General features: G+C 49.3%; 65 protein-coding genes, 2 tRNA genes and 1 other RNA gene. 15 read left to right on the top strand and 53 right to left on the bottom strand.

Translation table 11 applies throughout. The annotated features are described in order from the left end of the window. Position 1: 1 nt before the first annotated feature. The 3 genes from H595_RS0111260 to H595_RS0111255 all read left to right on the top strand — a co-directional run bounded on the left by H595_RS0111260 (position 2) and on the right by H595_RS0111255 (position 1,414). Positions 2 to 77 (top strand) — tRNA-Lys (locus H595_RS0111260). Positions 78 to 150: 73 nt separating this feature from the next. After that, on the top strand, positions 151 to 1,209 hold the full coding sequence (gene nadA, locus H595_RS22160) for a quinolinate synthase NadA (protein WP_037054542.1): 1,059 nt from the start codon (positions 151 to 153) through the stop codon (positions 1,207 to 1,209). A gap of 115 nt (positions 1,210 to 1,324) precedes the next feature. After that, positions 1,325 to 1,414, top strand: a tRNA-Ser gene (locus H595_RS0111255). 222 nt (positions 1,415 to 1,636) lie between these two features. Here H595_RS0111255 and H595_RS0111250 read toward each other — a convergent pair. From H595_RS0111250 to H595_RS22105, 48 genes are all read right to left on the bottom strand, one after another. Further along, a complete protein-coding gene (locus H595_RS0111250) occupies positions 1,637 to 2,473 on the bottom strand; it encodes a hypothetical protein (protein WP_027671310.1) in 837 nt (278 codons plus the stop codon). A gap of 33 nt (positions 2,474 to 2,506) precedes the next feature. After that, positions 2,507 to 2,734, bottom strand: a complete 228-nt coding sequence (locus tag H595_RS0111245) for a hypothetical protein (protein WP_027671309.1) — start codon at positions 2,732 to 2,734, stop codon at positions 2,507 to 2,509. 131 nt (positions 2,735 to 2,865) lie between these two features. Then, positions 2,866 to 3,093, bottom strand: a complete 228-nt coding sequence (locus H595_RS0111240; RefSeq protein ID WP_027671308.1) for a hypothetical protein — start codon at positions 3,091 to 3,093, stop codon at positions 2,866 to 2,868. Beyond that, positions 3,086 to 4,888 carry a hypothetical protein gene (locus tag H595_RS22155; RefSeq protein WP_051219845.1) on the bottom strand — a complete coding sequence of 601 codons (1,803 nt, stop codon included), beginning with the start codon at positions 4,886 to 4,888 and terminating at the stop codon, positions 3,086 to 3,088. The genes H595_RS0111240 and H595_RS22155 overlap by 8 nt, the downstream gene beginning before the upstream one ends. After that, positions 4,885 to 5,184, bottom strand: a complete 300-nt coding sequence (locus tag H595_RS0111230) for a hypothetical protein (RefSeq protein WP_027671307.1) — start codon at positions 5,182 to 5,184, stop codon at positions 4,885 to 4,887. The genes H595_RS22155 and H595_RS0111230 overlap by 4 nt, the downstream gene beginning before the upstream one ends. Continuing rightward, positions 5,168 to 6,145, bottom strand: coding sequence for a hypothetical protein (locus H595_RS0111225; RefSeq protein ID WP_027671306.1), 978 nt, complete (start codon positions 6,143 to 6,145; stop codon positions 5,168 to 5,170). Before H595_RS0111225 ends, H595_RS0111230 begins: the two co-directional genes overlap by 17 nt. An 18-nt stretch (positions 6,146 to 6,163) precedes the next feature. Then, complete coding sequence (locus H595_RS23475) at positions 6,164 to 8,596, bottom strand: hypothetical protein (protein WP_051219844.1); 2,433 nt, start codon at positions 8,594 to 8,596, stop codon at positions 6,164 to 6,166. A gap of 11 nt (positions 8,597 to 8,607) precedes the next feature. Further along, positions 8,608 to 8,973 carry a hypothetical protein gene (locus H595_RS22145; protein WP_037054508.1) on the bottom strand — a complete coding sequence of 122 codons (366 nt, stop codon included), beginning with the start codon at positions 8,971 to 8,973 and terminating at the stop codon, positions 8,608 to 8,610. Then, on the bottom strand, positions 8,970 to 12,341 hold the full coding sequence (locus H595_RS23470; protein WP_051219843.1) for a tape measure protein: 3,372 nt from the start codon (positions 12,339 to 12,341) through the stop codon (positions 8,970 to 8,972). The genes H595_RS22145 and H595_RS23470 overlap by 4 nt, the downstream gene beginning before the upstream one ends. 75 nt (positions 12,342 to 12,416) lie before the next feature. Next, on the bottom strand, positions 12,417 to 13,163 hold the full coding sequence (locus H595_RS0111205; protein ID WP_027671305.1) for a phage tail tube protein: 747 nt from the start codon (positions 13,161 to 13,163) through the stop codon (positions 12,417 to 12,419). A 13-nt stretch (positions 13,164 to 13,176) separates the two neighbouring features. Next, on the bottom strand, positions 13,177 to 13,599 hold the full coding sequence (locus tag H595_RS0111200) for a phage tail terminator protein (RefSeq protein WP_027671304.1): 423 nt from the start codon (positions 13,597 to 13,599) through the stop codon (positions 13,177 to 13,179). Continuing rightward, entirely contained in the window at positions 13,599 to 14,027 is a 429-nt protein-coding gene (locus H595_RS0111195; RefSeq protein ID WP_027671303.1) for a gp436 family protein, read from the bottom strand. The genes H595_RS0111200 and H595_RS0111195 overlap by 1 nt, the downstream gene beginning before the upstream one ends. Then, positions 14,027 to 14,494 (bottom strand): HI1506-related protein, encoded by a 468-nt coding sequence (locus H595_RS0111190; RefSeq protein WP_027671302.1) that lies wholly within the window; start codon positions 14,492 to 14,494, stop codon positions 14,027 to 14,029. The genes H595_RS0111195 and H595_RS0111190 overlap by 1 nt, the downstream gene beginning before the upstream one ends. 61 nt (positions 14,495 to 14,555) lie before the next feature. Then, positions 14,556 to 15,482, bottom strand: coding sequence for a Mu-like prophage major head subunit gpT family protein (locus H595_RS0111185; protein WP_027671301.1), 927 nt, complete (start codon positions 15,480 to 15,482; stop codon positions 14,556 to 14,558). A gap of 4 nt (positions 15,483 to 15,486) precedes the next feature. Then, positions 15,487 to 16,620: a phage protease gene (locus H595_RS0111180; protein ID WP_051219842.1), complete on the bottom strand. Its 1,134-nt coding sequence runs from the start codon at positions 16,618 to 16,620 to the stop codon at positions 15,487 to 15,489. Positions 16,621 to 16,699: 79 nt separating this feature from the next. Then, positions 16,700 to 17,968: a KAP family P-loop NTPase fold protein gene (locus H595_RS0111175; RefSeq protein ID WP_027671299.1), complete on the bottom strand. Its 1,269-nt coding sequence runs from the start codon at positions 17,966 to 17,968 to the stop codon at positions 16,700 to 16,702. A gap of 127 nt (positions 17,969 to 18,095) precedes the next feature. Continuing rightward, complete coding sequence (locus H595_RS0111170) at positions 18,096 to 18,536, bottom strand: phage virion morphogenesis protein (protein WP_027671298.1); 441 nt, start codon at positions 18,534 to 18,536, stop codon at positions 18,096 to 18,098. Further along, on the bottom strand, positions 18,536 to 18,727 hold the full coding sequence (locus H595_RS0111165) for a hypothetical protein (protein WP_027671297.1): 192 nt from the start codon (positions 18,725 to 18,727) through the stop codon (positions 18,536 to 18,538). The genes H595_RS0111170 and H595_RS0111165 overlap by 1 nt, the downstream gene beginning before the upstream one ends. Further along, a complete protein-coding gene (locus H595_RS0111160) occupies positions 18,724 to 20,175 on the bottom strand; it encodes a phage minor head protein (RefSeq protein WP_027671296.1) in 1,452 nt (483 codons plus the stop codon). The genes H595_RS0111165 and H595_RS0111160 overlap by 4 nt, the downstream gene beginning before the upstream one ends. Further along, complete coding sequence (locus tag H595_RS0111155) at positions 20,175 to 21,740, bottom strand: DUF935 domain-containing protein (RefSeq protein WP_037054505.1); 1,566 nt, start codon at positions 21,738 to 21,740, stop codon at positions 20,175 to 20,177. Before H595_RS0111155 ends, H595_RS0111160 begins: the two co-directional genes overlap by 1 nt. After that, positions 21,740 to 23,329: a terminase large subunit domain-containing protein gene (locus tag H595_RS0111150; protein ID WP_027671294.1), complete on the bottom strand. Its 1,590-nt coding sequence runs from the start codon at positions 23,327 to 23,329 to the stop codon at positions 21,740 to 21,742. Before H595_RS0111150 ends, H595_RS0111155 begins: the two co-directional genes overlap by 1 nt. Then, a complete protein-coding gene (locus tag H595_RS0111145; RefSeq protein WP_027671293.1) occupies positions 23,329 to 23,910 on the bottom strand; it encodes a DUF3486 family protein in 582 nt (193 codons plus the stop codon). The genes H595_RS0111150 and H595_RS0111145 overlap by 1 nt, the downstream gene beginning before the upstream one ends. Before the next feature lie 8 nt (positions 23,911 to 23,918). After that, positions 23,919 to 24,212 carry a VpaChn25_0724 family phage protein gene (locus tag H595_RS0111140; protein ID WP_027671292.1) on the bottom strand — a complete coding sequence of 98 codons (294 nt, stop codon included), beginning with the start codon at positions 24,210 to 24,212 and terminating at the stop codon, positions 23,919 to 23,921. Continuing rightward, on the bottom strand, positions 24,202 to 24,543 hold the full coding sequence (locus H595_RS0111135) for a DUF2730 family protein (RefSeq protein ID WP_027671291.1): 342 nt from the start codon (positions 24,541 to 24,543) through the stop codon (positions 24,202 to 24,204). Before H595_RS0111135 ends, H595_RS0111140 begins: the two co-directional genes overlap by 11 nt. Next, on the bottom strand, positions 24,536 to 24,769 hold the full coding sequence (locus H595_RS0111130; RefSeq protein WP_027671290.1) for a TraR/DksA C4-type zinc finger protein: 234 nt from the start codon (positions 24,767 to 24,769) through the stop codon (positions 24,536 to 24,538). The genes H595_RS0111135 and H595_RS0111130 overlap by 8 nt, the downstream gene beginning before the upstream one ends. Before the next feature lie 3 nt (positions 24,770 to 24,772). Next, positions 24,773 to 25,324 carry a hypothetical protein gene (locus H595_RS0111125; RefSeq protein ID WP_027671289.1) on the bottom strand — a complete coding sequence of 184 codons (552 nt, stop codon included), beginning with the start codon at positions 25,322 to 25,324 and terminating at the stop codon, positions 24,773 to 24,775. Continuing rightward, entirely contained in the window at positions 25,321 to 25,584 is a 264-nt protein-coding gene (locus H595_RS22135) for a hypothetical protein (RefSeq protein ID WP_037054504.1), read from the bottom strand. The genes H595_RS0111125 and H595_RS22135 overlap by 4 nt, the downstream gene beginning before the upstream one ends. Next, on the bottom strand, positions 25,574 to 26,125 hold the full coding sequence (locus H595_RS0111115; RefSeq protein ID WP_027671288.1) for a glycoside hydrolase family 108 protein: 552 nt from the start codon (positions 26,123 to 26,125) through the stop codon (positions 25,574 to 25,576). The genes H595_RS22135 and H595_RS0111115 overlap by 11 nt, the downstream gene beginning before the upstream one ends. A 104-nt stretch (positions 26,126 to 26,229) precedes the next feature. Then, positions 26,230 to 26,703 (bottom strand): DUF4124 domain-containing protein, encoded by a 474-nt coding sequence (locus H595_RS22130; protein ID WP_037054503.1) that lies wholly within the window; start codon positions 26,701 to 26,703, stop codon positions 26,230 to 26,232. A gap of 105 nt (positions 26,704 to 26,808) precedes the next feature. Then, complete coding sequence (locus tag H595_RS0111105; RefSeq protein WP_027671287.1) at positions 26,809 to 27,735, bottom strand: AAA family ATPase; 927 nt, start codon at positions 27,733 to 27,735, stop codon at positions 26,809 to 26,811. Positions 27,736 to 27,745: 10 nt separating this feature from the next. After that, positions 27,746 to 28,168, bottom strand: a complete 423-nt coding sequence (locus H595_RS0111100; protein ID WP_051219841.1) for a Mor transcription activator family protein — start codon at positions 28,166 to 28,168, stop codon at positions 27,746 to 27,748. Next, the gene (locus H595_RS0111095) at positions 28,161 to 28,649 is read right to left on the bottom strand and encodes a hypothetical protein (protein ID WP_027671285.1); all 489 of its coding nucleotides are present in this window, start codon (positions 28,647 to 28,649) and stop codon (positions 28,161 to 28,163) included. Before H595_RS0111095 ends, H595_RS0111100 begins: the two co-directional genes overlap by 8 nt. A gap of 13 nt (positions 28,650 to 28,662) precedes the next feature. Further along, positions 28,663 to 29,223 carry a gp16 family protein gene (locus tag H595_RS22125; protein ID WP_037054501.1) on the bottom strand — a complete coding sequence of 187 codons (561 nt, stop codon included), beginning with the start codon at positions 29,221 to 29,223 and terminating at the stop codon, positions 28,663 to 28,665. Further along, on the bottom strand, positions 29,220 to 29,423 hold the full coding sequence (locus tag H595_RS22120; protein ID WP_037054499.1) for a hypothetical protein: 204 nt from the start codon (positions 29,421 to 29,423) through the stop codon (positions 29,220 to 29,222). The genes H595_RS22125 and H595_RS22120 overlap by 4 nt, the downstream gene beginning before the upstream one ends. After that, a complete protein-coding gene (locus tag H595_RS0111080) occupies positions 29,420 to 29,572 on the bottom strand; it encodes a hypothetical protein (RefSeq protein WP_156885965.1) in 153 nt (50 codons plus the stop codon). Before H595_RS0111080 ends, H595_RS22120 begins: the two co-directional genes overlap by 4 nt. Before the next feature lie 44 nt (positions 29,573 to 29,616). Next, entirely contained in the window at positions 29,617 to 29,880 is a 264-nt protein-coding gene (locus H595_RS0111075; RefSeq protein WP_027671283.1) for a hypothetical protein, read from the bottom strand. Then, a complete protein-coding gene (locus H595_RS22115; protein ID WP_156885964.1) occupies positions 29,877 to 30,344 on the bottom strand; it encodes a hypothetical protein in 468 nt (155 codons plus the stop codon). Before H595_RS22115 ends, H595_RS0111075 begins: the two co-directional genes overlap by 4 nt. Then, positions 30,341 to 30,889 carry a hypothetical protein gene (locus tag H595_RS0111065; protein ID WP_027671281.1) on the bottom strand — a complete coding sequence of 183 codons (549 nt, stop codon included), beginning with the start codon at positions 30,887 to 30,889 and terminating at the stop codon, positions 30,341 to 30,343. Before H595_RS0111065 ends, H595_RS22115 begins: the two co-directional genes overlap by 4 nt. An 8-nt stretch (positions 30,890 to 30,897) precedes the next feature. Then, an RNA gene (locus H595_RS23835) (hammerhead ribozyme type II) lies at positions 30,898 to 30,963 on the bottom strand. Further along, on the bottom strand, positions 30,961 to 31,236 hold the full coding sequence (locus tag H595_RS0111060) for an HU family DNA-binding protein (RefSeq protein ID WP_027671280.1): 276 nt from the start codon (positions 31,234 to 31,236) through the stop codon (positions 30,961 to 30,963). Before H595_RS0111060 ends, H595_RS23835 begins: the two co-directional genes overlap by 3 nt. 3 nt (positions 31,237 to 31,239) lie before the next feature. Continuing rightward, entirely contained in the window at positions 31,240 to 31,755 is a 516-nt protein-coding gene (locus tag H595_RS0111055; protein WP_027671279.1) for a hypothetical protein, read from the bottom strand. Then, positions 31,752 to 32,390, bottom strand: a complete 639-nt coding sequence (locus tag H595_RS0111050; protein ID WP_037054494.1) for a DUF3164 family protein — start codon at positions 32,388 to 32,390, stop codon at positions 31,752 to 31,754. The genes H595_RS0111055 and H595_RS0111050 overlap by 4 nt, the downstream gene beginning before the upstream one ends. 10 nt (positions 32,391 to 32,400) lie before the next feature. After that, complete coding sequence (locus H595_RS22110) at positions 32,401 to 32,634, bottom strand: hypothetical protein (RefSeq protein ID WP_051219840.1); 234 nt, start codon at positions 32,632 to 32,634, stop codon at positions 32,401 to 32,403. Next, positions 32,631 to 32,945, bottom strand: a complete 315-nt coding sequence (locus H595_RS0111040) for a hypothetical protein (RefSeq protein WP_027671277.1) — start codon at positions 32,943 to 32,945, stop codon at positions 32,631 to 32,633. The genes H595_RS22110 and H595_RS0111040 overlap by 4 nt, the downstream gene beginning before the upstream one ends. Then, the gene (locus H595_RS0111035) at positions 32,932 to 33,519 is read right to left on the bottom strand and encodes a hypothetical protein (protein ID WP_027671276.1); all 588 of its coding nucleotides are present in this window, start codon (positions 33,517 to 33,519) and stop codon (positions 32,932 to 32,934) included. Before H595_RS0111035 ends, H595_RS0111040 begins: the two co-directional genes overlap by 14 nt. A 16-nt stretch (positions 33,520 to 33,535) precedes the next feature. Further along, entirely contained in the window at positions 33,536 to 34,243 is a 708-nt protein-coding gene (locus H595_RS0111030) for an AAA family ATPase (RefSeq protein WP_027671275.1), read from the bottom strand. A gap of 12 nt (positions 34,244 to 34,255) precedes the next feature. Continuing rightward, entirely contained in the window at positions 34,256 to 36,451 is a 2,196-nt protein-coding gene (locus tag H595_RS0111025; protein ID WP_027671274.1) for a Mu transposase C-terminal domain-containing protein, read from the bottom strand. Further along, positions 36,448 to 36,750: a helix-turn-helix domain-containing protein gene (locus H595_RS22105; RefSeq protein WP_084153579.1), complete on the bottom strand. Its 303-nt coding sequence runs from the start codon at positions 36,748 to 36,750 to the stop codon at positions 36,448 to 36,450. The genes H595_RS0111025 and H595_RS22105 overlap by 4 nt, the downstream gene beginning before the upstream one ends. 146 nt (positions 36,751 to 36,896) lie before the next feature. Between H595_RS22105 and H595_RS0111015 the strand changes: the two genes are divergently transcribed. Next, a complete protein-coding gene (locus H595_RS0111015) occupies positions 36,897 to 37,541 on the top strand; it encodes an XRE family transcriptional regulator (RefSeq protein ID WP_027671273.1) in 645 nt (214 codons plus the stop codon). A 908-nt stretch (positions 37,542 to 38,449) separates the two neighbouring features. Here H595_RS0111015 and H595_RS0111010 read toward each other — a convergent pair. The 3 genes from H595_RS0111010 to H595_RS0111000 form a co-directional block, all read right to left on the bottom strand. After that, positions 38,450 to 38,698 carry a hypothetical protein gene (locus H595_RS0111010; RefSeq protein WP_027671272.1) on the bottom strand — a complete coding sequence of 83 codons (249 nt, stop codon included), beginning with the start codon at positions 38,696 to 38,698 and terminating at the stop codon, positions 38,450 to 38,452. Continuing rightward, positions 38,695 to 39,225 (bottom strand): hypothetical protein, encoded by a 531-nt coding sequence (locus H595_RS22100; RefSeq protein ID WP_051219839.1) that lies wholly within the window; start codon positions 39,223 to 39,225, stop codon positions 38,695 to 38,697. Before H595_RS22100 ends, H595_RS0111010 begins: the two co-directional genes overlap by 4 nt. Positions 39,226 to 39,423: 198 nt before the next feature. Continuing rightward, positions 39,424 to 39,612: a hypothetical protein gene (locus H595_RS0111000; RefSeq protein WP_027671271.1), complete on the bottom strand. Its 189-nt coding sequence runs from the start codon at positions 39,610 to 39,612 to the stop codon at positions 39,424 to 39,426. Between the two features lie 167 nt (positions 39,613 to 39,779). On the opposite strand from H595_RS0111000, the gene H595_RS0110995 reads away from it, so the two are divergent. From H595_RS0110995 to H595_RS24120, 10 genes are all read left to right on the top strand, one after another. Continuing rightward, the gene (locus H595_RS0110995; protein ID WP_240474877.1) at positions 39,780 to 43,049 is read left to right on the top strand and encodes a type I restriction endonuclease subunit R; all 3,270 of its coding nucleotides are present in this window, start codon (positions 39,780 to 39,782) and stop codon (positions 43,047 to 43,049) included. After that, entirely contained in the window at positions 43,042 to 44,325 is a 1,284-nt protein-coding gene (locus tag H595_RS0110990) for a restriction endonuclease subunit S (RefSeq protein WP_051219838.1), read from the top strand. Before H595_RS0110995 ends, H595_RS0110990 begins: the two co-directional genes overlap by 8 nt. Positions 44,326 to 44,383: 58 nt before the next feature. Further along, the gene (locus tag H595_RS22095) at positions 44,384 to 45,700 is read left to right on the top strand and encodes an ATP-binding protein (protein ID WP_205623211.1); all 1,317 of its coding nucleotides are present in this window, start codon (positions 44,384 to 44,386) and stop codon (positions 45,698 to 45,700) included. A 3-nt stretch (positions 45,701 to 45,703) separates the two neighbouring features. Then, positions 45,704 to 46,702, top strand: a complete 999-nt coding sequence (locus tag H595_RS0110980) for a PDDEXK nuclease domain-containing protein (RefSeq protein WP_027671268.1) — start codon at positions 45,704 to 45,706, stop codon at positions 46,700 to 46,702. Between the two features lie 92 nt (positions 46,703 to 46,794). Further along, positions 46,795 to 48,393 carry a type I restriction-modification system subunit M gene (locus H595_RS0110975; protein WP_027671267.1) on the top strand — a complete coding sequence of 533 codons (1,599 nt, stop codon included), beginning with the start codon at positions 46,795 to 46,797 and terminating at the stop codon, positions 48,391 to 48,393. Next, entirely contained in the window at positions 48,390 to 48,629 is a 240-nt protein-coding gene (locus H595_RS24590) for a type I restriction enzyme endonuclease domain-containing protein (RefSeq protein ID WP_027671266.1), read from the top strand. The genes H595_RS0110975 and H595_RS24590 overlap by 4 nt, the downstream gene beginning before the upstream one ends. Before the next feature lie 178 nt (positions 48,630 to 48,807). Further along, a complete protein-coding gene (locus tag H595_RS0110965) occupies positions 48,808 to 49,080 on the top strand; it encodes a type II toxin-antitoxin system HicA family toxin (protein ID WP_027671265.1) in 273 nt (90 codons plus the stop codon). A gap of 35 nt (positions 49,081 to 49,115) precedes the next feature. Then, the gene (locus tag H595_RS0110960) at positions 49,116 to 49,601 is read left to right on the top strand and encodes a toxin-antitoxin system HicB family antitoxin (RefSeq protein WP_027671264.1); all 486 of its coding nucleotides are present in this window, start codon (positions 49,116 to 49,118) and stop codon (positions 49,599 to 49,601) included. Next, on the top strand, positions 49,594 to 50,076 hold the full coding sequence (locus tag H595_RS0110955) for a hypothetical protein (protein WP_027671263.1): 483 nt from the start codon (positions 49,594 to 49,596) through the stop codon (positions 50,074 to 50,076). The genes H595_RS0110960 and H595_RS0110955 overlap by 8 nt, the downstream gene beginning before the upstream one ends. A gap of 10 nt (positions 50,077 to 50,086) precedes the next feature. Then, the gene (locus H595_RS24120) at positions 50,087 to 50,251 is read left to right on the top strand and encodes a hypothetical protein (RefSeq protein ID WP_156885963.1); all 165 of its coding nucleotides are present in this window, start codon (positions 50,087 to 50,089) and stop codon (positions 50,249 to 50,251) included. Between the two features lie 212 nt (positions 50,252 to 50,463). On the opposite strand, the gene H595_RS0110945 is transcribed toward H595_RS24120, so the two are convergent. Continuing rightward, complete coding sequence (locus H595_RS0110945) at positions 50,464 to 51,159, bottom strand: 2OG-Fe(II) oxygenase (protein ID WP_027671262.1); 696 nt, start codon at positions 51,157 to 51,159, stop codon at positions 50,464 to 50,466. 168 nt (positions 51,160 to 51,327) lie between these two features. On the opposite strand from H595_RS0110945, the gene H595_RS0110940 reads away from it, so the two are divergent. Continuing rightward, positions 51,328 to 51,639 carry a hypothetical protein gene (locus H595_RS0110940; protein ID WP_027671261.1) on the top strand — a complete coding sequence of 104 codons (312 nt, stop codon included), beginning with the start codon at positions 51,328 to 51,330 and terminating at the stop codon, positions 51,637 to 51,639. Between the two features lie 53 nt (positions 51,640 to 51,692). On the opposite strand, the gene H595_RS22090 is transcribed toward H595_RS0110940, so the two are convergent. Beyond that, on the bottom strand, positions 51,693 to 51,948 hold a 256-nt coding region (locus tag H595_RS22090), incomplete at its 5' end, for an ATP-binding protein (protein ID WP_027672348.1).

Genomic DNA, 51,948 nt, shown 5'->3' with positions numbered 1-51,948 from the left:
TGGGTCGTTAGCTCAGTTGGTAGAGCAGTTGACTTTTAATCAATTGGTCGCTGGTTCGAATCCAGCACGACCCACCATGCCGATTCACTGTCTTTTATTACTTTCCAGCGCTATACTAGCCGCCATTTTTTCAGCCAGTGGGTGAGCCCTATGGAACAAGCGTTGTATTTCACAGAGCAAGACTTTGCCTTTCCCCAAAAGCCGGTGCCACTGAGCAGCGACGATAAACAAGCCTATAAAGATCGTATCAAGGCGTTGTTACAACAAAAAGATGCGGTGCTGGTAGCGCACTACTATACCGATCCGGAAATTCAGGCTTTAGCCGAAGAAACCGGTGGTTGTGTGTCAGATTCATTAGAAATGGCACGTTTTGGTAATGAGCACCCAGCAAAAACCTTAATCGTCGCTGGCGTTAAGTTTATGGGCGAAACTGCAAAAATTCTTACACCGAATAAAACCGTGTTAATGCCAACATTAGACGCCACCTGTTCATTAGATTTAGGCTGCCCGGCAGAGCCGTTCTCGGCGTTTTGTGATGAACACCCGGATCACGTGGTAGTAGTGTATGCCAACACTTCAGCCGCAGTAAAAGCCCGCGCCGATTGGGTGGTTACTTCGTCTATTGCACTGGATGTTGTTGACCATCTCGACAGCCTGGGTAAAAAAATCCTCTGGGGCCCGGACAAGCACTTAGGCGCTTATGTGCAAAAGCAAACCGGTGCCGACATGCTACTGTGGAATGCGGCCTGTATTGTACACGACGAATTCAAAGCCAATGCGCTTGTCGAGCTGAAAAAGCAGTATCCTAATGCTGCCGTATTGGTTCATCCTGAATCACCTGACAGCGTAGTACAACTCGCAGATGCCGTAGGCTCAACCAGCCAGCTGATTAAAGCCAGCCAGACCTTACCCAATGACGTATTTATTGTCGCCACAGACAAAGGCATCTTTTACAAGATGCAGCAGTTAATGCCGAATAAAACCTTTATTGAAGCCCCAACCGGCGGTAACGGCGCGACGTGTAGAAGCTGTGCACATTGCCCCTGGATGGCAATGAACGGCTTAAAAGCCATTGAAGCGGCGTTAACTGACACCACCGGGCATGAAATCTTTGTTGATGCACAGGTAAGAGAAAAAGCGCTTATTCCGTTAAACAGAATGCTTAACTTTGCCACAGCGCTTAAAACACAAGTAAAAGGCAACGCTTAAACGGTTTTGTCTATTACCTGTTTAAAAAGCAGGCAAAAGCAAAGTGCTACGTTATATAACAGTTGCAGCGCAGGCGATATTTCCCTAGTATAGCCGCGCTTGCAACGCAAGTTCCGGAGAGATGGCTGAGTGGCTGAAGGCGCACGCCTGGAAAGTGTGTTTAGGTTAATCCCTAACGAGGGTTCGAATCCCTCTCTCTCCGCCAGATAAATGACAAAGGCCCACGCCAAAAGCGTGGGCCTTTTTCATTTATGCGGCAGAGATCGAGGATTTGATGAGAACCATTCGGTTCGACCAACTTGTCAGGAACAAGTTGGAACGCACTTTAGTTGTAGCCGCGCGATTAGTTTGAGAATTTGCGCAGGGCAGTTTGAGAATTAAGCCGGGCGTAAAATCGCAGGGTAGTTTGAGAAACAAAGGGCAGGCATTACCTGCCCTTTGCTGTTACTGCTGATAATGAATTGGTTGGCTGCGCAGCTGGGTGGTGCAGGGCAACATGGGCAGCAGCATCGAGCAGAAGGTTAGCCCCACTAAGGTGGTCGACTCCTGTTTCATCTTGGCGATACAACAGCTCTTTAGCTGATGCAAGGAATGACAGAGCCTGTGGCTGTTCGCTTTTTGGCATGGCGTCTATCATGTCCTGGATCACATTGATGCGGTTGTATGCAGCGTTTAAACCGCCAATAGACCGGAAGAAATTAAACCCGTTAAACAAGCTTTTAAACACTCTTTTAATGTTAGCTAATTGCTTCATTACACCACTTTCCATTCCTATCGGTAAAAACAGTACCGCCAGTATAATTGCATTGTTAATATTGCTTTGGGCTGAGTACCAATACCACAGCCACCAACGGTCCTTACTCCAAAGCACATTAGGATCACCCCAGTCGTCTAAGCCCATTATATTTTGGTCAATGTGCATGAGGCTATTGCCCAACATGTCTATGGCCAGCACAGCAAACACAACATACGTAACCCAGTAGAGTCGGGTGTTAGTAAGGTAGCGATATACTAAAGCTGCTATGACAATCAAGGCGCATGCACTGCCCCAAAGGATGTATTGGAACGTCATGTGCTCCCTGAAAGACTTACCATCAAACAAGTAAGCAGTTACAGAATGATTCAGCGCGTACACTGCTGCCAGTATCGCTGCCAGCCAAATAAGAGGCTTTAGATCGGCACGCCTGGCGATGTTGTAAATCATCGCCAGGCAGAATGATACGATCCAAATTGTATCCAGCAAAAACGCTGTAATGTTGTCCATTAAATTACCTTTTAAACTACTTAGGCTTTTAAACTACTCAGGGACCTTCTGTGGTTCCTTTGGTGGCTCATCTTTGCCACCAGTGCCACCTGAGCCGGGGCCCATTGGTTGCGGCTGAGGCGATGGGGCCGGCGCTAGTACCAAACAGGAAAGCTTTGCTACCGGGTCGGTAATCTGCTCGCAAACCTCGCTTGCATTTACGTCAAAGTTGACAGTAAAGCAGGCCAGCAAAGCTAATGTTAGAAAACTGCGTTTAACCATGTTGAGCTCCGATTAAGTTGTGTATTAATTACCAGATAATCTATTAGTAAACTACTGAGTAGTACCGATTAATCCCTTACAAAAAACTGATATCTAAGTATTTAGTTTATTTCTTATACAATTAAGTCGTTTTATACCTCAATTTCGCTGTATGGCAGGTCTGCAGCCTGGCCGACAATTAACCCTCCTTCTATATAAGCTTTGTTGGCCACTTCAACATCCTGGCCAAGTACTGTGATAAATGCACCGCCCATTAACTGGACTGTGCTGGTGCCATCCGGGTTGTGACTGGTTACGGTGGCCACTGTGCGGGGTTGGTTTTGCGTTAGCGAACGCAGGCGGCGGTAGCTGTTACTCATAGCTGCGTAGCACTCCTACATTCTGCCTGACAGTTAACGTACCGTTTTGGCCGGTCTGCGCTGTTATGGCAATGCTGTCGACCAGCGCCTTATAGGTTTCAGTTTGCCATGTAATGCCAAGCACTTGTCCTGGTATCAGAGGCGGTAGCAAGTCCATTATCACCAAGTTTAACTGCAATGCATCTTTGCGGCCTGAGTTAGCCAGTTCTGCAGTTCCTCGTTGGCGCAGTGCCAGGCTATCGACCATCAAAGGACCAACTATATCCGCAGCGACATTATCACCGGCCGAACCGGTGCGCTTAACTTTTGCTGATAGGCCTTGTTGCTCACCGCGCACAAACACCGCGTTATACAGTGGAGTGCTGGCAGGGCTGCTACTTAGTGCCTGGATCACATCATCATGCACAGCAACATCTGGTGTGGCTAACGCAATGGCCCAAGGTGTTACTGGCCACTGGGGCCGAATATGCAGGGTCTTGGTTTCACCGTCTGGATAGACCATGCCGCCAATGGCTGCTGCGATTTGGGCAATCGCTTCGATTGGGGTTTTATTGGCGTAAGAGAATACGCCTGCAGGCACGTTGAACTGGTTCATTTCAAAATCGTAGCCCCAGCCAGTGCCAATTAGCTCGTCACTTATTAAAGCTGCAATGCCTTTAGCTGTAGGGTTTGAATAAGACCGTGCTGGTGCGTGTGGGCTGGCCAGTATGGCTGCGCTACTGCGTGCCTCTACTGTATAGCTGTTAGAGCCAAATGCCCCTGAGTAGTTAAATGATTCAGCCAGGCCGTAGAATTCAAAGCCGTTTATAACCAGTTTAAATTCCTGCTCTATACCGTCAGCGAAAAGCAGGTCCTTGTCGCCCTTGCTGCCGCACTGCAAGCTGATAGTGGCACCCCATTGGCTGCGCGATATGCTCCAGCTGGCGCCGACAATATTGATTTCAGTGTTATCGCTAACGCGATAGCAGCGTAATTCTGGCCGCATAATGTAGCTCCTGCGCCTTGGTGGCGTAATAGGCTTGGTAGTGTCGATGGTTGGTAAATCTGGCAATGGTGGTATCAGCCCACCGCCTATGTCGAGTTCGCATATCAACGGGTTATGCTCGTTGCTAAACCGGACAGTAATCACACCGCTGGTTGGTGCGCCTGGCGTATGAAAACGCACTTTTACAACGCCTTTAGTTGGCCAGGCATCTTTACTGCAAATATAGCTTGGTGGCCGTGGGCCATAAGGCAGTTTGTAGCCCTGGGTAAGGTCGGGGTTGTAGTTGTAAAACAGGCTCGTTAACTGCTCAGTAATAGCTGTGTGCTGCCAGCGGCTTTTTTGCTGATACCTCTGTGCTTTTATAGTTGGTAGCCAGGTGGCTTGTAACTGTCTTCCGACTACTGGCCAAACAGCCCAGCTTGTTAAATGCTGCGTTGCTTTTAGTTGCCAGCCACCCCAGTTAGTTTTTTGCTGCTCTGTCACCAATGGCCAGACGGCCCAACGCATTAGTTGCTGCTGAGTTACTAAATCCGGGTTTGCATTCCAAATAGTATGAACCAACTTAATTGTCGCCGGATTTGACGACCAACGAACCTTTACCGAATTAGTGATATCGCCACTTTGCCAAGCTTTTTTAGTAAACCGCCCCAAATGGCCAGCGCCACGGCTAAACCTACTTACCATTGCCATTGTGATATTTGGCGCTGCAATAGGCAGTGGCGGTGGCGGCTCGTCCCCTTCAAAACGGATGGTTACCGGGCTAACTACGCCAGGACCGCTCCGGGTAAAGCGAACAACTACTGCAATCATGGATTAAGCGTTATCAGGCGCGCGTCTACAACCCGGGCTTGTACTTTATCGTTGCCAGCAACGTAGTAACTTGGGGTGCCGCTATCGTCGATATTCAACACCATTAAGTTAAAATTATTGGTGTATTCGAATGGGACGATAATCTTGGCAGGGTTTGCTGGGGGTACCGGGCCATTCCATAACATTGTCATACTTGCACGGTCTAATACAGCATATCGCTCAGCAGCGGGGTCGAAGTCTAATTCAACCATACCCCTGTTTGTTTCTGGCACTATCGGTTTAAACGAAAGGATCATGCCACGCCCCTAATTGTAATAGAACAGCAGGGCTACCCTGCACTGATCGCATCATCCAAAAGTCATTACCAGCATGTGTGATGATTTGCGGCCAGGTCAGTTCAAAAGAATAGTGATTTATACAATGGTGTAACCCAGGCATAAAACCCCTGAACCCTGGCGATACAGGGTCGTATGCGGCATCATAAACCCCAAAACCTGTACCAAGTTGTGATTTTGCATAGTAGCAGGGACCTAGCATCTGAGGGGTAACTGGCGATGAGTTCCTATTTGTACTTGCTTGATAATAACCCAGGCTATAAAAATTATAACTTGCCGATACATTGCTATTATCGCTGCCCCATATTTTAGCACCACCAACGCTACCGTTTGTTGATAAGTAATCTAAAGTGCTTAAAAAACCGACACCTGTGGTATCTGCAGGACCACTTTGACCGGTGTCAGTTATAAATCGACCAGCATCATTAGGTGTAGACGAGAATAAATCACCTACATACATTGACGGGTTGTAGTCAGCACTACCACCCATCGGCATGTTATTCCGGGTAATTATGAAAAAGAATCCGATTGATGTACCTATTAACACCCATTTTGTAAATTGACGATTACCAGTCGCACTCTGTACTTGAAAAGCCTTTATTGCACCCTGCCCAATGGGCGTGTCGATATCAACCATACTTTTAGCATGGGTTAAACGCATCAGGTTATATTCTGCATCGTTAGCAGTATTACTGTATAAAATTGCATAACCACCACTACCACCGTCAGCAACAATGTTGCGATAAACTGCACGTTGGTTTACTGCATCGTAAAACGGGCGAGTCCATCCCAAAGGTAACTGGGTGCCATAGCCATCAACCAAACATTTTTGCCAAATGTCGATTATGTCACTTGCGCGGCCATTTCCGATTTGCGGTGCACCCGGATCATCCCATCGATAAACTGTTACTGGCTGTGTCATGTTTTACTCCTGACTTATTTACTGGGCGTTGCCGCTGAAATGGGCTCGCATTGAATCCTGATTAATTGCTCTGTGGCCTGCTGACACTGAACGTACAAGCACTGCAGGTTTTGAGGATGCGACACTTGTTCCGAACAACGCGTTACCTGGTTGCCATACACCAACGCCGCCCCAGCCTTGTTTGCGAACAATCATATAAGGCAAACCAGTTGTCGGGTTTATCGGTGCAAAATCATTCAGAATATCGCCGGTACCTACCTGGCCGACGTTCTCACCGATGCAACGAAATGCTGAATCGCTGGTAAAGATAAATGCCCAGCGTTCATTGATTGCCGACTCGTTGATCACTTCAATGGGGTAAGCGATGTTGTTATAAGTCGCCGCTGCCGGTTCTCCTTGGATCACATCTGCCCAGGTACCGTTCCAGGTAACTTGATCAAACACATTGGTAAACCGCGCTTGCAAATCACCCAACTGGTAAACACTGCTGACAATGCTGCCGGCAGGAAATGCACCTTGCAGCGCTGTAGCTATTTTTAGCTGGTTAGACTCGACGGCTGTTACCAAAGCCAATTCGCTTAAGGTGTCGATGATTTCAAACGGGGCGGTAAAAGCACTGGTATCAACAATGGTGATTTCGCCAGTGTCTTTATCGTATTCGTAGTGGGTGTTATTGGGGTGCCACAGGCTTTCACCGGCACTGTCTACTATGTCGATAAAGCTGTTTGCCCTGGCATTAATTACCTGAGCCGCTGGCAGGCTGGCCGCGTCTTGATAAATATTATTGGATACGCAGATAACACCAAATGGCCGGTATAGTTTAACTTCACCGCCATTTGGCAGACGTAACGGGTTTATGCCAAAAAGGGTTGCCGGTGGTACCAACTCAACAACTTCGTTGATGCTGTATTCCAAAGTGCTTAGTTTTACCGGCTCGGCGAACACCAATGAAACGACATTACCGGTTATGGTACCGGAAACATTTACGCCGGTAATAACGCCGCTAATGTCACCGCTGGCAGTTAATAAGCCTCCGGTTACCCGTTGCACAACAACATAGAATGTATCGGGCAGCACCTCGTTAAACGGCGTTACAAATTCAGCTGTGGTTGCTGATTCGCCAGCGGCGGCATCGTTTTCCAATACCGCCGTGTACTGCAGCTCGCTGTAGCTGTTGAAGTAAGTTGGCGTGCCGTTCTCCAGGTCAAGGATGACTGCCAGAGTAGTGCTATTGCCAAAAACGGCGCTTGAGATAAATACCTCAAAACGGGTTGGATCAGTTTCATCCTGGCGAAGGGTGTAGCGCTCATTGGATGTAGCCTTGAGCGCAGAGCCTCTTACCGTTAAAGGCTGTAGGGTATAGCCAGCAGGTATCACGTCCGGGTAGTTATAGATACTGTAACGATTAGTGCTGAAATAACGCACCTGTATTTTGGTGTCAGGATCAGGCGTGCGCTGTATGGCGAAGTCGAACTGGCCGGCCGTTATATACGCATTACTATAACTTTGTTTATAAACTTTGCCGCCTGAGATGTAAGACACTCCTGGCGCGCTTGAATAGCCAGGCAGTTGAATAAAGTCTGGAATTGGCAAGCTATATGAAACACCCGCAGCCGGAATTTCCACCAACTTAGTAATAAGCCCGCTTTCTGCTTCAAATGGTTTGTTGGCAAGGTGCTCAACAGATTCCGTAATACGCGGTGTAACTCTGCCAACGGTGTTTTCAACTTGCAACGTTGTTCCAGCAGCCGCATCGGTCAACTGGGTAACACCATGATAAGTCACACCCGAGCCAGTGGTAATGTCACGCAATACAGTGCAACGGTTTTGGCTATTTACGAGACGGCTGCGGCCTGGGGCAGGGAATGGCAACGGAGGTTCAAACCGGATGGCGGTGGTTTCGATTGCGGTGACTTTAATAAAGTGCTGATAACGCGGCCAGTCAACGTCTTCGCTGCCGGTGTACTCGACACTGATCACATAAATGCCACCCATACGTAAAGTAACCGTTGGCTGCTCGCCACCATCGGCTGCGGCTTGGGTTAAATCTAAGGCATTAAGCTGATCCTGACCGGCTATCATTTCCGACAAACCACGGCGAAGCGTTAAGCTCGGCACTACGCTACTTTCAATGGCGTTAATTATGTCAACACGTTCACTGCCGTCGTTGATTGCGTCAGACTCGATGATCATGATATCGACCTTTGCATCGAGAGGCGGCTCGTTAAGATAAAAGTGTCCATCTTGCAGCAGGGCTGTATTGGCAGTGGATACAGCCGGGTAAATCTTTACAATATCAAACGCCGATTGCGCGTGGTCGATATCACTGATATTGCCAAACACCTCGTTTAGCTTGCCATTAATAACCTCAATAGCTGTGCGCTGGCCGCCGGCGTCGGCCTGCTGGGTCATGCGCTCACTTTTAAAAATTTTCAGGTCGGTGCGTAGCATTTAAATACCTTTTAAACAGTTATAAAACGTAAGGTAACGGCCATTAAAAGGCTGTTATTGTCCGGGTCCACTTCATCCAGGAGCGGTGTTGCAGTAACAGGCGGTGCGCTGTAATCCCACATCACGGTAAAGGTGCGAGCATCACCCAGAGTGATATTAAAGCTTCCAAGCGTGGCTTCGCTGTGGGCCAGTAGCTGGTTTACTACTTCGCGGGTAAGTAAGTCTTCTTGCAGCACAATGGGCCGGCCAGCTTGTTTTTGTGCCGGTTCAACCAGCAGTGCGCCACTGCCGGCATACTGTGTTGTAGCTACCCAACTGGACCAGGTGTATTCGTTTGTCCAGGGCATATCTGGCACTGGGATAGTGTCAATCATCATAGTGATGTACTCGCTTCACGCTCTATTTGCCGCATCAGGCTGGCAGCGTCATTACCTGCCATTGTCGCGGTGTAAGTTTTTCCTGGTAACGCCAGCTCCAGGCGCACTGTGTTAGCGCCGCTTGTAGCACTTGTTCCGGTTGTAGCGGGCACCGGGGCAGCTGCTGGTTGGCGGGCTGTAGTGCGCGCGGTTGGGGTGGTGGCTTGTTGCTGGCCTGTGCCGGCAGCGGCCTGAGTGGATTGTTCTTCTTTAAACTGAGCGGTTTTAATAGCGTAAATCTCTTTGGCCAGGCGAAGCGCTTCCTGGGCAGTGGCAACTGCTTGCTTGTCACCAGTGGCCTGAGCTTCTTTTAGTTTTGCCTGCAGCTCAGCCAGCTGCTGCTGATAACGACGCTGCTCGATGGCTGCCTGGTCATTGTTGAGCCGGTCCAGCTCGTCACGCAGGCTGTTAACGGTGCCCTCTAAGCTATCGCGCATTGATAGGATGCGGCGCTCAGCGTCGGTAATGGCGTTACGTAACGGTGCCAGCTCATTGTCGCCAAGCTGTTTGAATTGCGAACTTAACAGCATACTGATTCGGTTCACGTCCTGCATCGTTGCAGCACTGCTTTCCAGTTGGGCGGTGTACTCTCTTACTTTCAGGGTTTCGCTGATGAACTGCTGTTCGCGGGTAAAGGCCGCATTACTGGAGCGTGCTAGTTCACGCCACCATTCGTTGTGGGCCCGGCGGTTCTGATTAATAAAGCCGGTTAGTTCGTCGTAACGCTTAGCTAAGTCCTGGCTGCTGGATGAAGAAAAATCGAATTGCTTTCGCAGCCATTCCTGAGCACCTGCATACAAGCTGGTGTATTTGGTAGCTGTATCGGTATCTTCAGACAGACTCTGCAGCGCAGACGACTGCTCTTTAATCGACTGGTTAGTTCTGTCTACCTGTTGACCAGTGTTTTGCTGGGTATCGCCATGTTGCTCGGTATCGTCTTTAACATCTGGCACCAAATCCTGCAGGATTTGGATCAGCATTATCTGGCGTTGCAGCTGCTGGTTGTATTGCTCGGTGCTGAGTGTGCCAGCCATGTAAGCCTGGGTAATTTGCTCTGCTTTGAGCTTCGCGTCTTCAAGTGCCAGTTGTGCTTCAAAGAAAGTTTTGGTTTTCAGTTGCTCAACTTGCAGCAAAGCCTCAGCCTGGCCTTGCAGCAGCTGCTCAGCTTCCAGTAAGCGCAGTGTCGCCAGGCGTTTTTCTTCAATACTGGCGGTGGAGCTATCAATCGTCTGTTTATAAAACTCTATTGATAACTTGGTTTTGTCGAACGCTTGCTTTAAGGCATTGAAGCTCTGTGACTGTTTGTCAGATAGCTCAAACGAAATACCTTGTTTGCTGGCTAAATCATCCAGCGCAGAGGTTAAGCCCAGTGCGGCAGCTTGTGCCCGGATTTGCTGAGGAACGGTATCGCCGGTTGCTTTGGCTGCAGCCAGGGCAGCATCAGCCCATTTTAAAAACGCCTGGCGTTGCTGCTCTATTGGCTCGTCGCCACTGGCGATAACTTCGTAAGCAGCCTGGGCGTTTTCAGCTGCAGTTTGCAAGGCAGTTGTTGACGCAATACCCAATGCCCGGTAAGCCTCTTCCGTTTGCTGCACTCTGGCCTTTTCAGCTTCGGCTACAGAGTCAATGGCCTGCTTTTGCTTGTCGGTTTCGGTTTGGACAATTTGGGTGGCGGTTTGGTATGCCTTGGCGGTGGTGGCTTCTACCTCTCCAGTTATTTGCGCCCAGGCGGCTTTAATATCTTCGCCGTCCTGGACAACCTGATCCAGATACGCTTTTGACAGCTGCTGCATAAAATCAGCGGCATTCTTAAGTCCTCTGCTGATTTCGTCCCCACCTAAAGCAGCAACCAGGGTTGCATAACCGTTAAGCATTACCGAAAATGCACCGGTAAAAGCAGCTGCTAATGCCGATACACCAGCACTAAGGCCATTAAAAATAATACGAATAGTGCCGGATAGCGCGCTTACTGCCTGAACAAAAGCGGCAAAATTGTCCAGGAACGCACTTAAACTACCACCGCCACTTTGCACAATTGACGATAAGGAATCGCTTATCTGCTGGGCAATTTGCTGCAAGCGACCATCAGCGGCCATCTGCTCAAACTGCAAGTTAATTTGGGCTATTTGCTCTTTAAGGACATCCATCACGCCTGAGGTAGCGATCAGATTGTAAAACTGCTGCATGTTGTCTTTGGCGTTGGAAATTAATCCAGACAGTAAGCCCATATTGGCAGCAGCTGAGCCGGCAGCTTGCTTGCCTATTTCATCCATAAGCTGGCGGATAACGTCACGACCTAAGCGGCCCTGTTCGCTTAACTTTTGCAGCTCAATGGTATTTTTACCTGTTGCCTGGGCCAGCAAGTCCCACACAGGCACGCCGCGTTCTACCAGCTGCAAGATCTCTTCGCCTTGCAGCTTTTGTTTGGCCCACGCCTGACCAAGGGCCAGACTGATGCCTTCTACTTCCTGGAAGCCTCCGCCTAACTTTAAAGCCTGGTCGGTAATGGCCTGTAAGCTGCCATCCATTGGATCAAGGCCGAAAGCCTTTAACCTTACAAAGGCCCGGCTAACTTCTTCAATCGATAGCGGGGTGTTTTTGGCGAATTCTTTTACCCAGGCGGTGGCCTGTTCACCACCCGCGAAGCTGCCCATAAGGGCAGTAAACTGCACTTCGAGCTTTTCAAATAGTATGCCGGTGCTGAAAATGTTAGTAATGACGTTATAAAGGCGGTTTAAGCCAAGATAAGTACCGGCCAGTGCAACAAGTCTGCTGGTTAAGCCAGCTGCCCCCTGGGAGAAACTGCGCTGCTGGCCATTAGCCCGCAGGTAATCATTACCCAGCTTTTTAACGTCGGTTGCAGCACGTCTAAACTCTGTTTGAACCCGGCGTTTTTCTTCTGAAAGTTTGCGAGTATCAAGGCCAGTTTGTTTTAGTTCTGTCTGCAGCCGGTTGTGGTTCTCAGCTTGCTTTGCCAGTTCCTGGCGCATTTGCTCAAGCTGGGTGTCTGCTGAATCAATGGTTTTGGCCAGCTCAACAAAAGGGGCACCCGTTTGCTTAGCTTCAAGCTGCAGCTGTTCAAGTTTCGTCGCTACTGCAGCGGTTGCTATTTCGTGGTTGCGCAGTGCCTGGCTGCTGTCGTCGAACTCTTTAATTAATTTGGTCTGGTTGGCCAGCTTATCCAACTCACTGGCCAGTGCTTCGGTTTTTGGATCTGCCTCGGCAGCACTGTCGCCAACATCGCGCACAGAGTCAGCCATCCGTGCCAGGTCTTTATCACCGGTAACGGTTGCCGCTATTTTAAGTGCTAGTTCGAGGTTCTTGCTCATGCTGGCATATCTCTAATTTTTGCGTCTTGGAAAAAGTGAGGCCGGGCGGCCTCACTTGTGTGGTCGCGTCTCTAATTACAGATCGTGGTATTCAAACGGGGCGTCTTTGCCATCCACCAGTTTGATTTTGCCAGCCAGTGTGGTGGTAACGAATTCTGATGCCATAAAGTCAACAGCATTCGTGGGTGCCAATGATGCTTCCGGGATATCCAACTTAGCGTTTTTCCCTGTAGCCAGGTTTTTCATATCGCCAATGATGCGGGCACGGATTTGCGGGCGCACGCCACCTTTAACGGCCATGCCGCTAATGGCATTGTATTGGTAGGTCAGGGTAACTGCGCCACCCTCTTCAACAGCACCGCCTTTACGCGCGCGCACCAAACCAGCTGCATAGTTAATTTCGATATCAGCTGCAATGGCCAATGGTCCTGCTGGCGCTACAATTGCACCCGAAATACCTTCAGCTGCTAGATTGCTATGGGCCAACTGCACCCAGCGCTGGTTAGCTGGAAGGGTTACGGCTTCATCGGTAGCAGTGCCGCTGGCCTGGTTAATCACAGACGTGTCGCCGAGTAACGCCATTGCTAATAACTCAGCGGGCTGGTCATCAAAAGCGATGGTCACTTCGGTAGGTTGCGCCGTTTTAACAATGTCCAGCGCCTGGCCATAGCTAGCCTTTTTCTTGCTGGGCCGCACAGCTTCGTTGCTAGGTGTATTGATAGCCAATTGGGTTACGTTGATTGGACCAATTAAACCAGTGCTGGCACCGGTGTCGGTCAAACGATCAATAAAGATGTCACCTGATAACATTAAACCGCTCATGGGCGATCTCCTTTTATTTAACTCGGAACCTGACTTCAAACGCCAGGGGGTAATAACCAAAGCCGCTTTTTAACAGGGGCCTGGCGGGAGCGTTTACTCTGTTCAGCGGGCCAATGCCCTGAACAAAACTGTTTTGTTGAATGCCGCGCAGCGTGCGTGCCAGTAACTTGCCAGCTTCCTTGCTGCTGTCGGGGCTAAGCCTTACGGCCAGCACGACTAACCATGTTTGTGTTACGTGGATCAGACTGCCGGCCTGAACGCTTTCCGGTACCTTGTCGCCCATGTAGATAACGTGGGCGCATGGGGTTGCCTGGGTTTTATCGGTCACTTCGGCCATGTCGGCACTACAGTAAACCTTTCTTAACCCCTCAATATTTTTCAGCACTGCCTCCAGGTGCTGCTCGGTGGCCAGATAGTCTTCTGCAATGTCCAACATCAGATAAACCCTTTGCTGTTTTTGCGGTTAAATATCTGGCCATCAGCCTGGATCATGGCAATGGTGTCGCTGGGCTCAGCGGGGGTGCCTTGCGACAGCCCCAAACTCAGCTCGCCTTTGCCAACTTTAACCAGGTAGCTAATAACGCTGTCGTAACGCTTTTGCACCGATTCCGGCACGCGGTCACCGCCGAGCAAGTAACGAGCGATGTCACAGCAGTGGCGTACCAAAACATCAGGTACCTGCGCCAGTGGCAACTCGTAACGCCCGGCGATATAGCCATTAATTTCGGCACTGGCGTCAGCTATGGCTTGTTCGATAACGGGCTGATTAAGCTCACCATCGGCAGAGCCTTCGCGCCAGCTCAGCAGGCTTAAGTCCTGCTGGCCATAACGGCTTACCATGTCGGTAACAGTGCAGTAGGGCATTACTCAGCGCCTTGCTGGTTGGTAGCGCTTTGCTTGGCCACAAACTCAGCCCAAGCCGGATCACGCTCTGCAGCTTTAACTGGCCGCGACAATAAGCGCGACAGTGCATCCAGTTGCGGCAAGCCGGTGGCAGTAAAGTGGTCATTGTTGCTCTTGTCTAACAGGGCGAATGCCTGGTCCAGCGTTTCAGCTGTTGGCGCATTGCCTTCACCTTTTTTCGCCTGGCCTTTTTCATTCGCTTTACGTGCAGCTGCAGCTTCCAGCAGTCGGGTATCAACTGTTTCTGGTACAGCGCTGGCTTCAACTTCACGCACAGACAAGCGTTTTTCTGCATTGATGGCGTTAAGCTGCTCGGGGCTGAAATGACCTTCCGGGAAAGCGACGCCCTCAGTGGTAAAGGTAGTGCCGGCCCGGCGAAACGTACCGGCCAGAGCTGCCACCGCATAAATAACTAATACTTTTGACATGGGTTTCTCCTGCTCGCCCTGGCTAACTACTCCAGGGCGGCAAAGTTAGGGTTAAGCTGGCTTACAGGAAGTCAGCTACCAGGACGTCGAACTTATTGCGCAGTTCGTTGCTAACGGTGGTGGTACCGTCGCTGATCTGCTCACGTTCCTTAAGCTGCAGCGCAAGCTGTTCCATGCTAGATGGCACAACCAACAGTAGCTTGCCTTTACCCAGGCCTAACGGGCGGCCACCATCGGCTTTAAAGCCTTTCATCAAGCTGATGGCATCCCACAGGCTCTGGTAAGCCAGGGTTTTCTTGACGCCAACCGCCATTTGCCAGAAGCCAAAGCCAGCATTACCGCGAACATCAACGCCATAGCGGAACATCTTGCGCATAAACACCGCTTCGTCATTCGGGTTGTCCATTGCCGTAAACACTGGCTTGGTGCGTTCCTGGTAAATAATTGGTTTAAGCGAGCGGCTAACATCCAGCAGGAACCAAGGCTCGCCAACGTAGGCACCGTCAATGATCACATTCGATACTGAAGTGTCTGCGCCGCTGCCATCTACTGCGGCATTTACTGGGTGGTCGGTGTCAAAGTAGTACTGGCCGTCATAACACTCGGTGGTAAAGCCAGCTTTTAACAATGGGAAACAAAGCTCGTCGGGGAACACGGCAGAGGCATAACCCATTTCATCCATCATCGGCGCGTACACACCTATGTTGTCGTCCTGGATGTCATCACGATCAACTTCAACAGTTGTTTCATAGCTTTTGTTGGTAATGGTGTAGCCATGTTCTTTCATTGAATTCAGAACACGATCACCAATCCATTCCCGGAACTTAGGGAATTGGCCTAACCAGCCATAGGTATTGCTCTTTGACGAGCTCGGAACCACCGTAGCAATTTGGCTAACTTGCGGCTCGGCGCGGGAAACGCCTTCCTGAAACTTTTTGCTGAACGACACCCGCAGGGCGTTCAGTACAGCGCTGTTAATTAATGCCATGTGATTAGGCTCCTAAGTCTTTGGCCATATCGTCGTAGCTGATACCCAGCTGGTCGGCGACAGTTTTTTGGTCAGCGGTTAACGCTGCCACGGTGGGTTTATTTACATCGTCGGGGGCCTTTCCTTTTGTCTGTTTCCCCATTAATGCAGCTACAACCGGGCGCGAATCCAGCGACGCTTTCAGCGCAGCCAGGCTTTGCTTGCCCAGGCTTTTCAGATAGCTCAGCTCTGCCGGCACAATTAACTTGCCGTCGTTCTGAGCCTGCTCAATTACCTGGTCAACGGTGAGTACATCGTTGTTGGCTTTGAGCGATGCCAGCTCGGCATGCAGCGCGTGGTAAACATCAACCGGCACGTATTTGCTGTGGTCGATGTTGCCGGTGTCAGCTTTTAAGGCTGCAATTTCTGCGGTTAAAGCAGCAACCTTATCCTTGCCGGTGTCCATTGCGGTTAAGGCCGCTATGGCGTCGTTGATGTTCTGCTCGGTTGGTTCGGTACCGTCGTCAATGACAATGCCCAGCCGACTAAGCAGCTTTTTAAGCAGCTCATTCATGGCTTTCTCTCTTGGGTTGGTGGTGGGTGAGTCGTTACCAGCGGTACCAAACTGAGCAGCGAGGCTGGCAAGCGCTTGCATGCCGTCCAGTCCTGGATAGTTGGTTAGTGCGGCCATGTTAATGGCCAGGGGTTCGCCGGTGGTTCTGTCGTATGGAAATACAGCAGATAAGTATCGGTATTCGCGGTTGATAATGCGCTGCTTAGCGTCGGCCACCCAGGTGGGTTTTACAAAAAGACCTTTGCCAGCACGGTACTGCATTTCTTTAAACCAGCCCGCAGCAGGGGCTGGCTTGCCATTATCAGCCGCTTTAAGGGTTTGATGCTCGTAATCAATTGGCAGCTCGTTAGCACGCAGCTGCACCTGGCTGATTAAACGCTCTGCTATTTCAGCGTTCATTTTCCACTTGCCACCTGGTACGTCATGCGGGCGACCATCAATGCTGCTGAAGTCACCATCTGGCAACAGCTGCACCCAGCCATCGGTGGTATCTATTTGCTCGCTAAGCACGGCAACGCCCAGGCCTTGGTTCGCCTGTGCAATAGCTGTCAGTACAGCAAGTGAGGTAGTGGAAGTTTTAAACATTTCAGCCCAGGTAAGTGATTAGCCTGGGCTGATTGTGGGGGATTAGGTTGGCGGTTGTAGATTAAAGCGCTTTGCTAATTCAAGTTAACACATTGAAAACTTGTAAAGCGCGATAAATTTCAGCTCTTTGATGTTCAACTAATTCCAGATCTTCTTTTAAATAATCAGCTAAAAAATTCTGGCGATGCGACTCCTGAGGAATTAATTCATCATATTGAAGTTCTTCCATGATTTTTAGTCGCTCTGGCAGCTGAGTTGCAGGACTGATTAATAATGATAGAGCTTTGGGCTTTGTTAGCTTCCAGTACATCAATGCGGCTACCTCATCGTGACTTACAATGTTTAAGGCTTTATTTAGTTTTGTATTGTTGGTCATTAAAAAAAGAGAGGTATATTGTTGCATTTGACGTGGTGTCATTGGTGCTACGGTAGCTCGTTTTGAAATGCTGGAGATAACACTGATTAAGATACCAGCATTGGTCAAATTAGAGCCGTGCATTTCGACTCTTTCTTCCATAAGTCTGCTATTGGCAGAACGAAGTTGAAAATTATCCAGTGTTGGGAACGTAAAATTTAACGATACAAATTTTTGCAAGTACTCACCTGCCTTTATATCCTTTCCGTATACATGTTCTACCAATGCTTCCAACTGGTCTCTGTTGTAAGAGAACATGAAAATAAGGCCCTCAGTATTCAACAAATGATGAGTTGCCTCTAGAACTTTTAATGCATGATGGGGGGTGCACCTGTCGAGCTCATCAATTATGACAAGTATTTTCCCAAAATTAATCGAAAGATTGTTAGCTAGATTTTTGATACTCTTTTGAAATTCAGCTTTGACAGCTTTATAAGATTGTCCGTTCTTTAGTCTTTCCTGAAGAAATTTGGTTACTTCTTTTTCAAGCTCAATTGACACAGATTCATTTAAGGAAGATGACTCTGTAATTTTGTCAACCAATTCTTCTAAACCCTCTCTCAGCAACAGCTTAGTCCCAGCGTTTAATGCGATACCTCCAATAGTTGTAGCCACTTTAGCGGTCTTTTTTACAAGATTTTGGATAGCTTTATTGTCGCACTGACTATCCGACGCTAAAAGTTGAGACTGCTCGAGAATAGAAGTCATTATGCTTAGAAATACATCATCTTCTTTCTCATGCTCGAACGCGTCATATATTAGACAAGGAAAATGTTTCTTTGCTTCTGGCCCAAGGACGTTATTAATAAAAAAAGTTTTACCCGCTCCCCAATCAGCATCCAGCGCGAAAGAAAAGGGAGTTGGAAGAGATTTGACCATTTCAATCAGGTCAACTGCGAACGGTGCTCTTTGAAAATGGTCTACCTGGCTCATTTATGCTTCTCTTTTGTTTATCAAACCCCCTTTAAATCGCTCTACGATCGTTTAAAGGGTTTCCCTATGAATGACGGTAGCTTAAAACCCTATTGAGTGGCTTACAAGCGATTTGAGCGCGTTTTAGCTAAAGCAGGTGATCAGACAGAATAACCAGGATAAAGGCTTCATCGTCCCAGGGGCCGGTAGTCAGGCCTAACCATTCGCGGGCGGGTATGCCATCTGCTTCGCGGCCGAACTGGTGGGTTGCTCCGTATTCCATATTGGTACCCACAAGCAGCATGTCGTCACTGGCGTCGTACAGGATGGTGTCTACCAGCATACTGCTTTGGCGAAGGATACGGCTATCGCCGTTCTTGCGTTTGATGGTTTCCGGTGCCAGCGGGTCCCATAGTGAACCATCAGGAGCAAGCTCTAACTGGAACCTGTCCTGAGTGGCCTCCACCAGGTACTCGCCAATCTGTGATAATGCAGGCTTGAGGTTTTGGCCTTGCTGTACCAGTTGCTCTAACACATCGGCTATGGCATTGGCGTTGCCGGCATCGATGCTGATATTGCTGCCGGCCATTACAGCAAGCCCTCGTCAGAAGCCTGGCTCAATACCTCGTCGTCAGCGGCTGCATAGACACCTTCCCACAGGTCAGCAATGTAATCATGTTCGTGACCTGCAGCTTTGTTCTGCAGTTCAGCAAGAGTGCGGATTGCCTCTATCGTTATTTCATCGGCCAGTAAGGCCTGAGCCTGCTGCAGTAACTTCATCGGGTTTTACTCCTGGCCTTAGTGGCTTTTTGTATTTGCTGTTCCAGATGGTCATAAAGCTCAGGCTGCCATTGTTTTAAGGCTTCCGGTGCCAGCATCCAGGCGGTAAATGCCTCAGCAAAGCTTTCATATTTATTGGTGGCCGCATAGTAGGTTACCCAGCTGGCACCTGCTGGGTAATCAGGTGCCCCAGCATAGTAATGCACCTGGTGGCCAAGCTCATGCAACCAGGTAGAAATTAATCTAGCACTTTCGCCCAGCCTTTTCTCTACCAGCTCGCTAACTGTCCAATGTCGTTTTAGCGGGTTATCTGCAGTGCCAAAGATATGCGGGCCTTTATTGCCTGCTGCGTCCTGGATAACCTCGCTGGCAACTTCACGCACTTTAAGCATATCAACTTTGCTCAGGCTGTCATTGGCTTTCGCCTTTACAACAATATGCTCCCAGCTCATCGAGGTAAAGCCGCCAACACGGGCAGGGGAGCGGCTGGTAAATTTCATCTGTGCATAAAACTCGTCAACACCAAGGTACTCGGCTATCGGCGCGGCCAGCGCAGCCGACTTTTTGCCCCGGCTCATTTCGGTTTGTTTAACAAAAATAGTTTTGGTCGCTTTGGCTTTCATGAAATCGTTAAGCGCCGTTAGCTGGGGTGCATCGAGTTTTCCCAGCAGGCCATCAATCCCTTCAGCGGTAACACCCTTAATTGTACTAAACGCACTTGGCACAATTCGCTCTGGTAAACGCTCTGCCAGTTTAGGTTTGGCAGCGACCTGGGCTTTTACCTTAGCGACTTGTGACGTGCTACCTGGTGCGTAGTCAAAACCCGGATCAATACCCACCGGCACCTGTTGTACCTCGCCGGTTTTCTTGTCTACCCAGTCGCGGTATTCGATAGCTGGCTCAGCGCTAACAGTCAGCCCTTTTCGCTTAACGCTGGCTGTAGTTTCGCCGAACACTTTGCATTTGCAGCCCCAGCCATTGGTAGGGAACCAGACTTGCCAGAACGGGCTGGCTTTAGGTAACACCAAGCCATCTTTGCTTAAGTGATTCAGCCTCGGGTACTGACTGTCACCGTGCTTATAACGCCAGAAGTCAAACTGCTGCAGCTGCTCGTAACGGCCTGCATTGTAAGACTGACGCATATTGGTACCGTAGATCACATTAGCGCGCCACGCAGCTTCGCCAGTGTGGTCCCAGCCATGGCGTTTTACCATGTCTTTAAACTGGCTTTTAAACCAGGTTAAACTTTTGCCATTGGCAATGGCCGCATCCACTGCGCCGCGCATATCAGCCAGTAAGTCGGTTTTCATTGCACCTGCTACGGTAAAGGCAACATCATGTTGCTGCCGCCAGATATCAGTCCAACGCTCGCTTGGCAGGTTTACCTTTTTGCGAAAGTACGCAATAGCCGCATCAAAGGGCAGCGAACCATACTCAGCCGTGGCCATTAGTCGCCTTGCTCCACATCAAACCGGCCAGCCAGCTCGGCAGCGGCAAAGGCCTGCTCCATCACTTTGGCCAGTTCGGTCTCGTCCAGGGTATCCTCCAGCGTTAGTAACTGGTCCAGCAATTCTTCCAGGCTATTGGCATTGTCTACCATGTCCTGAATGGGCTTTATCAGTTTATCTACTGCTGGCTTGGCTTTGCTCTGCAGCTGTTTAAGCAGCATATCTGCAGTATCTGGTTGCTCTTCGGTTTGTGCTTTAAGGGCTGCAAATCCTTTTAATTGTGCCGGCAGCTGCGGTGCGTTATCCAGGATCTTAAGTACCGGTTCGCCTTCTTTAGGCTGGGGGATCTTTGTTTTTTCATGCAGCCAGCTGGTACCAATTTGCATTCCCATGCCAACAAAGGCACGCAGTGGGTATGCCAGATCGCGCAGGTCTTCTGGCTCTGTAGTGTCAAATACAATGCGGGGTTTGCGTCTTGGGTCGCCGGTATAGCTTTTGCCGTTAAGAAGGTGCATTGGCATGATCAGATCACGGTTAAGCGTGCCAGCTAATTGGCGCAAGTCATGGTCCCGAATATCCAGGCGAATACCATCATGCACGTTACCCAGTGCCTGGCTGCCGCTATTACCCACTTCCGCGCTAAGCGTTTGCCCCAGGATGACTTTACTTTGAATGCGCTCACACCAGGCAATCATGGTCATAAACGGTTCGCCACCGCCTTTGGCCGCTTCGTGAAAATCCAGCTCCATACCTTTTGGCATAATGCCGGCTCCGTTATGGCCAACGCTTAGCACGGCATTCATCAGGCTGTTTTTCTCTGGATCGGTTGCGCCGCTTGGGTACTTACCTACGCGAATTGGGATGCCGTAAATTTCAAGAAACTCTGCCAGATCCCTTACGGAGTAATTTTTAAATATGAATGGCCAGGCTAACTGACGCACTAAGCCAAGCCGGGCAACGTAGCCTGACTTAGCCGGGTGTTTATGCTGCAGCCAATTAAGCGGCCGCATCTCTTCACCCATAGCGCCGTTACGTAACAGCAGCTTGTCCTGGTTAAGCTGATCCAGGGTGAACCAGGAAGCAGGCCGGTGCTCAAAACCACAAGGCACCTGAAAGCCACCATAGCGCTGCCACTCGTATTCAATGTTGCTAAAGCCTTTGTGAACACCATCGGCCAGGTTAAATATAATGTCTTCCCAGTCTTCAATATCGCGCAGCATATCAGCGATATTTGCCGCGTCGGCTTTCTCTGCCTCGCTGGCGTTGCGTGGCGGCTCAACGGTAAACGGCACAGTGCTCATTGCCATCTTGCGCTTAAACAGTTCGGCCGCTATGTGGCCGTCTTTCTCTTCCATGTCTTCAGCCAGCCAGCACTGATGCAAGAGGTTGCCTTGCTCAGCCTCACGTAAAATATTGGCGAGTTTGGCCGGGGTTAAACCACTACTTGGGTGGTCGGCGAACTCCCTGCGCAGCTGCGCTGCATAGGCAGTTTCTTCATTCGTTTGCTTGGTGGTTAGCTGCTTTTCGCGAATACGAAAGGGAGTGCCATTTTTATCATAAATCATCAGAAACAGCCTCTATCAAAGGTGGGGTTGTCGTTGTCACTGTAGCGTTCGTCGAACTGACTGGCCGGGTAAACAGGGGTAAAAGCTATTTCGCTGCCATCCATCCAACTGGCGCGAATGGCCATGGCCAGCGCTACTGCAAAGTCGCCGTGGCGTTGCTGGCCATCAGTACCTTTGCCGCTGCCTTTCTCAATTTGCGGTATGCCATTGCGGATCTGAATTTTGGTCAGGTCGTCCAAGATATCCATGTGCCTTGGTATTTCGATGTTGCCATCGTCAAACTCGGCTTTCAGTTTTGGCATCCACTCCCGGTACCAAGCAGCTGAAAGCATTACGGTGTCGACCATCTGGCTGCCATAACGCAACTGAGCAGCCTCGGCCAGATAGCCACCATTACCGGTAGAGTCAAAGGCAGCCGCTGTAAACCGGGGCAGGCCGGATAGCAAATAGAACAGGATTTGCCGCTGTGCATCATAGGTAGCATTTACCAACTCCAGCACAAAGGGCGTGCGCTTGCTGAGGTCGGGCTTTATTTCCAGCGGCACAAATACTGACAAGTCGCCTTTGCGCGCAAAGTCTTCACCAAACACATGGCGGTGCTGTGGGTTTAAATTGGTTAAAAGTGGTTTTAAATTGTCTTCACACCATTCTTCAACCTGACGTTTGCGGGCATATTCTGGCAGCAATTCAAAATCTTTCGGGCTGGTGAAGCGAACAATAGGAATGCTTTTATCAGATACCATCGCCCGCTCAATAAGGACGCGCTTAAGGTAGACGCCGCTGCCGGCCTTGGGCACACAGAAGTATTCTTCTAGGGCATCTTCTTCGGTGGCCGTATCTTTTAACAGGCCATTTTTCCACTCGTCTTCCGCTTGCTGGCTCCAGGGCTTCTTGCGAATTTGGCATATACGCTGGTACAGGCCCTCGCGACAGGCATCGTCTAACGTGATCGTGTGAATGCTATAGCGCTTTTTGCCGGCGCGGCTGTCCTGGATCAACTGGTTAAACAGGTTATCAATACCGTTGTGAGTGCTGATTAACCGGACCTTGCTACCCCACATGGTTAATGCCAGAGCGGCCTTTAACACCTCGGCAAGCCGTTCATGGAACGCCGCTTCGTCTATGGTAACGTTGCCCTGCATACCCCGCAGGTTGGCAGGGTTGGAGCTTAGCGCCTGTATTTTAAAGCCACTGGCAAAGTGAATAACGAATGTGAGGATCTCTTTACCTTCTTTGCCATCGTCGACAAAGATTTCCTCCTGAATTTCAGAGCCGGCCTTGTTAAATACCCGCGCCCACATGGCCGCTGCCTCAATAAACTCGCGGGCCATTTCCTTGTTGCTACCAACATAGAAGTGGTTGCAACCGTTATTGTCACGGCGCAGGCTGGCACACAGTACTGCGTCGGCAGCTTCGGCCCAGGTAAGACCGGTTCGCCGGCTTTTCTCGGCAATTTTCAGTGGGCTGTCGTCGGCCACCCAGCGCTTTTGGTAACCCAGCAATACCTCTGCTGCGTCAAATTGCGCTACCTGGGAAACATAAGCGTCGACGTTATGGCCAATCGCCTGGGCACTTGCGGTTTGGTTCATCAGGCAATACCTAATATTTCACGCTTAAGGGCAGCAACACCCTCAGCTGTCAGGCCTTGCTGAGTGGCAACCTTCTCGGCGGTTTCTGCTACTTCGGCGGCAAAAATCTGGCGGATTTCTTTCTCACGCCGGTGGGTGTTCATGGCTGCTGCCTCTAAGCGCTGGGCGGCCAGCATGGCGTCTTTAATCATGCCGATGTCCATATCTTCACTGCTGGACTGGCTCATCATCGCCTTAAACAACTGGGTGCGACCTATCTCTAAAATCATCCGACTAACGTCGCCGGTTGGTTTATCGCCCAGCTGTGCCACCAGGGCGTTAGACACCTCACGCAATTCGCGCAGGTCTTTGCCTATGGTTTCCATTTGGGTGCTGTAACGGTTAAGGCCGGAGCGGCTTATTTTCAGCTGCTCTTTGTCATGCTCTGGCAGCTGGCTTTGCTCGATAAGCTCGTTAATGTAGTCGAGCACTTCTTGCTGGGTTAAGCGGCCATCGCGCAGTTTGGCGTCCAGCTCGCGCCGGATCTCTTCTGGTAGCAGGTCTATTTTACTGCGCCGGCCACGGGTGATTTTATCAGTCATGGTGGGCCTCAGTTGGCGGGTGAAGGGCGTTTAATCCCTGGCACGCGGGCACGGCCAGTGGCAACGTCTAAACCCCGGCTGGTAAGGTGCGCTAATTGAATATTGCCAATGGCTGATAAGGTAATTAGCCCTTGTTCAACCAACCAGGCCAACTGGGTACGCAAGCCGTCACGGCTGATATCCAGGCCCATGGCGTTAATACCATCGTGCAAAATTGACTCATTTAAGTCGTAGCCTGAATCCTCTGACAGCAGCCGCAGAATAACCAGGCGTTGGTGTTCTCTCATTAATTCAGCGAGCATGGTTTCCCCTTAATTCATTTTCTATCAGCAAGTCGAGCTTGTTTTCTATTGCTTTCATGCGCCCGGCTGAGCTGTCCAGCTTTGAAGCCAAGCTGCTTAATTCTTTTCCCATCTGGTGCAGTTCCTCCTTGGTGGGAAGGTATTCCAGCCGCACCTGCAGTTTTTCCTGCTCGGCCTCGCTTTTCTTCAGCCGGGCTTCCAGCTCGGCAATGGCAAGTTTGTTTTCGCGGGGGGCCCGGCTAATCCATACCCATAATCCAAGACCGATGGTGATTAACCACTGCAGCACATCGAACCAGAACTTAAGCTCTGTGTAGTTCCAGTTATCCATATATCTGCTTTTCCTTGTGTTCAGCCAGGCTCTGGCAATCAATGCAGCGCACTGCATGGGGTACTTTCTCCAACCGCAAGGCGGGGATATCAGTGCCGCATGCTATGCAGTAGCGACCATGTTCATCCTGGCGTGGCTTTTCCGCTGGGCGGGCAAGGGCGGCTTGCAGTGCCTGATCGCGTTGGCGCTGCTCTAACTCGGCAGCTCTGTCTATTAAATCCGGCATGTACTACTTCCGTTTAATGAATGCTGATATCGCGCCGGCTGTTTTATCGCCAGACGATTTTGAATAAGGTGCAAAGCCGTCGATGGTACGCAGGCCCATATAGGTAAGTGCGGGGGAGAACAGCCACAGTAAAACCTCAAAGCTGGCACCATCGCCGATGCCAGAAGCCTTTAGCGCTTCAAAGCCAATGGCATAAAGCACACTGGCGTACATAGACAGCCGGGCGATTAACGGCCGGGTTTGCCTTACGTACTCATCTTTGGAATTGTCGCCGTTCTGAATAGTGCCCTGGGTGGCCTGGTGGCGTTTGGTTGCTTCCTGCTCCAGGGTAACGCGCATGCTTAACAGTTCGTCCAGCTCGTCGGCGTTAAAGTGCTTTAGGTTTTGCACCAGCGCCGCTTGTTGCGCCTCGGGGTTAACGTAGTTATTGCCCACCACTGTTACCACATCGGCAGCCAGGTCGGCCACTTTGCTTTTACCAAGCTTGGCACCTATGAATTTAATAGCGTCAGGCCCCAGGGTTAACAGCGCGCTGGCTAATAGCGATAAGCTCATGAGTTGATCCTTAGTAGTTCGCGCAGCTTGTGGTTGTGGCGCAGCGCGTCGCCGATATTTGGCGGGGGTGGGTTAATAGCACGGTGAATTTCCGCAGGGGTTACAGAGTGCCAGCCTTGCTCGAACAGCACCTGCATAGTGCCGTCGTAGCTGTGCAGCGGTGGCGGGCTGCATTTGGTACCAGCTTTGTGGGCCAGTACTTCGGCTTCAAGCCGGCGCTGTTTGCCCTGTTTAGCCGACCAATCCCAGTTAGCGCCCATAGGTGGCCCCCGCGCCGGCGTAACCAACTTGCCAGCATTCGTTGGTAAGGTCGCGCAGCCGATTAAACCACCCTTCGATAAACACGCTTTGCGCTGAGTCTTTAGCCTGAATGCGTGCGTAAAGCCTGGCCCGACGAAGAACGTAGCGGGCAATAAGCCATTCGGTGTCGGCGAGTCTCGCGGCCTGAATGGTTTTGGAACCGATGATGCCGTCGGTAACAAGGCCCAGTATTTCCTGCAGCAGCCTGGCCGCTGTGGCAGGGCCGTGCTGCACTGCTGCATCGAATACGGCAAGGGCAATCCCTGTTGGTAGCTCATGGCTGCGGGTAGCACGCCAGTAATCGCGGTGGTAAATAAAAGCAGCGCGCTGCTCAGTAAGGTTAAGAATATCTTCACGCGGGTAGGCCCTTTTCGATATACCGAAATTGGTTTCACCGCCCGGGTCGTCTACATGGCAAACGTAGCCGCCTTCCTTTGCCAGGACAAAAGCAACGGCATGCTGAAAGGCTATTGAATAAGTATTAAGTGATGGTGTTTGCATGAACGCGACACAGACAGCTAAGGTGTGCTGTCAGTATCGCGTGGGGGTTGGGTTAAGCTGGATTAAAGCGTTTTGCTAATTATTTGTTGAGTGCTGGGCTTACATCAAAGCTTGTTGAATTCTGCTCTTAGCTGGTCCAGCTCGCGGTCTGTTGCTTCAATGCGGCTATTCCAAATAGTTGTAGCGGCTACGATGCTGGAATTAACTTTATCGTCGTGAGCCACGCCGTATAAGTTTTGCACATAACGGCCACGTTGGCTGTTGATTTTGGCAACTTCGTCATCACGGTTTTTCACTTGCCTGTCGCGCTGTCGCTCAAGCCGGTTAATTTTTTCGGTCAAGTCGCGTTTTTTAATTCCTATGGCAATCCTGTCTATTGTGTCTGACGCAGCCGTGGCCGCAGGTGTTTGCGCAGTCTGCAACGGTGGCTCGGTGTTTTCGCGGCTGTAATCTGTTACCTGTGCATCATCTGCACAGGGCAACTGGCTGTATGTAGTGCCGGCTGCTGTTTCGCACTTATAAACCGTTGCGCTAACTGGCATAGCGCTTAGTGCCAATAGTAATAAAATCCGTTTCATTGTTTGTGCTCTCGTGTTGTTAACCTGCAAAGAGTAGCCATTTTTGGGCCAAAAAAAAAGCCCCTAATTAACGGGGCTTACAACAGTTACAAGCGCTACAACCGCTTAATGCGTGGGGCTTGTAACGCTGGTAGCAATTGGATCTGGCACTAACTGGTAGGTGTAAACGCCTTTAACCTTGCTGCTTTGCCAGTGTTTACCTTCGCCGGCATCCAGCTTATTGCGGGCGGTTTTGTCGTCTTGTTCAAAGCCCAGCAGTTCCAGCAGGGCTTTTTTATTGATACCTGGTTGCTCGTTAATGGCTGCCTGGGCGCGGCTGATAAAGTCTAATTCGTCGGCGCTCATGCGAGCGGCTTCTACGTCAATGCCGTTTAGGCTAAAGTCGGCTACTCGCACGCTAAAGGCGCACTCCAGAATGCTGGCGCGCTCTTTGGTTGGGGTAAGTACAAAGTCAATTTTACCTGTGGCCTCATCTACTTTTTTTAGCCGGTACATGTTGTCGACGCTATTACGGATATTGTTGCTGCCCTGGTAATTCTTACCGTCTTTGTTGGCATGCGACAGGATTAAGATGGTGGCACCGGCTTCGCGCAGGTTCATAAACTTGTCCATAATGGCCATGGCCTGGCTGTTGTTCATTACATCGCCGAAGTTGCGCAGGCTATCTACAACTATCAGGGTGTTAGCGTAGGTGTTGCCACTGGCCCTGGCGTCTAATTCGTCCAGCATTTCAGGTGCCGACATGGTGGTTTTGCTGCGCTGCACATAGAAAATATTGCGCTGGCTTATCAGCTTTTCTTGCACGCCCCGGTCTTTCAGTACGTTGAGTGGGTTGTCAAAGTCCAGATAAATCACATTCTGAAAGCCGCTGCAGGCTTTAGATACTGCAAAGGCCAGCCAGCTTTTGCCCTGTCCACCATCAGCATATACCAGGGTGATCATGCTTTTTGCCAGAAAGCCCGGTATTAAAAACTCGGTTTGCTTTTCAAAGTCGCCGTGGCGCAGAGTTTGGGTTAGTAAAAAGTCGAACATGGTTATTCCCTTAAAATAGGTTGATTTGGCGGCGGGCGCGCTCGGCCAGGGTTTGTTCTTTGATAATGGCGTAAACCTGAACCTCGGTTAGCCGGTGCTCTTCTGTTAACGCTCTTATGCCCGCGCCACGGTTGTGCGCGTTGTAAATGGCAATGTTGCGTAACATGGTTTTTAAACGGTCATTGCGCGGAATGTATGTTTGAATGCCGCCGAAGTAATTAGCCAGCTCCACTACCAGCCGCTGGGCGTGCTGCTCAGGGTTTTTAACGGCACCCTTTAGCTCGGATTCAAATAGCGCAACCAGGCTTTGCAACATTGCCGGCAAGCGGCTGAAAATTTCTTTGCGCGCCTCGGGCTTTAAGCTGTCCAGCTCTGTTAGCAGTTGTTGTAAGTCTTCGCTTTGGGCAAAGGCATCAAGTTGTTGTTCACTCATTTGGCACCTCATGTACTCTACCGCCCAGCTGGCGCATGCGCTCCTGAAACAGGCGGCGGTCTTCATCAGGGTTGGTAACGGTTTGGGCTTTGTATTCGATGGTGCTGCCTACCGGCGTTTCCTGGGCAATTTGGCCCAGCCGTGCTGTAAGCACTTTGCGCAGGTAGTTATGGTTGGTTAGCTGTTTGCCGGTACCGTTAATGCGGCTTTGCTGCAAGCTGGCAACGGTTTGCTCTAACGCCTCGGCCAGGGCGTTATGATTACTGGTTAACGCCAGGGTTTCAGTTACCAGGCTAAGCGCTTTGGTGTTGGTTAAATCTTGCTTACTCGGACGAAACATCGCCAGGTAAGCAACCAAATTGCCGCCCAGTTTGTAATTCATCCGGGCGAACTGGCCAAGTAACTGGCGGCCAGCTTCGTCGGCAATCAGTTGATCCAGGTGCAGGTTTGAATGGCAAACCGGGCAGCGGCCTAACTTCATAGCGTTTCTCCCATTACAACATTGCTCCATTAATACGTTCCCAGCGTTGCAGCAACTGGTTGTAACTGTCTTTCGGGTCTGGCTGGTAGCCACGTTTTTTCAGGTCTTCAAACAGGCAGCGCCGGGCCCAGCGTTTAAGGCTATTAAGCGTTTTGCCAGCATCGTCGCCACGCAGCCATTGCACTTCGGCAATGCCAGGGGGGCCATCTGGCTGGGCGGTCATGCGCTTAACCCAGGCGTTTAACGCGGTTTCGCTACCGTCTTCAACGAAGCCGGCACGGTGCATAAAAATCCACAGCGCACGGATAGCGCTGCGTTCGTCCTTCGGGCCTTTGGCTGTGCTGGGGCTTAAACGGCCTTTAACGGCTTTTTTCACCGGTTTAAAACCGAGCTTTTTAAATGCTTCCAGCACGGTTTCCAGCTCTGGAATAGTCATATCCGTGCTGCTGGTTTTGCAGTTGCCGAAGTGCGCCAGGTTGGCGCGGTAGCTTTCTTCGTCCATACCCAACTGAGTGCGGGCGATATGGATCATCGTTACCAGCTGGCGGCGCGGGTTGGGTTTGGTAGCTGTCATTTGCTACCTACCTTTCTGGCTTTTTTGGCCAGATTATTTGCAAGCCGCACAAACGCCTGCTGGCATTTATTGCATACAGAATCTGCGACCATTACGCCATCGGCATAGCAAACACCGACTTTCTCGAAGATTTCAACTTCAAACTTTTTACCGCCTTTAACATCCTGGTGGCAGATGTCACACTTGAAAGTGAATTTCATTTGCCACCTGCCTTGGCCTGCTGGCGTAGTTGGTTTTCACTGATAGCCTTATCGTAATCTGCCAAAACAAATAGCCCGGCATCCTCGCCACACATGCAAGCTAGCTCGTCAAAAGCATTCTTGTTTTCGCCTTTAAGCATTAGGCTCATAATGCTTCTGTACTTCTGTTTTCTTTCATCTTTTTTAAGTGGCATCACGCACCTGCCTTGGCTTGCTGTTCAGCGAACCACGTTGGGATTGGAAATCTGGATGTGAATAAGTAAGTCTCAACTTGCTCGGCTTCTATATCCTTGGCTTCCGGCCAATTGCTAAGAATTTCATCAACATCATCTGCGTACGCCACAACGATGGAATGACTATTATCAGCAGCATATCCACTGCACCAGTATGGGTGTTTAACCGGCCATTTAATTGGACGGTAATCATCTGGATTTGCTTTAAATCTGGCTCGAATCATTTGCCACCTGCCTGCAGCCTTACGTCTGCAAATACACGTTGAACCCGCGCCATTAATTGCTCGTGGATCTGCTCTGGTGTGGTGGGTTCGCCTGGGTGGCCTAAGCTTGCTGCAAAGTCGCCAATCTCGCTGATAATCAGGCGCTCTGTCAGGTCTAACGTGCCCTGAATATTTTTGATGTATGTCTTAAGCGCTGGTACAACAGAATCACCAATCCGGCCGATGCCTTGCTGTTGGCAAAATTCATTAAGCTCAACGGTTAGAGCAGTGTTGCGTTTGTGGGCGTCGGTTGAGATTTCTTTGGCTACCGCTTCGTACTCGTCTTGGTAGCATACAAACTCACCTAAGCAATAATCCGCTTTTGCAAAGTAGTAACCTTCGGTTTTGTTCCAGTACAATGCTTCAAACATGCCGCCCCAGTTCGGGCCGCGTTCTTTAATGGCTTGTCTTATCGTTTTCATCATGCTTTACCTGCCATGTAAACCGCAGCACGGTAACCAAATTGATACTGCTCAGATGTAGATGCGTTTTCATTTTCCTGATTTATCAAGCCATCTTCATAACCGGCAACATAATCAGGATGAGTGGTGGTTATAGTGTCAATTAGGGGTTTTAGCGGGAAGACACCAGTTTTGTTCTTAGGCTTGTAGAAAACCTGATCATCATTGATTTGTACACTGCCGCCTGTCCAAATTGTGAATTGGAATGGCTGACAATCTATTACGATTCCGTCTCTAACGATCCACTCTAAGAAGTCCTGTCCTTTATCGACGAACTGAATTGTCTGGAATTTTGGCTGTTCCTTAATTTCTTCGCTCTTATGGATTTCCCAGTACTCTTTACCGGTGTTAACCACGGTGAATTTCTGGTCAGGCAAAAGCTTGAATGCCAAAGCGCGTACTGCAAATTCAGGTCCTTGCGTGGAGCTGGCTGTTTGGCCATTAAACTTGCTGGTGACGTAGGTGCCACTGCGGTACTTACATGTGATGCTAATAGTTTGGTTTTCCATAGTTGTATCCTCGGCTGCTCATCAGTACCGGTGAACCACCACCGGCAGACGCCCCATTGCTGGGCGTTTCGCTACGGGTTTAAGGCGTCTTTAAGTTGCGGTGATTGTTTAAACACGGCCTTAACGCAGGCCGGTTGGTGGGTAGGCTGGCCGGTAACAGGGTGCTTACCGGTTCGGGCCGCAGCCTGGCGCGGGCTGAACGTTCCAAAGCCCTGAATAGATACATGGTTGTTAACCTGCAGCTGCAGAGTAATGATGTTTAGCAGGCTGTTTACGGCGCGTTCTGCGCCGGCTTTGGTTAAGCCAGCGTCATTGGCCAGCTGCTGAATGAGCTGTGATTTATTCATTGCTTAGTCCTCGTCAATGGTTTGGCCAGGCTGCTGGGTTACTACCAGCTGCACCTGGGTTTTCGGTCTGTCAGTGGTAAAGCTGCCCAGCCAGGTGGGCAGGTGGTTGTCTTCTGACGTGTCGAGATAGTGCAGGGAAGAGCGAACCATGTCGGCAAAGGTGGGTGATTCCTGGCAGATTTTTAACAACATTTCGTTGTCGTACTCGCCATCGACCAATGGTACTTCGCGCCAGTGGTCATACACTTTTTCGGCCTGAACCTGACCGGATATCCATTGCTGTAAAACGTTTTCATCTTGCTGATTCAGATCCATCTGAGTGTCCTCAAATGTGCATGGCTTTTGGCCACCTAATATCCACAGCAAGGCGTCTGCCACGCCTTGCTCGTAGGTTTTACCTGGCTGGTTGGTGCCGTACTGTTCGGCCAGGCTGATTGCCACCGCGATTTCGACACGGATTTGCTCAGCCGTTGGCATAGCTGTTGGCTTAGTTGTTGGTAAGAGAATTGGCTGGTTCATAGCGACACCGCCGCTAAATCTAACGGGATTTGCTGATACTGGTCGGTATCGCCAATGCGCTTGTACACCCGCACATAAGCTTTGCTGCCGACTACCTGGATGGCTTCGCCAATGGCTGTCATGGCTTTAAGCCAGCGAGGGTCTTTGATATCTAACCGGCGCAGGGCAAGCACGCGGGTGGTACTGATATTGCCTTGCTTGTCAGCATCGAATGCGCCATTAACAATGGCCTTGAGCTCTGAGCTGGCGCTCGCCGTCCAATCCTTCAGGCATTCATCAATAAGCGCTTTAGCGGCCTGCAAGCGCTCGTCAAAGCTGATGGTTTCGTTAATGGCGCGAACTATCTTGTACTGGCCATCGAAGCTGTACAGTGTAACGTTGCCCTTTTTGCCGCCAATGCTAGCGTCGTACTGCTCTGCAGATAGCTGGACAAAGGCCGCAATGTCGGCAAAGGCAACTTGCTTAAAGGCTGACAGCTGGGCGCTAAGCGCTTCTGATTTTGCGGTCAGTTCTTTAACTAATGCATCACGCGCCTGGTCTACAGGTTTTACTTTGTCTACCGGAATCAATGAGCCTTTGGCGTCTTGCCAGTAGCCGGCAGGGATAGTTGCATGAATAGGATTTTGTGCGTTCATGGTGGTTTCCTTAATTACTGTGCCAATGGACAAGGCATTCGCCTACACGGGCGGAATAGCGCATGCTGCGCTGACCGTTGTTGTTTTCGATTAACTGCACTGCTGTGCGCTGTAGCAATGGGCAGGCAACATCAATACTGATGACCGGGCGCTTTTTGGCGTGGTGAACGGTAACCACCTTGCAGCCTTGTTGGGCCAGCCACTTGCGGGCGCGCTCTACCTGAAAACTAATAGTTTCACTCATTGTTTGTTCGCCTTGTTAAGGGGGCAGGTTTGGCAGGCTTTCCAAAGCTTGACGCGCTGCGGGTTAGTGGCTGCGAAGGGTTTGCTCTGCTCCGTTGCACAACGCTGAACGGTAATGCTGCCGAGCACCGGGCAGGTTACTTTGTCGCTGCTGTAGGCTTCGGTAACCTTCGCGGCGATGTTTTCCAAGTTGCCTGGGTACTTTCTATTTAGTACCTGGCTCATAGTGGTTTTGCTGATGCCTAGCGCCGCCTCTACTTTGCGGCGGCCGAGCTCCGCGACCTTTTGTTCAAGCAGTTCAAGCCATTGCATGGTTCAGTTCCTTCTGTGTTTTGGCTGTGGGGCGCTTAGGCTTTTCAACCAGCTTTTTCAGGTTTTGGTCGTACAGCCCGGTTGGCCGAATTACCGGATATTTATGCCCTGTGTTTTTCAGCAGCCGGTACCGGACTGAAAAGCCTTTGCGCTGTGCCATGCTGGCGTTGCGGCGCTGTGGGCGGGTAATAAACACGTACTCGTAGCGCACTAAGTCAGACAGAAAGCGCTCTGCACTGGCCCGGCTGCATTCGGCATTGGCCTGTAAGTCGGCGACGGTGAAGTCGCCTAAAAACCGCATGGCCTGCCACAGTTTTTGCCGGATGCTTTTAGGGCGTTCTGCGGTTTGGTTTTTACCTGGCAGATGCGGTTTAGCTCCGGCTACTGCCTGATAAACCACTGGCTTAACGCCGGTGCTTATGGTGGCAATTGCTTTTAGATCCTGCAGATGGGCAATAACCATCTGCGCTGATTTCAAACTCACTTCCATGTGAGCAGCGAGCTCGGCACTGCCAAAGTCTTGCTGCTGCTCTATCCACTCCCAGGCGCGCTGGCTGAGTGTTTGGTTTTTCATTACTGCGATTCCGTTACTAATTAACGCTAGGGAAGAATTGCTGTTCGCCCCACTGAACAACATTAATGCTGGGCATAGCGTTGGAACGGGCAAATGCTTCGATAGTGTTTAAACCGGTATGGATGCGACGGAAATTGCCTTTGGATGCGTGCAGCAGCTCGGCCAGTAAGTCCGGATTAATGGCGGTGTCTGTTACCAGTTCGCTGGCCATGGTGGTTATGTCGTCCAGGTCGGCCGGCTGAAATTCAATATGCTGGGAAATGCGGCTGTACAGCTGCTCTAAGCGCTTTACCTTTTTAGGCAGCTGGTTGTAGCCGATCAGGATGATTGGCACGTTAGCCAGGTCGTAGATATCGCGGATAGTTTCCAGCACGTCCTGACGCTCGGCGATGTAGTCGCATTCGTCAATGAACAGTGGTTTTCCGGTTACGGCTAATTCGTGAACGATAAACTTAAGCATGTCTGCTTTGCGGGCACGTTGATCTAAACCGAGCTCCTGAGATAAACGCTCTAAAAATGTGCCAAGGGTGTCGGACTTTAGACAACGCACCAGAATGCCATCTGCCTGGACAAACAGGTAACTGCCAGCGGTTGTTTTTCCTAAGCCCGCCTGGCCGGTAAACATTGCTATGCTGGGCGTGTTGTTAAGTGCTGCCTCACTTAGGTGCTGGTAAGCGTCGAATGCGGCTAACACGTTTTTTGTTTTTGCTACTGCTGTTTTCATGGTGTATCTCCGTTACTTAGTGGCTTTTTTGCTATTTAAAATTTCGTCGAGTACGCGCGCAGCGACTTTGCTGCGGCTGCGATAGGCGTGTAGCCAAGCTTTTTCGACGGGTGGTAACTCGGTGGTAATGCTCATTTCTGTCAGGTAGCGGGCTTTGTGGGCGTCGCTAGTGAATACCGGGGCATTGTCTTTGCGCTCTAACGCTTCCAGTTGCTGGCGGCGTTGTTCAAAGGCGTTTAGCTGTTGCTCGGTGTAACCGGTTGCCGGCGTTTTGCTTGCCTCAATGGCAGCAAATGCGGCTTGAGTTAGGTTGTTTGATACCTGCTCACTGCGTTTGGGCAGGGCAGCAAGGTTGCCGTTTTGCTCTGTTTTAGCGTTTAAAATGCGCTGGGCAATATCACCTACCTGGTGTTGTTTAATGGCCTTTTTAAACTCGGCACGGCGTTCGCGCTGCTGCTGTCGCTGGATAGCACGGGCTTGGAGGGCAATGTCTTGTAGCTCTAAGCCGTTACCAGCAATTTCAGGGTTAACAGCCTCACAAATAAAGTGATGTTTAAGCGCATGGAATACGTAGATTTTGCCTATATCTTTCGGGTTCCAGCGGCAGTAAACACGCTCACCGATATAAGCACCCAGCTCAGCATGCACATAACTACCACCCTCAACACTAATGCCGTCTGACTTGGTAACAGTGCGATAGCCTTTGTTACCTGGTACCGGAGCCAGCAATATGTCGAGTACGTGCTTATTATCCAGGCGGCGAATTTGCTGCTGGTGATTGATAAACTGTTCAAACGGGCTGCATTTAAGCGTGCTATGTCGGGCGTGGTGATAGTGGTCGTTTACCCATTGGTTGATGAATGCTTCGAACTGCTCGGCAGTAAGATTAACATTCAGGGCGATTTTGTCTTCGCCTTTTTTGCGGCGCTCTAACAGCCTTTGTTCAAAGGTTAAACGGGCATTTATCTTTTGCCGATCGGCTACGTTGTGGCCAATGTACCCCTGGCAGAGCTCGGCTATGCCGTGGCTGAATGTACGGAAAAAGCGTTCAATAAACGGTTTTTCCCAGCCTGAATACGGGTTGGTAATGTCGTGCTCGATACCCAGGGCATCCCACACGCTGCTGATATGATTACTTGTGTAGTCCGAACCGTTATCGGTGCGGGCTATTTCAGGCAAGCCCCAATCCAGTATGGTTTCGCGAATTAATAAAGAGATAGCGGCAGCGTTTGAAGTGGGCCGCAATATACACCTAACGCGGCGGGTAAAGACGTCAATAACACCCACTATGCTGTAGCGGCCATCTTTTAACATGACGTCAGCCGGGGTACTGTCGAACTCCCATAATTGGTTGATGCGCGATACGGAGAATGCCTTGTTACCGAAGGCAACCATACGTTTATTCTGCCAACCGCTGGGGTCGACCAACGACATGAACAATTCCTGGTTCTCGTCTTTCCAGCGTTTCAGCCAGACGCGACAAGTCGCTGCAGCCGGTACGCTGTAATCCCCACCGAATTCAGTTTGCAACGCTTCGTGCAGGGCTTCGCCTTTGATATGCGGGTATTCGTGGATCAGAGCCAGGCAGAAGGTTTTAATTTCCGGTGTGGAATCAATAAGGCCATTGCCTTTGTTTTTGCCGTAGTTACCGGCTAAGGCTCCCAGGCCGTTCTTTTCGTACTCGGCTTCCCAGCGGGTTAAAGTGCTAAAACCGATGCTGGGTTTTAAGGCATATATGTGTTCCGGTACCGGCGTTAAACCGTTGTTGTACTGCAGGCAGAATAAGCGCCAGGCTTTAACTTTTGGCAGGTCTGTACTGCTATGGAAATGACGCGCTGCAGTCAGGATTGCAAACGCAGCTTCTGCCCGGTCTTTCGCTGAGCCATTAAGGCCTGCCATGTTTTGCAGGGCGTTTTGTTTACGCTCCTGGTTAACGGCTTTGGTTAGCTCGTTGCGGTTCACGATGTTTGCCGCGACTGCTTTGGCCTTATGCTCTGCTGTTACCGTCTGCGGTGCCGAAGTGGGTTTAGCAATAAGCGCTATTCGTACATCATCAGGTAAGCCTGTGATCAGGTAGTGCGGGATTTGGCCGCCCCGGCCTGATCGCAGTTCGTGCGCCCATTCTTCTTTGTTAGCGCGAATACGTACTGTTCTGTCAGCGACGTTCAGGGCCGCTGCAATTTGTTTTGCAGTGAACGCCTGGATCATTCTTTGTCACCTTCGTATTCTTTTGCTATATCAATAGGATGTTTTTTTGATATGCTTCGTTTGCCTTTACGACGCGAGCTTGTACCGTCGCTGTTGTATCGTGATGGCCAGATAGTTTTTGGATCGATACTAATAGCAGCCGCAATAATGCGCTCAGCATTGGGATAGGGACGCTGTAAAGCTTGAGACAGAGTGCCTGGAGATAGCTTGTTCTCTTCGGATAATTGACGAAGAGATTTTTTTGCGCGTATCTTTAGCTCTGCGATAATTTTTGCATTGTGCCAGTCCAAATTGGCCATTTTTTTTGCCCTTTAAAATGTCGTCATGCATACATTTTAAATACATAAAAATGTATTTGGCAAGGGGTCGAATATACTTAAATGTGTGTATTTCGATAGGTTATTGATTTAAAAGTACAAATAAATGTATTTTTTTAGGTGCGAATATGGATATGATTGAGTTTGGAAGTTACATACTGCAAATAAGGGATAACGTCCTTACTCGTAAAGACATGGCAGAGAAAACTCAGTTGCACGTTAATACGATCAGAAGTTATGAACTCGAGGGGCGCTTACCTGATATAGATTATTTGGCCGCCTTGGCCCTCGAGACAGGCCATTGTTTTTCTGACCTGGTTAATAAGCGATTGCTTGCCGGTAAGTTAGGTAGAATAGTAGAAAAAAGCCAGTTAATGGTAAGTGACTTGCTGACTGAACATAGGGTGGATAGTGCTCCCGAAACTGTCAGCCTCCCTCTATTTGGCTCGAATAGATACATAAAAATAGATGTTAGCTTATTGCCTCATAAAGTGCCTTCATCGGCATTACTGGTAGTAGATACCAGGCATCACATAGAAAACCCAGAACAGGTAATTTTGCTTAACAAGGAAGATAAGACAGTTCAAGATGGCGAGCTCTATGTAGTCGACATAGGAAATGGTGCCGCCGTTTGGCGTTTACAGATTGGCCTGGGAGGCTCCATGATTTTGTCTAGCGAAAAATCAGGTATCACTCCACTTACGGTTCCCAGGGAACAAATCGACCACATTACTATTCTGGGCCGTGTTGTTTGTGTTCTCAGCTATAGGTAAATCGCACCATACCAGCGGAAAGCGATTAAACAGCGGTACTGATACCGTATCGGTTTTACTCAAGTAATAACCAAGCGCCACAGCATTAGGGCCAATGTACTGCACATCTAAGTAACCATCTTTAGATCCAAACCCAAACACATTGTTTATTTTCACCTTTTTAAGTCCTGCAAGCTTGGACCAAACCAAAGATTCCGACTGCTCTATAAAGCACCCAAACTTAGCGTAATGCTGCTGGCCGTTTTTCCTGGCAATAGGTACCAACTCCTTATGCCGTTCGCTCACATGCCTGGTGCCATAGCCGTGTCTAATTAGAAGAGTAGGCATTTTTAAATACTGGTTTAATATACAGTGGTTGATTGTAGGAAGTCGGATCACGAAGCACAATAGATGATCCGACTTTAAAAATTGAGAATGTTTGACGAATTAGGCTACATGCTATGAACTCATTGACCTGCAGCGAAGTTGGATCGAAACGTGGTTAAGTTGGATCGGTGATCCGACTTTCAGAGATAAAGCCGGATCGGCTTGATATGGTTTCAGCTTGCATTAAACAGTGGGCTATCACCCTTTAACCCATATTTAAACGGGCTTTGCGGGGGATTTTTGTTTTAACCTGGTTGGCTTGGCCTGATGTTCTCAGTAGTAGGGTGGTTTGTGGCGTGGACTTGCTAAATTCTCAAACTGATAGGTATCGACATTTTTCCGCTTTTTTTATGAAACCCTTATTCCTATTGGCTTCCCAGTTATTCCCGCCAAATTTCATTTGTTCCCTGTTTCTCACTCTATTAGATCACTTACATTAGTGCGGCCCCAAAGGGGTGGAGGGCAGGAAGCCCGGAATAATCCCTCTCTCGGCCAGATAAATGAAATCGAGGATTTTATGAGAACCCTTCGGTTCTAACATCTTACTTGTCTTCTTTATCGCTGTTATCTACCACAAGCTTCACCCGCTCGTGCGGCATGTATTCTTCCGGCTCATCAGGAAAAGCTTCTGCATCGGTTTGGGTAAAATTTTCCAGACTTCCCGATAAAATACCTACTTGATCTAACTCTGGTACATTCTCAAATTCTTTAAAACGCTTGGCAATATAGTCGCCAAGCCATTTATCAAATTCTGGCGTGCCGGGTTCTGGCCTGTCAGTTCGCTTGTTCATATCAAATCCTTAGTGCAAAAATTGCTTTTGCCACCAACGTATAAATAGCCAAGTGACTCATAGTGTGACCTAACTTTGTTATTTATCGGATTCATAATTCGCACCTGTTGCGCTCCTATATTAATAGCATAGGCTTCTGCTGCGATTACCGTTAATTGTGCTGTATTGCCAGTTAGTGGTGTTTTCTCAGGGGAAGATTCAATAAAATCTAATCGTAATTTTCCCGCTCCCCAGGTTGGTCGGCCCAAAGATACACTGCACAGCATACTATGAAACCAAATTGCCAGTTCAAAGCGCTTTGGATAAATCGCGGCATAACGGCTGGCCCAGTGCGGCCAGGACCACATTACCCGGCGATCAGGATGCGCTTCCCAGCGGGATAACTGAGCAATAGTACGGCCGGTAATATCATCAAGTTTTACTGATTCTTGTAAACGTAATGGCATCTTTGATGCCGCTTGTGCGCGGCTCTGTTCTCTTAACTGCGCGTAAGTGCTATCGGCCAGTTGGTGGCTTGCTTGTTTCATGTTTCATCCGTGTAATTTAAAGTTAAAAAATAGTAACTTTTTGGAGTGGGGTGATCAAGCGAAAAACAAAGCTGTATAATAAAAATCAGCAGGCATCAGAGCGGTTGAACATAAAAAGCTGGTGCGGGTATTAAAGCAGCGAATACCTGGTTAAGGACGTTAAAGTACTTAAGTGCTTAACCAGTCAAAACTAGACTTTTAAACGCGTTTTTCACTCGGCAATTCGTTAAACAGTTCCAGCTGCACAGCGTTGTATGTTGCATTAGCAACATGCACTGCATGCTGCAGTATCTTGCGAAAGGCAGCGCTGGATGCCGGCGTAGCCTGGCGGGTTTTCAGTGCATGCATATATGCCATGCGCTCTTCATAAGTAATATGTATTGTCATCACACCTCCCATTCCTGGATAAAGTGTAGCAAGTTTGCCGGTATAACAGGGTTTAACTAAGGCTAATCAGCGCTACCCCTTTGTTTCTAAATGCGTTAAATTACCGGTATGAAAAGGGCACCTTTGCCGGAAATATTTAAAAATATCATTTAAGCTGGCTTGTTAATGTGGGCTTAATTAAAGTTAATGCTTTATCGCTGCGCAAGCCGAGAACATTTCAAAATGATTTATTTGTTTATGTTTGTCGCAAGGCCTGGTTATTAATGGATATTAAAATGACCGAAAAAAAAATCGAACAAGGCGTCACGGACAAATTGCCAGAAATTGAAGGCAGCTACAGCAAGCCCTCTGCTAACCCGAGTTCCGGTGTGCGGGAAGATAGCATCGAATACGGCTTTATCGGTAAACTTCAAAGCCTTAAATATGAATACCGTAAAGACATCCGCGACCGCGCTGCGTTGGAGCAGAACTTCCGCGAGAAGTTCGAGGCCCTCAACCGCGTGCGGCTTACCGATAGCGAATTCTCACGATTGCTTGAAGAGATTGTCACCCCCGATGTGTTTACCGCCGCGCGCACCTTGCGTGAGCGCAACAGCTTTACCCGTGACGACGGCACGCCGCTGAACTACACCCTGGTCAACATTAAAGACTGGTGCAAAAACACCTTTGAGGTGATCAACCAGCTGCGCATCAACTCCGATTACAGCCACCATCGTTACGATGTCATCTTGCTCATCAATGGTGTGCCTTGCGTACAGATCGAGCTGAAAACCCTCACCGTCAGCCCACGGCGGGCCATGGAGCAAATCGTCGAGTATAAGAACGACCCAGGCAATGGCTACACCAGAACGCTGCTGTGCTTCCTTCAGCTCTTTATCGTTAGCAACCGCACCAATACCTGGTATTTCGCCAATAACAACGCCCGTCACTTCGCCTTCAATGCTGACGAGCGCTTCTTGCCCATTTATCAGTTTGCCGATGAGAAGAACAACAAGATCACGCACCTCGACAGTTTTGCCGAGACCTTCCTTGTTAAATGCACCCTCGGCCAGACTATCAGCCGCTACATGGTGCTGATCGCCAGCGAGCAAAAGCTGATGATGATGCGTCCGTATCAGGTTTATGCGGTGAAACAGATCGTTGACAGTATCCACCAGAACTGCGGCAATGGTTACATTTGGCATACAACCGGCAGCGGCAAAACGCTGACGTCCTTCAAGGCCTCTACGCTGCTCAAAGACAACCCCGACATTGAAAAATGCCTGTTTGTTGTCGACCGCAAAGACCTCGATCGACAAACCCGTGAGGAATTCAACAAGTTTCAGGAAGGCTGCGTCGAGGAAAACACTAATACCGCCGCGCTGGTGCGTCGCCTGCTGTCAGACGACTACGCCGACAAGGTGATTGTTACCACCATTCAAAAACTTGGCCTGGCGCTGGATGAAAACAGCAAGCGCAACCAGCTGCGCGCCAAAAGCGGCCAAGCCACCTACAAAGAGCAGCTAGAGCCGCTGCGCGACAAACGTATTGTCTTTATCTTTGACGAATGCCACCGCTCTCAGTTTGGCGAGAACCACAAGGCGATTAAAGCGTTCTTTCCAAAAGCCCAGCTGTTTGGCTTTACTGGTACCCCCATCTTTGGAGGAAAAAACGGTAATGCCAGTCGGGTAATGATCGACGGCGAGGTGGCATCCATGATGACCACCGAAGACCTGTTCCAAAAGCGTCTTCACGCCTACACCATTACCCACGCCATTGAAGATGGCAATGTGTTGCGCTTCCATGTGGATTACTTCAAGCCCAAGGTCGAGGAAGGCAAAACGCTGCCCAAGCCCGGCGAGGCCATCGCCAAACGCGCCGTTATCGAAGCCATTCTGGCCAAGCACGACGCCGCTACCGGCCAGCGCCGTTTCAATGCCGTGCTTGCCACCGCTTCTATTAACGACGCTATTGAATACCACGCGCTATTCAAGACCGTGCAAGCAGAAAAGCAGGCCGCTAACGCTGACTTCCAGCCGTTGAATATCGCCTGCGTTTTCTCGCCGCCCGCCGAGGGCGATGCCGATGTAAAACAAATTCAGGAAGATTTGCCGCAGGAGAAAGAAGACAACGCCGTTGAGCCGGAGCAGAAAAAAGCGGCGCTTAAAGCCATCCTTGCCGACTATAACAGCCGCTACGGTACCAACCACAGCATAAGCGAGTTCGATCTTTACTATCAGGATGTGCAAAAGCGCATTAAAGACCAGCAATGGCCCAATAGCGATCATCCGCATGCGCAGAAAATCGATATCACCATTGTGGTCGACATGCTGCTCACCGGTTTTGACTCCAAATACCTGAACACGCTCTACGTGGATAAAAACCTCAAGCATCACGGTTTAATTCAGGCCTTCTCGCGTACCAATCGCGTGCTCAACAGTATTCAGGCAGAGGATAAGAAGCCAAACGGCACAAAACCATTCGGCAACATCCTCGATTTCCGCCAGCAGCAGGATAACGTCGATGCCGCTATCGCGCTGTTCTCCGGCGAAAGTTCCGGCGAGCAAGCCCGTGAAATCTGGCTGGTGGATAAAGCTCCGGTGGTTATCGAAAAACTGGATGCGGCCGTGCAAAAGCTTGACGCTTTCATGAAATCCCAAGGTTTGGACACCGCCCCCGAGGCCGTGCACAACCTGAAGGGAGACGAAGCCCGCGCTGCCTTCATCAACCACTTCAAGGAAGTGCAGCGCCTTAAAACTCAGCTCGACCAATACACCGACTTAACCGACGATAACGCCGCCGCCATTGAGCAGATTATCCCGAAGGAAAACCTGCTTGGCTTTCGTGGTGCCTACCTTGAAACCGCCCAGCGGCTTAAACAACAGGCCCAGCAGGGTAAAGGCAGCGATAAACCCACGCCGGACAACCCTACGTCGGACAATGTAGATCAGCTCGATTTCGAGTTCGTGCTGTTTGCCTCCTCACTGATTGATTACGACTACATCATGGGCCTTATCACCAAGTTCTCGGCCAAAGGCCCCGGCAAATCGACGATGAGCCGCGAGCAGCTCATTGGCCTCATCCAATCGGATGCCAAGTTTATTAACGAGCGAGAGGACATTGCAGCCTACATCGCTACCCTAAAAGCAGGCGAGGGCCTGAGCGAACAAGCCATCCGTGACGGCTACACCCGCTTTAAGGCACAAAAAGACGCTGCTGAACTGGCGAGCATCGCCAGCAAGCACGGCCTCGAAACTGCCGCCCTGCAAAGCTTTGTCGACGGCATCTTGCAACGGATGATTTTCGACGGCGATCACTTAAGCGACCTGATGGCCCCGCTGGAGCTCGGCTGGAAAGCCCGCACCCAGGCTGAGCTTGCGCTAATGGCAGACCTGCATCCGCTACTCACCAAGCGCGCCCAAGGCCGCGATATTTCAGGACTTAGTGCGTATGAGTAATACAACAATAACCACCGCCACGATGGAAGACGGCAAACCTGTATTGGTGCCTAAGCTGCGGTTTCCGGAGTTTCGGGATGCGCCAGAGTGGAAACATATCCCTCTATATCTTTTAGCGATTCGTGCGAAGCAGAAAAACCGAGACGAAAAAATTGATCGTGTTCTGACTAATTCAGCTGAGTTTGGCGTAGTAGATCAACGAGATTTCTTTGATAAGGACATTGCTACACAAGGTAAACTTGAGGGCTATTTTGTTGTTGAACTGGGTAGCTACGTCTACAACCCACGCATATCGTCAACAGCACCCGTTGGCCCTATATCAAAGAACAAAATTGGCACGGGCGTAATGTCCCCCCTTTATACGGTCTTTAAATTCAAAGACGAAAGGAACGACTTTTACGAACATTTTTTCAAAACTACGGGTTGGCATACCTACATGCGGCAGGCATCTAGCACGGGTGCACGTCACGATAGGATGGCCATATCAAGCGACGACTTTATGGCAATGCCTTTGCCCGTGTCTTCAGCAGACGAACAACAAAAAATCGCCGAGTGCCTGAGCTCCGTGGACGAGCTAATGACCGCCCAAGCCCGAAAACTGGACGTGCTCAAGAGCCATAAAAAAGGGCTGATGCAGCAGCTTTTTCCCCGCGAAGGCGAAACCCAACCCCGCCTCCGCTTCCCCGAATTCCAAAACGCCGGGGAGTGGGTGAATCAGTCTATTGGCGATTTCGGGAGGGTAGTCACAGGAAGCACTCCCAGCACTGCGCAGGCATTATTCTATGGAGGCGGCATCTCTTTCGTTTCGCCAGCGGACATCTCAGACATGCGCTTTGTAGAGCAAACAAAGACCACTTTGACCACAGAAGGCTTTGCAGAGACTCGGCACATCAGAGCAGGCAGTGTTCTTTTTGTATCCATTGGCTCCACGATTGGGAAGGTGGCACAGAACGTTTACGACTGTGCGACGAACCAGCAGATCAACGCGGTCATTCCCAGCTCCAAGCACTCGGGTGGTTTCGTTTACTTTGCGCTTTCGTTAGCCTCTGAGCGAATCGCAATGCTTGCTGGAAGGCAAGCTGTCCCCATCATCAACAAAAGCCTGTTCTCTTCAGTGCGGATTTTCGTCCCCAAGCTCCCTGAACAACAGCATATTGCCTCTTGCTTGGGCAGCCTCGACGCTTTTATCACTGCCGAAACCAAAAAGCTTGAAGCCATCAAGACGCATAAGAGAGCGCTAATGCAACAGCTTTTTCCATCTATGGAAGGAGTTTAAAATGAGTGGACAGCCGAAGGTACATAGGTGCTCTACACTTCGAAAGGTTGTTACGCGATTGCGTGATGATTTTCGTAGTGGAGACCGTGATTTTGTAATGCTTTTCGCCCACAATGGCACAGGGAAGACTCGTCTATCAACGGAATTCAAAAACAAAGGTAAGATTCTCGATTCTGAGAGAAGAGTTATTGAACGGGATACCCTTTATTTTAACGCATTTACTGAGGACTTATTTTATTGGGATAACGATCTTGAAAATGATCTGGAACCACGGCTTTTGGTTAATTCCAACTCGAGCTTTATCGATGGTTTCAATGATCTCGATCTTGAAGAGAGTATCGAGGAGTATTTTCAGAAATACAGTTCTGCACGGTTCGAAGTAATACGGTATACCGCCGAGGAAGTTGCTGAAATGACTAAGCCTTCATCGCCTTTGCACTATCTCTACCGTAGATTTGGAGCCGAGGTGGAATCTAGGCCAAAATACATTCAGTTCAAAGCAAAGGATGGCGACAGATGCATCAAAATATCGCGAGGGGAAGAGCGAATTTTTGTTTGGAGCGTTTTTCTCGCCATATTTAAACAAGTCCTAAGTAACGAAAGATCCTTCATATGGGTAAAGTATGTCTACATTGATGATCCTGTTTCCTCGCTGGATGACAACAACATTATTTCAGTAGCGTGTGATTTAGCACATCTCCTTCGCAAGGCGAAGGACCGTACCAAATCAGCTCCAATATCGGACAGTTCTCTTACGCAAGAAGAACATCGTGAAAAGTCACCAATTAGAGTGATTGTATCTTCTCATCATGCTCTGTTCTTCAATGTTATTGTCAACGAGCTGAAATCATCGAAATGCATTAGTTACTTCCTGCATCGCTTGGTTTCCAGTTCGGAATATACCCTTAGAGCAACTGACGACACTCCATTTTTCCACCACGTCGCACTTCTGAGTGAGTTGATTAATGCTGCTGCCGCTGATTCTGGCGTTCTCTACGGTTATCACTTCAACATGCTCCGCAGTATTCTTGAAAAGACAGCGATTTTTTTTGGGAAAAAGGACTTCACCGATTGCATTGGAAGTAGCGTGGATAAGGACTTGTTTGCTCGCGCTCTTAACCTTCATAGTCATGGCAGGCATTCGCTTTTTGAACCAATGGTAATAGAAGGCAATGATAAAGAACTCTTTCAGCGGATTATCGAGGACTTCACCACCAAGTTTCAGTTTAATCTGCCAAATGTTTTGGCAACAGCGCAAGTTTCGGCTGCCCCCTTACAGGTTGCATCCCCCAGTCACCATCTGCAACCTGGAGGCCTTCAAATCTCACAAGAAAGTGCTGATGCAGCAGCTTTTTCCATCACCGGAGGTGGTTAACGCATGAGCGAATTGACTCTATTTCACGCCGACATTAAAAACATCCTTGAACAGGCCAGAGGTAAGGCATGCTCGGCGGTGAATGCCGCCATGGTAGAAGCCTACTGGCTTATTGGCCGACGGATTGTTGAAGAGGAACAGCGCGGACAACATAAAGCGGAGTATGGTGCACGCTTACTGGAAAATTTGTCCAAAGCGCTTAGTGCGAGTTTCGGCAAAGGGTTTTCCTATGCCAATCTGCGTAATTTCCGCCAGTTTTATCTTACCTATCCCGATCAGGCAATTTGCTACACACTGTGTAGCAAATTGAGCTGGAGCCATAACCGTCTCATCATGCGGCTGGATGACCCCAAGGCCAGAGACTATTACCTGACGGAAGGTGCAGCGCAGCAGTGGAGCGTCAGACAACTCGAGCGCAATATTCAGACCCACAGCTATCAGCGTTTGCTTTCTTCGCAGGGTGGCGCAGAGGACAAACTGGTCCATGGCAATGCGCTGGGCGATTTTATCAAAGACCCCTACGTGCTGGAGTTTTTGCAGTTACCAGAGGTGGGGCAAGTAAAAGAAAGCCAGTTAGAGCAGGCAATTATTGACGAGTTGCAAAAGTTCCTGCTGGAACTGGGCAAGGGGTTTTCGTTTGTTGCCCGGCAAATGCGCATTAGCACGGAAACCAGCCACTTTTTTATCGACCTGGTTTTCTACAATTATTTGCTCAAGTGCTTTGTTATTATCGACCTGAAAACCGGCAAGCTCAGCCATCAGGATATTGGCCAGATGGACATGTATGTGCGCATGTTTGACGACCTCAAACGCGGTGAAGACGACAACCCCACTATTGGTATCATTCTTTGCGATAGCAAGGATGAAACTGTCGTCAAATATTCGGTAATTGAGGATAGCAAACAACTTTTTGCCTCAAAATACCAGCGCATATTGCCCACTGAAGCCGAGCTAGTTGCTGAAATTGAGCGGGAAAAGCGCTTGATTAAGGGGGGCACATGAAGTGGCTCGAATTGCACGCGCCGATCAACTGGAAAGCGATTTCAACGGGTACTGAAAAAGTTACCCAAGACACAAGGTAAAAAGAAGAATATATGAACGACACCAAACTAGGTAAAACCCTCTGGGCCATCGCCGACCAATTGCGCGGCGCAATGAACGCGGACGATTTTCGCGACTACATGCTATCCTTTTTGTTCCTGCGCTACCTGTCGGATAATTACGAGGCTGCAGCAAAAAAGGAACTGGGAAAAGACTACCCGACGCTCGACGCAGACGACCGCCGTGTACCGCTGGCACTGTGGTATGCCAACAACCCGGACGACATCACCGAGTTTGAGAAACAAATGCGCCGCAAGGTGCATTACGTTATTCAGCCGCCGCACCTTTGGAACAGCATCGCCAACCTTGCCCGCACCCAGAATGGCGAATTGCTCAGCACCTTGCAGGCGGGTTTCAAATACATTGAAAACGAATCTTTCGAGAGCACCTTTAGCGGCTTGTTCTCGGAAATCAACCTTGGCTCGGATAAACTCGGTCGCAAATACGAAGATCGCAACGCTACGTTGTGCCGCATCATCGCGGAGATCGCCAAAGGGCTGAATGAGTTCTCCACCGACATAGATGCGCTGGGTGACGCCTACGAATACCTGATCGGCCAGTTTGCCGCCGGCTCCGGCAAGAAAGCAGGCGAGTTTTACACCCCGCAGCAGATTTCCGACATCTTATCAGCCATTGTTACCCTTGATAGCCAGGAACCCGCTACGGGTAAAAAAGAGCGCCTGGCCAGTGTGCTCGACTTCGCCTCTGGCTCTGGCTCGTTGCTGCTTAACGTGCGCAAACGCATGGGGCCGCATGGCATTGGCAAGATTTACGGCCAGGAAAAGAACATCACCACCTATAACTTAGCGCGGATGAACATGCTGCTGCATGGGGTGAAGGACACCGAGTTCGAGATCTACCACGGCGATACCCTGGCCAACGATTGGGACATACTGCGCGAACTGAACCCGGCCAAGAAGCCCAGCTTCGACGCCATTGTGGCCAATCCGCCTTTCAGCTACCGCTGGGAACCGACGGAAGCAATGGGCGACGACGTGCGCTTCAAGAACTATGGCCTGGCACCTAAATCTGCCGCTGATTTCGCCTTTTTACTGCATGGCTTTCACTTCCTCAAAGACGAAGGCGTGATGGCAATTATTTTGCCACACGGCGTGCTGTTCCGTGGCGGGGCCGAAGAGCGCATTCGCACCAAGTTGCTAAAAGACGGCCACATTGACACCGTTATCGGCTTGCCTGCGAACCTGTTCTACTCCACAGGTATCCCGGTGTGCATTTTGGTGCTTAAAAAATGTAAAAAGCCCGACGACGTGCTGTTCATCAACGCCGCCGAGCACTTTGAAAAGGGCAAGCGGCAGAATCAACTCACGGACAAGCACATTGCTAAGATCATCGAGACCTACCAATTCCGCAAGGAAGAGGACCGCTACTCACGCCGGGTAGAGATGACTGAAATCGAAAAGAATGATTTCAATCTTAACATTTCGCGCTACATCAGCACGGCGGTAGCAGAGAAGGAAATAGATCTACAAGCAGTTAATGATGAGTTAGTCGCACTGGAAAAGAGCACTAAGGACGCACGGGATAAACACAATGCGTTTCTTAAAGAGCTTGGTTTACCGCCATTACCGTGAATAATAATGTAATGCTGCCAGATCAGGTAATCGATATAGTTGATGCAGTAGGTTTAGATAAACCCAACATCGGCTTGCTGGATGATGTCGCCCATGAGCTAACCGACAACCTGCGCAAGAACATCAGCATCGACTGGAGTAAACGCGAAAGCGTGCGTGCCAGCCTGCGCTTAATGGTGAAGCGCATATTACGCAAATACAAATATCCGCCAGATATGGCCGAAGACGCCGTGTAGTTGGTACTGCAGCAAGCAGAGGCGCTGGGAGAGGAGTGGGTTTGATAAAATTGGTATCAACGCAGATTCAATCTTACGAAAGTGAATGGGAGCACACAAATTTGAAAATCGTTGCAAGTTTGAGCGAAAAGTATAATACTGCGCACCTTGGAACTGTGACACTATATATGGTGTCACAATGAGTAGAGAAAATTTTAAGGATGTTCTAAGCTTGTTTCAAAGCGGCTCGACTTTGCGTTGTAAAGACGTGGTGCAAGCACTTGAGAGCTTGGGCTTTGAAGTAAAAGACGGAAAACGCGGTGGCCATAAGGTTTTTTTTCATGACCGACTGCAGGACTTTTATTCAGGTTCTTTTAATTGTGATCACGGCAAAAACCCACAAATCAAACCGGCATATATCAAAAACATTAAAAAAATATTAGAACAGTATTCTGAAGAACTTAGCCAATAGAGTTAGGTTAAAGTTAGGTAAACAGGAGAAGGTCAATGGACGCACAAAATTACAGTATCACTGTCCGTAAAGGAGTTTTCGAAGGTGAGGAGTGCTTCGAAGCAAAAGTGCGTGAGTTTCCACATCTAACTGAATATGCTGATTCATCTGATGAGGCTTATGCACTTGCAGTAGATGCTATTGAGACAACAATTACGATTTTCAAAGAAAAAAATAAGTCTCTTCCTGTGCCGATGGAAGTCGCAGACGATTTTAGTGGAAGAGTCACGCTTAGAATGCCAAAGAGTATGCATAGGGCATATTCACAGTGGGCTGAAGATGAAGAAGTAAGTCTAAATCAATTAATTGTTAATTGTTTATCTCATGCACTCGGAGCATTTAATCATAAACAAGCTACTCCATATCAAGCGTTTGCGGCAAAAGTTGTACCGATAGAAACAGGTAACCGTATAGCTTATAACCGTCGAGTGGACTTAAGTACAGTACTTAAAGCAGCTGAGCCGGAAGTATGTTATGGCTAAAGAAGCACTGCAAAGGGCAATCAAAGGGCTTGCTGTACACGATGTATATTTGAAGCATTCGGAGTTTTTCACTAAAGACGGCTGGGATCCCAAACGGCCTGGTGAAACTTCTCTTGTTTATCAGTTCATGACTGGTGTTGAAAAGTCAGAAGTATTTGGAATTAGTGAAGAAGTAGAAGCAAATGTAAAAAACTTCTTTGCTGTTTATATCAAGGTTGGTTGTCGCCTTATAGCTGGAGAATCTGATTCAGAACCCGATGCTATATTTGCGCAAATCGAGGCAACCTTTGTTGCTGAGTATATGTTGAGTCCAGATTTTGCTGAGACTGATGAAGAGGCGCTTACTGCATTCGCTGTCGAAAATGCAAGTTTTCATGTCTGGCCGTACTGGCGAGAATATTTGATGTCAACTTGTACACGTTTAAATCTTCCCAAAGTTGCTTTACCCGTAAGGCAATTTACTTCTCGGGAGTAAGGCGGATATTTTGGTTGATAAAGAATCAAAAGCTGAGTTTGGGTTTATATCTGATTTTTTTCGCTACGCGACTGAAGCTCAAAAACGAGAAGTGTTTTTATCTGTACTGCAGCAAGCTAACAATGCTCAGCGTAAAGTGATGGAGCAATCAGCGAAAAGCGGACAGAAACGCTAGTTTACGGGGTTTATTTGGGGGTTTCATATGACCTGTCTATGTAGAAAATTCAATTTAAACAGTGCACTAGCTTCTCTATTTAAGTGACTCTCTCCCGCCAGATTAAAACAAAAACCCCGAGCCAAAAGCTCGGGGTTTTTGTTTTAAAGCGGCAGAGATCGAGGATTTGATGAGAACCCTGAACTAAAATGACCAAATTTAAACAACCGATATTACTCAGACCAATACCAACTGGTAACGTTATAGCGGTAGTGCGGTGTATTTTTTGTTGTCAGTGCTTTTATCCAATGTTCAGCGCCAGGCGATGCCGGATTAAACAACACGCAGCGGTTGTGTAACGGTGCGATAGTGACGGGTGTGTCCGCTGTGCCCCTAAACACTAATTCACCACCGTTATCATGGTGCCAGTGTTTATTTAAATACAGCAGCATACAAACTTCTCTGCCTGGCGAGTCATCAGCATGTTGATTGACGAAGTCGGTGGCGGCTAAGCGAAAGTAGTTGGTATTAATGTCAGGCTTGGCCACATTGATGTCGGTTAGTGACACTTTGAAGATACGTGATAATAGCGCCATAAATTCATCGCCACGCAAAAAAGTCAAAAAATCATCGGCGATAGTGGAAGTAGCGGGAACTGTCTTGCTGGCAGCACGTTGCCAAAGATCCCGCTTTACAAAGCGTTGCGTCTGAGGGGTTTTTTGCCATTTGGCATTATCAACATAGAGCGCAAAGTAACTGTGCTTTTGCGTTGTCCAATTATGTTGTTGCTGCAAAACGCTAATGACTGCATCGAGTTGGCTGTTATCAAATAAATTATCAATAACCACATGATTGGGGCTAGAGAGCCGTAATGCTTTTCGATACGCGCGCAGTGCAGCATCGTTAACTTGTAGTTCATTTAGCCACACTACAATAACTCACATCTGGGATTAAATAATGTCGGCGTATAGTAAAACAAAATCTCTAAACTTCAGTGCAGGATTTTTGCTTTTTTGTTATACCAGCTGATAAAATAACCACGCTTTCCTCCAACCGCCAGCCGGTGGTATAACCTAAGTTCCCGCTCCGGAGTGTCGATGCGTAATTTTATTGCGTTATTGTGTGCTGTGTGGCTGCCTATGGCTGCTGCGCAATCGTTTTCTGTTGTCCTACATGAAGATTTTGAACAAAGCAGTGAGCAGCACTGGCAACAGCTAGGAGATTGCCAAACGGTATTTGCAGTGCCGCGCTCTGGTGCAACAGCATTGCGCTGTAAGCCAGGCATTAACGTGTTGTTTAGTAAAGTGGCCTTAGGTGAGATGGGCGTGCTGGAGTTATGGGTTAAACCAGAAACTGACACTACGGCTTATCGTATTCAGGTGCTGGTGTCAACGGCAATCCAATTTTGACCCACTTACCGCTTAAAACGGTAATCTAAATTTGACCCACCCCTGGCTTCTTTTCAACTTAACGTACTTTCTGCTGCCGGTATGACACCCGCTGTTCTTTTGCCTTTTAACCTATAACTATTTCCGCTGATTTGTACGATATGCGCATGATGTAACAGCCTGTCCAGCAATGCCGCAGTTAAGGTTTGATCATCAGCGAATGCCGTTGACCATTGCGAGAATGGCAGGTTACTGGTCACAATAACACTGCCTTGTTCATAGCGTTTCGCTATCACGTTAAAGAACAGATTGGCTTCATCCCGACCAAAC

The sequence above is a fragment of the Rheinheimera baltica DSM 14885 genome, assembly GCF_000425345.1.
Lineage (GTDB): Bacteria > Pseudomonadota > Gammaproteobacteria > Enterobacterales > Alteromonadaceae > Alishewanella > Alishewanella baltica.
The sequence above is the reverse complement of the archived record's forward strand: the minus strand, read 5'-3'. Positions and strand labels throughout refer to the sequence as shown.

Excerpts from the sequence above, each read along its gene's own strand:
- H595_RS0111160 (WP_027671296.1), bottom strand. The coding sequence starts at position 20,175 with ATGGCCACGGCTGAGTATGGTTCGCTGCCCTTTGATGCGGCTATTGCG.
- H595_RS0111075 (WP_027671283.1), bottom strand. The coding sequence starts at position 29,880 with ATGATTCGAGCCAGATTTAAAGCAAATCCAGATGATTACCGTCCAATT.
- H595_RS22155 (WP_051219845.1), bottom strand. The coding sequence starts at position 4,888 with ATGATTGCAGTAGTTGTTCGCTTTACCCGGAGCGGTCCTGGCGTAGTT.
- H595_RS0111015 (WP_027671273.1), top strand. The coding sequence starts at position 36,897 with ATGGATATGATTGAGTTTGGAAGTTACATACTGCAAATAAGGGATAAC.
- H595_RS0111040 (WP_027671277.1), bottom strand. The coding sequence starts at position 32,945 with ATGCAATGGCTTGAACTGCTTGAACAAAAGGTCGCGGAGCTCGGCCGC.
- H595_RS22135 (WP_037054504.1), bottom strand. The coding sequence starts at position 25,584 with ATGGGCGCTAACTGGGATTGGTCGGCTAAACAGGGCAAACAGCGCCGG.
- H595_RS0111170 (WP_027671298.1), bottom strand. The coding sequence starts at position 18,536 with ATGGCCGGCAGCAATATCAGCATCGATGCCGGCAACGCCAATGCCATA.
- H595_RS0111190 (WP_027671302.1), bottom strand. The coding sequence starts at position 14,494 with ATGTCAAAAGTATTAGTTATTTATGCGGTGGCAGCTCTGGCCGGTACG.
- H595_RS22125 (WP_037054501.1), bottom strand. The coding sequence starts at position 29,223 with ATGACAGCTACCAAACCCAACCCGCGCCGCCAGCTGGTAACGATGATC.
- H595_RS0111155 (WP_037054505.1), bottom strand. The coding sequence starts at position 21,740 with ATGATTTATGATAAAAATGGCACTCCCTTTCGTATTCGCGAAAAGCAG.
- H595_RS0111000 (WP_027671271.1), bottom strand. The coding sequence starts at position 39,612 with ATGACAATACATATTACTTATGAAGAGCGCATGGCATATATGCATGCA.
- H595_RS0111080 (WP_156885965.1), bottom strand. The coding sequence starts at position 29,572 with ATGAGCCTAATGCTTAAAGGCGAAAACAAGAATGCTTTTGACGAGCTA.
- H595_RS0111195 (WP_027671303.1), bottom strand. The coding sequence starts at position 14,027 with ATGCCCTACTGCACTGTTACCGACATGGTAAGCCGTTATGGCCAGCAG.
- H595_RS0111185 (WP_027671301.1), bottom strand. The coding sequence starts at position 15,482 with ATGGCATTAATTAACAGCGCTGTACTGAACGCCCTGCGGGTGTCGTTC.
- H595_RS0111140 (WP_027671292.1), bottom strand. The coding sequence starts at position 24,212 with ATGCTCGCTGAATTAATGAGAGAACACCAACGCCTGGTTATTCTGCGG.
- H595_RS0111125 (WP_027671289.1), bottom strand. The coding sequence starts at position 25,324 with ATGAGCTTATCGCTATTAGCCAGCGCGCTGTTAACCCTGGGGCCTGAC.
- H595_RS0110940 (WP_027671261.1), top strand. The coding sequence starts at position 51,328 with ATGCGTAATTTTATTGCGTTATTGTGTGCTGTGTGGCTGCCTATGGCT.
- H595_RS0111065 (WP_027671281.1), bottom strand. The coding sequence starts at position 30,889 with ATGGAAAACCAAACTATTAGCATCACATGTAAGTACCGCAGTGGCACC.
- H595_RS0111250 (WP_027671310.1), bottom strand. The coding sequence starts at position 2,473 with ATGGACAACATTACAGCGTTTTTGCTGGATACAATTTGGATCGTATCA.
- H595_RS0110955 (WP_027671263.1), top strand. The coding sequence starts at position 49,594 with ATGGCTAAAGAAGCACTGCAAAGGGCAATCAAAGGGCTTGCTGTACAC.
- H595_RS0111055 (WP_027671279.1), bottom strand. The coding sequence starts at position 31,755 with ATGAACCAGCCAATTCTCTTACCAACAACTAAGCCAACAGCTATGCCA.
- H595_RS0111030 (WP_027671275.1), bottom strand. The coding sequence starts at position 34,243 with ATGAAAACAGCAGTAGCAAAAACAAAAAACGTGTTAGCCGCATTCGAC.
- nadA (WP_037054542.1), top strand. The coding sequence starts at position 151 with ATGGAACAAGCGTTGTATTTCACAGAGCAAGACTTTGCCTTTCCCCAA.
- H595_RS0111035 (WP_027671276.1), bottom strand. The coding sequence starts at position 33,519 with ATGAAAAACCAAACACTCAGCCAGCGCGCCTGGGAGTGGATAGAGCAG.
- H595_RS0111175 (WP_027671299.1), bottom strand. The coding sequence starts at position 17,968 with ATGAGCCAGGTAGACCATTTTCAAAGAGCACCGTTCGCAGTTGACCTG.
- H595_RS0111245 (WP_027671309.1), bottom strand. The coding sequence starts at position 2,734 with ATGGTTAAACGCAGTTTTCTAACATTAGCTTTGCTGGCCTGCTTTACT.
- H595_RS0111240 (WP_027671308.1), bottom strand. The coding sequence starts at position 3,093 with ATGAGTAACAGCTACCGCCGCCTGCGTTCGCTAACGCAAAACCAACCC.
- H595_RS22105 (WP_084153579.1), bottom strand. The coding sequence starts at position 36,750 with ATGGCCAATTTGGACTGGCACAATGCAAAAATTATCGCAGAGCTAAAG.
- H595_RS0110980 (WP_027671268.1), top strand. The coding sequence starts at position 45,704 with ATGAGCGAATTGACTCTATTTCACGCCGACATTAAAAACATCCTTGAA.
- H595_RS0111225 (WP_027671306.1), bottom strand. The coding sequence starts at position 6,145 with ATGACACAGCCAGTAACAGTTTATCGATGGGATGATCCGGGTGCACCG.
- H595_RS22145 (WP_037054508.1), bottom strand. The coding sequence starts at position 8,973 with ATGATGATTGACACTATCCCAGTGCCAGATATGCCCTGGACAAACGAA.
- H595_RS0111135 (WP_027671291.1), bottom strand. The coding sequence starts at position 24,543 with ATGGATAACTGGAACTACACAGAGCTTAAGTTCTGGTTCGATGTGCTG.
- H595_RS0111180 (WP_051219842.1), bottom strand. The coding sequence starts at position 16,620 with ATGTTTAAAACTTCCACTACCTCACTTGCTGTACTGACAGCTATTGCA.
- H595_RS0111150 (WP_027671294.1), bottom strand. The coding sequence starts at position 23,329 with ATGAACCAAACCGCAAGTGCCCAGGCGATTGGCCATAACGTCGACGCT.
- H595_RS0111060 (WP_027671280.1), bottom strand. The coding sequence starts at position 31,236 with ATGAATAAATCACAGCTCATTCAGCAGCTGGCCAATGACGCTGGCTTA.
- H595_RS0110960 (WP_027671264.1), top strand. The coding sequence starts at position 49,116 with ATGGACGCACAAAATTACAGTATCACTGTCCGTAAAGGAGTTTTCGAA.
- H595_RS0111165 (WP_027671297.1), bottom strand. The coding sequence starts at position 18,727 with ATGAAGTTACTGCAGCAGGCTCAGGCCTTACTGGCCGATGAAATAACG.
- H595_RS0111130 (WP_027671290.1), bottom strand. The coding sequence starts at position 24,769 with ATGCCGGATTTAATAGACAGAGCTGCCGAGTTAGAGCAGCGCCAACGC.
- H595_RS0110975 (WP_027671267.1), top strand. The coding sequence starts at position 46,795 with ATGAACGACACCAAACTAGGTAAAACCCTCTGGGCCATCGCCGACCAA.
- H595_RS0110990 (WP_051219838.1), top strand. The coding sequence starts at position 43,042 with ATGAGTAATACAACAATAACCACCGCCACGATGGAAGACGGCAAACCT.
- H595_RS23475 (WP_051219844.1), bottom strand. The coding sequence starts at position 8,596 with ATGCTACGCACCGACCTGAAAATTTTTAAAAGTGAGCGCATGACCCAG.
- H595_RS0111100 (WP_051219841.1), bottom strand. The coding sequence starts at position 28,168 with ATGAGTGAACAACAACTTGATGCCTTTGCCCAAAGCGAAGACTTACAA.
- H595_RS23470 (WP_051219843.1), bottom strand. The coding sequence starts at position 12,341 with ATGAGCAAGAACCTCGAACTAGCACTTAAAATAGCGGCAACCGTTACC.
- H595_RS22130 (WP_037054503.1), bottom strand. The coding sequence starts at position 26,703 with ATGAAACGGATTTTATTACTATTGGCACTAAGCGCTATGCCAGTTAGC.
- H595_RS0111010 (WP_027671272.1), bottom strand. The coding sequence starts at position 38,698 with ATGAACAAGCGAACTGACAGGCCAGAACCCGGCACGCCAGAATTTGAT.
- H595_RS0111050 (WP_037054494.1), bottom strand. The coding sequence starts at position 32,390 with ATGAACGCACAAAATCCTATTCATGCAACTATCCCTGCCGGCTACTGG.
- H595_RS22100 (WP_051219839.1), bottom strand. The coding sequence starts at position 39,225 with ATGAAACAAGCAAGCCACCAACTGGCCGATAGCACTTACGCGCAGTTA.
- H595_RS0111230 (WP_027671307.1), bottom strand. The coding sequence starts at position 5,184 with ATGATCCTTTCGTTTAAACCGATAGTGCCAGAAACAAACAGGGGTATG.
- H595_RS22110 (WP_051219840.1), bottom strand. The coding sequence starts at position 32,634 with ATGAGTGAAACTATTAGTTTTCAGGTAGAGCGCGCCCGCAAGTGGCTG.
- H595_RS0111105 (WP_027671287.1), bottom strand. The coding sequence starts at position 27,735 with ATGTTCGACTTTTTACTAACCCAAACTCTGCGCCACGGCGACTTTGAA.
- H595_RS0111145 (WP_027671293.1), bottom strand. The coding sequence starts at position 23,910 with ATGACTGATAAAATCACCCGTGGCCGGCGCAGTAAAATAGACCTGCTA.
- H595_RS0111205 (WP_027671305.1), bottom strand. The coding sequence starts at position 13,163 with ATGAGCGGTTTAATGTTATCAGGTGACATCTTTATTGATCGTTTGACC.
- H595_RS0111025 (WP_027671274.1), bottom strand. The coding sequence starts at position 36,451 with ATGATCCAGGCGTTCACTGCAAAACAAATTGCAGCGGCCCTGAACGTC.
- H595_RS0111200 (WP_027671304.1), bottom strand. The coding sequence starts at position 13,599 with ATGTTGGACATTGCAGAAGACTATCTGGCCACCGAGCAGCACCTGGAG.
- H595_RS0111115 (WP_027671288.1), bottom strand. The coding sequence starts at position 26,125 with ATGCAAACACCATCACTTAATACTTATTCAATAGCCTTTCAGCATGCC.
- H595_RS22115 (WP_156885964.1), bottom strand. The coding sequence starts at position 30,344 with ATGATGAAAACGATAAGACAAGCCATTAAAGAACGCGGCCCGAACTGG.
- H595_RS22120 (WP_037054499.1), bottom strand. The coding sequence starts at position 29,423 with ATGAAATTCACTTTCAAGTGTGACATCTGCCACCAGGATGTTAAAGGC.
- H595_RS0110965 (WP_027671265.1), top strand. The coding sequence starts at position 48,808 with ATGAGTAGAGAAAATTTTAAGGATGTTCTAAGCTTGTTTCAAAGCGGC.
- H595_RS0111095 (WP_027671285.1), bottom strand. The coding sequence starts at position 28,649 with ATGAAGTTAGGCCGCTGCCCGGTTTGCCATTCAAACCTGCACCTGGAT.